This window comes from Curvibacter cyanobacteriorum, assembly GCF_028649475.1.
Lineage (GTDB): Bacteria > Pseudomonadota > Gammaproteobacteria > Burkholderiales > Burkholderiaceae_C > Curvibacter > Curvibacter cyanobacteriorum.
In genome coordinates, this window is sequence record NZ_JAQSIP010000004.1 from 283472 (window position 1) to 339536 (window position 56065).

The 56065-nt window shown below is 67.5% G+C and carries 55 protein-coding genes (2 of these 55 cut by a window edge); 26 read left to right on the forward strand and 29 right to left on the reverse strand.

All coding sequences use genetic code 11. The features are described from left to right. A protein-coding gene (locus PSQ40_RS10845) for a prepilin-type N-terminal cleavage/methylation domain-containing protein (RefSeq protein WP_273951441.1) crosses the window boundary here: on the reverse strand, window positions 1–366 show its 5' portion. 84 nt of this gene lie to the left of the window's left edge; only the first 366 of its 450 coding nucleotides appear in the window; its start codon is at window positions 364–366; its stop codon lies off the left edge, out of view. A gap of 40 nt (window positions 367–406) precedes the next feature. Next, window positions 407–847, reverse strand: a complete 441-nt coding sequence (gspG, locus tag PSQ40_RS10850; RefSeq protein WP_273951442.1) for a type II secretion system major pseudopilin GspG — start codon at window positions 845–847, stop codon at window positions 407–409. Between the two features lie 57 nt (window positions 848–904). Here gspG and PSQ40_RS10855 point away from each other — a divergent pair, with 57 nt between their 5' ends. Next, window positions 905–1363 (forward strand): type II secretion system protein N, encoded by a 459-nt coding sequence (locus PSQ40_RS10855; RefSeq protein ID WP_273951443.1) that lies wholly within the window; start codon window positions 905–907, stop codon window positions 1361–1363. A 62-nt stretch (window positions 1364–1425) separates the two neighbouring features. Here PSQ40_RS10855 and PSQ40_RS10860 read toward each other — a convergent pair whose 3' ends face one another. The 3 genes from PSQ40_RS10860 to ilvA are packed head-to-tail and all read right to left on the reverse strand — an operon-like array spanning window position 1426 to window position 4429. Beyond that, entirely contained in the window at window positions 1426–2019 is a 594-nt protein-coding gene (locus tag PSQ40_RS10860) for a histidine phosphatase family protein (protein WP_273951444.1), read from the reverse strand. Next, window positions 2016–2828, reverse strand: coding sequence for an adenosylcobinamide-GDP ribazoletransferase (locus tag PSQ40_RS10865; RefSeq protein ID WP_273951446.1), 813 nt, complete (start codon window positions 2826–2828; stop codon window positions 2016–2018). Before PSQ40_RS10865 ends, PSQ40_RS10860 begins: the two co-directional genes overlap by 4 nt. A 41-nt stretch (window positions 2829–2869) precedes the next feature. Then, the gene (gene ilvA / locus PSQ40_RS10870) at window positions 2870–4429 is read right to left on the reverse strand and encodes a threonine ammonia-lyase, biosynthetic (protein WP_273951449.1); all 1560 of its coding nucleotides are present in this window, start codon (window positions 4427–4429) and stop codon (window positions 2870–2872) included. Window positions 4430–4736: 307 nt separating this feature from the next. On the opposite strand from ilvA, the gene PSQ40_RS10875 reads away from it, so the two are divergent. Beyond that, the gene (locus tag PSQ40_RS10875) at window positions 4737–5186 is read left to right on the forward strand and encodes an OsmC family protein (RefSeq protein ID WP_273951450.1); all 450 of its coding nucleotides are present in this window, start codon (window positions 4737–4739) and stop codon (window positions 5184–5186) included. A 74-nt stretch (window positions 5187–5260) separates the two neighbouring features. On the opposite strand, the gene coq7 is transcribed toward PSQ40_RS10875, so the two are convergent. Then, the gene (gene coq7, locus PSQ40_RS10880) at window positions 5261–5878 is read right to left on the reverse strand and encodes a 2-polyprenyl-3-methyl-6-methoxy-1,4-benzoquinone monooxygenase (RefSeq protein ID WP_273951452.1); all 618 of its coding nucleotides are present in this window, start codon (window positions 5876–5878) and stop codon (window positions 5261–5263) included. A gap of 320 nt (window positions 5879–6198) precedes the next feature. Between coq7 and PSQ40_RS10885 the strand changes: the two genes are divergently transcribed. Further along, window positions 6199–7356, forward strand: a complete 1158-nt coding sequence (locus tag PSQ40_RS10885; protein ID WP_273951454.1) for a porin — start codon at window positions 6199–6201, stop codon at window positions 7354–7356. A gap of 637 nt (window positions 7357–7993) precedes the next feature. Here PSQ40_RS10885 and PSQ40_RS10890 read toward each other — a convergent pair. The 9 genes from PSQ40_RS10890 to zwf all read right to left on the reverse strand — a co-directional run bounded on the left by PSQ40_RS10890 (window position 7994) and on the right by zwf (window position 18390). Then, window positions 7994–9013, reverse strand: coding sequence for an ABC transporter ATP-binding protein (locus PSQ40_RS10890; RefSeq protein ID WP_273951456.1), 1020 nt, complete (start codon window positions 9011–9013; stop codon window positions 7994–7996). Beyond that, window positions 9010–9993 (reverse strand): ABC transporter ATP-binding protein, encoded by a 984-nt coding sequence (locus PSQ40_RS10895; protein ID WP_273951457.1) that lies wholly within the window; start codon window positions 9991–9993, stop codon window positions 9010–9012. Before PSQ40_RS10895 ends, PSQ40_RS10890 begins: the two co-directional genes overlap by 4 nt. A 19-nt stretch (window positions 9994–10012) precedes the next feature. Beyond that, window positions 10013–10924, reverse strand: a complete 912-nt coding sequence (locus PSQ40_RS10900) for an ABC transporter permease (protein WP_273951459.1) — start codon at window positions 10922–10924, stop codon at window positions 10013–10015. A gap of 64 nt (window positions 10925–10988) precedes the next feature. After that, window positions 10989–12569, reverse strand: coding sequence for an ABC transporter substrate-binding protein (locus PSQ40_RS10905; protein ID WP_273951460.1), 1581 nt, complete (start codon window positions 12567–12569; stop codon window positions 10989–10991). 35 nt (window positions 12570–12604) lie between these two features. Then, entirely contained in the window at window positions 12605–13846 is a 1242-nt protein-coding gene (locus PSQ40_RS10910) for a M20 aminoacylase family protein (protein ID WP_273951461.1), read from the reverse strand. Window position 13847: 1 nt separating this feature from the next. Continuing rightward, complete coding sequence (locus tag PSQ40_RS10915) at window positions 13848–14828, reverse strand: ABC transporter permease (protein WP_273951463.1); 981 nt, start codon at window positions 14826–14828, stop codon at window positions 13848–13850. Window positions 14829–15077: 249 nt separating this feature from the next. Beyond that, window positions 15078–15944 (reverse strand): DUF3047 domain-containing protein, encoded by an 867-nt coding sequence (locus tag PSQ40_RS10920; protein ID WP_273951465.1) that lies wholly within the window; start codon window positions 15942–15944, stop codon window positions 15078–15080. Between the two features lie 50 nt (window positions 15945–15994). Further along, window positions 15995–16840, reverse strand: a complete 846-nt coding sequence (locus PSQ40_RS10925) for a MurR/RpiR family transcriptional regulator (RefSeq protein WP_273951467.1) — start codon at window positions 16838–16840, stop codon at window positions 15995–15997. Window positions 16841–16884: 44 nt separating this feature from the next. Then, the gene (zwf, locus tag PSQ40_RS10930) at window positions 16885–18390 is read right to left on the reverse strand and encodes a glucose-6-phosphate dehydrogenase (RefSeq protein WP_273951468.1); all 1506 of its coding nucleotides are present in this window, start codon (window positions 18388–18390) and stop codon (window positions 16885–16887) included. Between the two features lie 147 nt (window positions 18391–18537). Between zwf and tal the strand changes: the two genes are divergently transcribed. Both tal and pgi read left to right on the forward strand, forming a co-directional pair. Beyond that, window positions 18538–19485, forward strand: coding sequence for a transaldolase (gene tal, locus PSQ40_RS10935; RefSeq protein WP_273951469.1), 948 nt, complete (start codon window positions 18538–18540; stop codon window positions 19483–19485). An 82-nt stretch (window positions 19486–19567) separates the two neighbouring features. Next, window positions 19568–21163 carry a glucose-6-phosphate isomerase gene (gene pgi, locus PSQ40_RS10940; protein WP_273951471.1) on the forward strand — a complete coding sequence of 532 codons (1596 nt, stop codon included), beginning with the start codon at window positions 19568–19570 and terminating at the stop codon, window positions 21161–21163. Window positions 21164–21295: 132 nt separating this feature from the next. Here the strand turns inward: pgi and groL are convergent, their stop codons facing one another. Further along, complete coding sequence (gene groL / locus PSQ40_RS10945) at window positions 21296–22936, reverse strand: chaperonin GroEL (RefSeq protein WP_273951472.1); 1641 nt, start codon at window positions 22934–22936, stop codon at window positions 21296–21298. Between the two features lie 52 nt (window positions 22937–22988). Beyond that, a complete protein-coding gene (groES, locus tag PSQ40_RS10950) occupies window positions 22989–23279 on the reverse strand; it encodes a co-chaperone GroES (RefSeq protein ID WP_273951474.1) in 291 nt (96 codons plus the stop codon). A gap of 877 nt (window positions 23280–24156) precedes the next feature. Between groES and PSQ40_RS10955 the strand changes: the two genes are divergently transcribed. The 21 genes from PSQ40_RS10955 (at window position 24157) to PSQ40_RS11055 (ending at window position 43948) form a co-directional block, all read left to right on the forward strand. Beyond that, the gene (locus PSQ40_RS10955) at window positions 24157–25248 is read left to right on the forward strand and encodes a hydrogenase small subunit (protein ID WP_273951476.1); all 1092 of its coding nucleotides are present in this window, start codon (window positions 24157–24159) and stop codon (window positions 25246–25248) included. 25 nt (window positions 25249–25273) lie between these two features. Beyond that, on the forward strand, window positions 25274–27133 hold the full coding sequence (locus tag PSQ40_RS10960; protein WP_273951478.1) for a nickel-dependent hydrogenase large subunit: 1860 nt from the start codon (window positions 25274–25276) through the stop codon (window positions 27131–27133). Window positions 27134–27292: 159 nt separating this feature from the next. Continuing rightward, window positions 27293–27895, forward strand: a complete 603-nt coding sequence (locus tag PSQ40_RS10965; protein ID WP_273951480.1) for a HupE/UreJ family protein — start codon at window positions 27293–27295, stop codon at window positions 27893–27895. A 37-nt stretch (window positions 27896–27932) separates the two neighbouring features. Next, window positions 27933–28661, forward strand: coding sequence for a Ni/Fe-hydrogenase, b-type cytochrome subunit (cybH, locus tag PSQ40_RS10970; protein ID WP_273951482.1), 729 nt, complete (start codon window positions 27933–27935; stop codon window positions 28659–28661). Window positions 28662–28898: 237 nt separating this feature from the next. Beyond that, a complete protein-coding gene (locus tag PSQ40_RS10975; protein ID WP_273951484.1) occupies window positions 28899–29576 on the forward strand; it encodes a HyaD/HybD family hydrogenase maturation endopeptidase in 678 nt (225 codons plus the stop codon). A gap of 89 nt (window positions 29577–29665) precedes the next feature. Then, a complete protein-coding gene (locus PSQ40_RS10980) occupies window positions 29666–29968 on the forward strand; it encodes a HypC/HybG/HupF family hydrogenase formation chaperone (RefSeq protein ID WP_273951486.1) in 303 nt (100 codons plus the stop codon). Window positions 29969–29984: 16 nt separating this feature from the next. Further along, window positions 29985–30494: a thioredoxin domain-containing protein gene (locus PSQ40_RS10985; RefSeq protein WP_273951487.1), complete on the forward strand. Its 510-nt coding sequence runs from the start codon at window positions 29985–29987 to the stop codon at window positions 30492–30494. A 38-nt stretch (window positions 30495–30532) separates the two neighbouring features. Continuing rightward, a complete protein-coding gene (locus tag PSQ40_RS10990; protein WP_273951488.1) occupies window positions 30533–31414 on the forward strand; it encodes a hydrogenase expression/formation protein in 882 nt (293 codons plus the stop codon). Window positions 31415–31416: 2 nt separating this feature from the next. Continuing rightward, window positions 31417–31638, forward strand: a complete 222-nt coding sequence (locus tag PSQ40_RS10995; RefSeq protein ID WP_273951490.1) for a rubredoxin — start codon at window positions 31417–31419, stop codon at window positions 31636–31638. Next, the gene (gene hybE, locus PSQ40_RS11000; RefSeq protein WP_273951491.1) at window positions 31635–32204 is read left to right on the forward strand and encodes a [NiFe]-hydrogenase assembly chaperone HybE; all 570 of its coding nucleotides are present in this window, start codon (window positions 31635–31637) and stop codon (window positions 32202–32204) included. Before PSQ40_RS10995 ends, hybE begins: the two co-directional genes overlap by 4 nt. After that, a complete protein-coding gene (locus PSQ40_RS11005) occupies window positions 32201–33376 on the forward strand; it encodes a hypothetical protein (RefSeq protein WP_273951494.1) in 1176 nt (391 codons plus the stop codon). The genes hybE and PSQ40_RS11005 overlap by 4 nt, the downstream gene beginning before the upstream one ends. Then, the gene (locus PSQ40_RS11010; protein ID WP_273951496.1) at window positions 33369–33716 is read left to right on the forward strand and encodes a hydrogenase maturation nickel metallochaperone HypA/HybF; all 348 of its coding nucleotides are present in this window, start codon (window positions 33369–33371) and stop codon (window positions 33714–33716) included. The genes PSQ40_RS11005 and PSQ40_RS11010 overlap by 8 nt, the downstream gene beginning before the upstream one ends. A gap of 50 nt (window positions 33717–33766) precedes the next feature. After that, complete coding sequence (gene hypB / locus PSQ40_RS11015; protein ID WP_273951497.1) at window positions 33767–34855, forward strand: hydrogenase nickel incorporation protein HypB; 1089 nt, start codon at window positions 33767–33769, stop codon at window positions 34853–34855. Window positions 34856–34868: 13 nt separating this feature from the next. Then, a complete protein-coding gene (locus PSQ40_RS11020; protein ID WP_273951499.1) occupies window positions 34869–36038 on the forward strand; it encodes a Kae1-like domain-containing protein in 1170 nt (389 codons plus the stop codon). Then, complete coding sequence (locus PSQ40_RS11025) at window positions 36029–36265, forward strand: HypC/HybG/HupF family hydrogenase formation chaperone (RefSeq protein WP_273951500.1); 237 nt, start codon at window positions 36029–36031, stop codon at window positions 36263–36265. The genes PSQ40_RS11020 and PSQ40_RS11025 overlap by 10 nt, the downstream gene beginning before the upstream one ends. Beyond that, window positions 36262–37413 (forward strand): hydrogenase formation protein HypD, encoded by a 1152-nt coding sequence (hypD, locus tag PSQ40_RS11030; RefSeq protein WP_273951501.1) that lies wholly within the window; start codon window positions 36262–36264, stop codon window positions 37411–37413. The genes PSQ40_RS11025 and hypD overlap by 4 nt, the downstream gene beginning before the upstream one ends. Further along, the gene (gene hypE, locus PSQ40_RS11035; protein WP_273951502.1) at window positions 37410–38510 is read left to right on the forward strand and encodes a hydrogenase expression/formation protein HypE; all 1101 of its coding nucleotides are present in this window, start codon (window positions 37410–37412) and stop codon (window positions 38508–38510) included. Before hypD ends, hypE begins: the two co-directional genes overlap by 4 nt. Window positions 38511–38721: 211 nt before the next feature. After that, the gene (locus PSQ40_RS11040; RefSeq protein WP_273951741.1) at window positions 38722–40140 is read left to right on the forward strand and encodes a sigma-54-dependent transcriptional regulator; all 1419 of its coding nucleotides are present in this window, start codon (window positions 38722–38724) and stop codon (window positions 40138–40140) included. Between the two features lies 1 nt (window position 40141). After that, complete coding sequence (locus PSQ40_RS11045) at window positions 40142–41143, forward strand: NADH-quinone oxidoreductase subunit B family protein (RefSeq protein ID WP_273951503.1); 1002 nt, start codon at window positions 40142–40144, stop codon at window positions 41141–41143. Continuing rightward, entirely contained in the window at window positions 41140–42597 is a 1458-nt protein-coding gene (locus PSQ40_RS11050; RefSeq protein ID WP_273951504.1) for a nickel-dependent hydrogenase large subunit, read from the forward strand. The genes PSQ40_RS11045 and PSQ40_RS11050 overlap by 4 nt, the downstream gene beginning before the upstream one ends. A gap of 4 nt (window positions 42598–42601) precedes the next feature. After that, window positions 42602–43948, forward strand: a complete 1347-nt coding sequence (locus PSQ40_RS11055; RefSeq protein ID WP_273951506.1) for a sensor histidine kinase — start codon at window positions 42602–42604, stop codon at window positions 43946–43948. Here the strand turns inward: PSQ40_RS11055 and fba are convergent. The 12 genes from fba to PSQ40_RS11115 form a co-directional block, all read right to left on the reverse strand. Next, the gene (gene fba, locus PSQ40_RS11060) at window positions 43927–44976 is read right to left on the reverse strand and encodes a class II fructose-bisphosphate aldolase (protein WP_273951507.1); all 1050 of its coding nucleotides are present in this window, start codon (window positions 44974–44976) and stop codon (window positions 43927–43929) included. The genes PSQ40_RS11055 and fba overlap by 22 nt on opposite strands. Before the next feature lie 37 nt (window positions 44977–45013). Further along, entirely contained in the window at window positions 45014–46207 is a 1194-nt protein-coding gene (locus PSQ40_RS11065) for a phosphoglycerate kinase (protein WP_273951508.1), read from the reverse strand. Continuing rightward, window positions 46204–47223 carry a type I glyceraldehyde-3-phosphate dehydrogenase gene (gene gap / locus PSQ40_RS11070; protein ID WP_273951510.1) on the reverse strand — a complete coding sequence of 340 codons (1020 nt, stop codon included), beginning with the start codon at window positions 47221–47223 and terminating at the stop codon, window positions 46204–46206. Before gap ends, PSQ40_RS11065 begins: the two co-directional genes overlap by 4 nt. A gap of 130 nt (window positions 47224–47353) precedes the next feature. Next, on the reverse strand, window positions 47354–48010 hold the full coding sequence (gph, locus tag PSQ40_RS11075; RefSeq protein ID WP_273951511.1) for a phosphoglycolate phosphatase: 657 nt from the start codon (window positions 48008–48010) through the stop codon (window positions 47354–47356). A gap of 77 nt (window positions 48011–48087) precedes the next feature. Next, on the reverse strand, window positions 48088–50163 hold the full coding sequence (gene tkt / locus PSQ40_RS11080; protein WP_273951513.1) for a transketolase: 2076 nt from the start codon (window positions 50161–50163) through the stop codon (window positions 48088–48090). After that, complete coding sequence (locus PSQ40_RS11085; protein WP_273951514.1) at window positions 50160–51038, reverse strand: phosphoribulokinase; 879 nt, start codon at window positions 51036–51038, stop codon at window positions 50160–50162. Before PSQ40_RS11085 ends, tkt begins: the two co-directional genes overlap by 4 nt. A 47-nt stretch (window positions 51039–51085) precedes the next feature. Continuing rightward, on the reverse strand, window positions 51086–52174 hold the full coding sequence (locus PSQ40_RS11090) for a class 1 fructose-bisphosphatase (RefSeq protein WP_273951515.1): 1089 nt from the start codon (window positions 52172–52174) through the stop codon (window positions 51086–51088). Then, window positions 52165–52932, reverse strand: a complete 768-nt coding sequence (rpe, locus tag PSQ40_RS11095) for a ribulose-phosphate 3-epimerase (protein WP_273951516.1) — start codon at window positions 52930–52932, stop codon at window positions 52165–52167. Before rpe ends, PSQ40_RS11090 begins: the two co-directional genes overlap by 10 nt. Window positions 52933–52962: 30 nt before the next feature. After that, window positions 52963–53733, reverse strand: a complete 771-nt coding sequence (locus PSQ40_RS11100; RefSeq protein ID WP_273951517.1) for an HAD-IA family hydrolase — start codon at window positions 53731–53733, stop codon at window positions 52963–52965. Continuing rightward, window positions 53726–54703 carry a CbbX protein gene (cbbX, locus tag PSQ40_RS11105; protein ID WP_273951518.1) on the reverse strand — a complete coding sequence of 326 codons (978 nt, stop codon included), beginning with the start codon at window positions 54701–54703 and terminating at the stop codon, window positions 53726–53728. The genes PSQ40_RS11100 and cbbX overlap by 8 nt, the downstream gene beginning before the upstream one ends. A 95-nt stretch (window positions 54704–54798) precedes the next feature. After that, entirely contained in the window at window positions 54799–55236 is a 438-nt protein-coding gene (locus PSQ40_RS11110; protein WP_273951519.1) for a ribulose bisphosphate carboxylase small subunit, read from the reverse strand. Window positions 55237–55389: 153 nt separating this feature from the next. Continuing rightward, a protein-coding gene (locus tag PSQ40_RS11115; protein ID WP_273951520.1) for a form I ribulose bisphosphate carboxylase large subunit crosses the window boundary here: on the reverse strand, window positions 55390–56065 show its end. The gene runs 794 nt beyond the window's last position; only the last 676 of its 1470 coding nucleotides appear in the window; its start codon lies beyond the right edge, outside the window; its stop codon occupies window positions 55390–55392.

The following is a 56065-nucleotide window of genomic DNA, read 5'->3' on the forward strand; positions in this document are numbered from 1 at the left end:
CAGCGTCACCTGTTGCGGCCCAATCACCGGCTCGGGGCCCAGGGTCAGGCGCACGTCCAGGCGTGTGGTGGTGGTGCCGGGGCTCAGCCACTGACTGGGCAGGCTGTTGGCGGGCAGGCCGCTGAATTGAAAGCCATGTTCGGTCAAGGACCACTGCACAGCGACACCACTGGCGCGCGAGCGGGCGCGGGCCGTCTCCAGCAACGCGGCCAGGCGCTGGGCTTCGCGCTCCAGTTGCACCTGCTGCGTGTCGCGCAGGGCCAAGCTGACGCCCGCAGTGGCCAGCGCCATGATGCCGATCACGATGAGCAGCTCGACCAGGGTGAAGCCGGCGGACCGGGCGGCGCGCCAGGGCAGGGCGGTCATGTGGCGCTCGGGCTGGGCTGGGGGCGTGGGGCCCGTGGGCTCACTGCCAGCTGCCGATGTCGGCGTCTTTGCCTTCGCCACCCGACTGGCCGTCGGCGCCGAAGGACATCACATCGATCTCGCCCTTCACGCCGGGGTTGAGGTATTGGTAGGGGCGGCCCCAGGGGTCGTTGGGCAGCTTCTCGAGGTAGGGCTTCCAGTTGGGCGGCACCGGGCTGGTGGTGGGGCGGGCGACCAGGGCGCGCAGGCCTTGTTCGGCGCTGGGGTAACGCTGGTTGTCAAGGCGGTACAGCTTCAGGGCCTGCATCAGGTTGTTGACGTCGGTGCGGGCCGCGGTGCTGCGCGCGTCATCGGCGCGGTCCAGCACATTGGGCACGATCAGGGCCGCCAGCACACCGATGATGACCAGCACCACCATCAGTTCGATCAGGGTGAAGCCGGCTTGGACGCGGCGGCGCAGGGAGGCAATGGGGCGGGTCATGGGCTGGGGCTCGGAGACATCAAAGGGTAGATTCGCTTGAATCATAATCCGCGGATGATGACATCTCCGACCCTGTCCCCGGCCCGTTCTTGGGCAATTCGTGGCGTCTCCTTCACCGTCTGGGCGCTCGCCGCAGGCTCGGCGGTGTTCTGGGGCCTGCGTTTGAGCCAGCCGGCGCTGCCGCCAGCGGTCGAGGTGGTGGGGGCGAGCGCGGTGACGGCCGACCCCGCGGTGTTGGCCCGTTTCCTGGGCGCGCCCAATGGCCAGGCGCCCGCCGTGCCCGGGGGCGCCGCGCTGGCCGGGCGCTTCAGCCTCGTGGGGGTGGTGGCCGACGGGCACCGCTGGGGCGCGGCCTTGATCGCGGTCGATGGCAAGCCTGCCCGGCCCTACCGTGTGGGGGCGGTCATCGAAGACGGGGTCACCCTGCTGGCCGTGGAGCAGCGCCGGGCCGTGCTGGGTCCCTCGCGCGAGGCGCCGCCCAGCCTGGTTTTGGACCTGCCCGCGTTGAAGCCCTGAACAGCCCTCGCCCCTTGCGGGGCTTGCCTGGCGGCTTGCGTCAGGCGGGCATCAGGCGGGCATCAGGCGGGCGTCGGGCCGCTGGCGCCCCACTCAAAAGACAGCCATTCGCCGCAGGCCGGGCCGCCCGTGGGCCATTGGCTGGCCCGATCGACCTGGTGCACGCCTTGGCGCAGCAACTGCAGGCAGCGGATCACCCCCGCGTGGGTGATCCAGACGGCGCTCTGCCCGGTGCCCGTGCGGGCCTGGGTGTGCCGCCAAGCGCGCCCGACGCGCTGCAGCACCTGGTTGACGGTTTCGCCGCCGCCCGGGGCATGGTGGGCGAAGTCGGCGGTCCAGGCGCTGACGGCGGCCTCACCGAGGGCGTCCCAGGTCTGCCCCTCCCATTCGCCAAAGTCCATTTCAGCCAGGTCAGGGTCGCCGTCCGGGGGCGAGGCGCTTTGCAAATCAGGCCGGACTTCACACAAGGCCTGGGCCAACTTTGCGCATCTTTGCCGCGGTGAATGGTGAACGTGGGCCCCTGGCGGCAGTTCTTGGGCCAATTGATCGCGCACCTGCTGCAGGTGCTGGGGGTCGGCGGCCACATCGAGGCGGCCATAACAAACCCCCGCCGCGACCAGGGGACGGGGGTGCCGCACCAGCCAAAGGCGGCTCATCGGACGCTCTGCGCCCAGGCCAACGCCATGCCCAGGTAGGTGGCGATCTCGCAGACCTGCTGTGTGGCGCCCAGGCAGTCGCCGGTGAAGCCTTGCAGCCGGCGCGCGAACAGGCGGCCCATCCAGGCCAGGCCCAGGGCCCCGGCCACCACCCCGGCGCCCACCACGCCCAGGCCTTGCCACATGGCCACGAGCAGCGCTGGCGGCAGGCACCACAGCAGCGCGGCCGACAGCGCCGGGCCGGTGATCTGGTCGGCCAGTGGCTTGCTCTTGGAGCGCGCGGTGTCCCCCACATGGGGCAGGGTCCGCACCAGCCACAGCGGCCACAGGCGCGACAGCACATGGCCCAGCAGCAAGGCGCTCAGCGCCAGCGACAGGCTGGCCTGACCCAGCCAGGCCAGCAGGGCCACTTTGCCCAGCAGGCCCAATTGCAGCGCCATGGCACCGAAGGCGCCGACGCGCGAGTCTTTCATGATGTCGAGCGCGCGCTCGCGGTCGTAGCTGCCGCCCAGGCCATCGGCCACATCGGCCAGCCCGTCCTCATGGAAACCGCCGGTCATCAGCACGGTGGCCACGGTGCAGGCCACCGCCGCCACCAGGGCGCTCCAGGGCGAGGGGCCCAGCGCCAGCGCCGTGGCGCCGTAGACGGCCATGGCCCAGCCGCCGGCCAGCCAGCCGATGGCGGGGAAATGCGCCGCGCTGGCGCGCAGCATGGCGGGGCTGTAGCCCACCCAGTCGGCCAGCCGCCCGGTGACCGGGATGCGGGTGAAGAACTGGACGGCCAGCAAGACGTGGCGCACGAACATCATGGGGTGGGGCAGGGCGCAGCGGGGGCCGCGGCCCTGGGGATTCAGCGTTGCAGGAACATGCGGTAGACCGGGTTGTGCGTCTCTTCGATGCAGGGGTAGCCGAGCTGCGCCAGGAACTGGTCAAACGCCCGGTGCTCGGCCGCGGGCACCTGCAGGCCCACCAGGATGCGGCCATAGTCGGCCCCCTGGTTGCGGTAGTGGAACAGGCTGATGTTCCAGTTCGGCTGCAGCAGGCTCAGGAACTTGAGCAGCGCCCCCGGGCGCTCCGGGAAGATGAAGCGCAGCAGGCGTTCGTCCTGCGCCAGCGACGAGTGGCCGCCCACCATGTGGCGGATGTGCTCCTTGGCCAGCTCGTCGTGCGTCAGGTCCAGCGTCTCGAAGCCACGGCGCTTGAAGTTCTTGGCGATTTTTTCCGATTCGCCGCGGCCCGTGGTGGTCAGGCCGACGAACACATGGGCGCGCGCCGAATCGCTGATGCGGTAGTTGAACTCGGTCACATTGCGCGGGCCGCCGGGCAGTTCGCCCACGGTCTCGCAAAAGCGGCGGAAGCTGCCGCGCTCTTCGGGGATGGTGACGGCGAACAGCGCCTCGCGCTCCTCACCCACTTCGGCCCGCTCGGCCACAAAGCGCAGGCGGTCGAAGTTCATGTTGGCGCCGCACAGGATGGCGGCGTAGGTCTCACCCTTGGTCTTGTGCGTGGCCACGTACTGCTTGATGGCGGCCACGGCGAGGGCACCCGCCGGCTCAACGATGCTGCGGGTGTCGACAAACACGTCCTTGATGGCCGCGCAGACGGCATCGGTGTCGACGGTGATGAACTCGTCCACCAGGTTCTTGGCCACGCGGAAGGTTTCCGCGCCCACCAGCTTGACCGCCGTGCCATCGGAGAACAGGCCCACGTCGGGCAGGGTGACACGCTTCTTGGCGGCCACCGACTGCATCATGGCATCGGAGTCGTTCATCTGCACGCCGATCACCTTGATCTCGGGGCGCACCGCCTTGATGTAGTTGGCCACGCCCGAGATCAGGCCGCCACCGCCAATGGCAACGAACACCGCGTCGAGGCGGTTCGAGCCCAGGCCCTGCAACTGGCGCAGGATTTCCATCGCGATCGTGCCCTGACCGGCAATCACATCGGGGTCGTCAAAGGGGTGGACGAAGGTCAGGCCTTGTTCCTTTTCGAGCTGCACCGAGTGTTCGTAGGCGTCCGAGTAGCTGTCGCCGTGCAGCACCACCTCGCCGCCCAGGGCCTTGACCGCGTCCACCTTGAGTTGCGGCGTGGTGGTCGGCATCACAATCACGGCCCGGCTGCCCAGCTTGTGGGCGCTCATGGCCACGCCCTGGGCGTGGTTGCCGGCCGAGGCGCAGATCACCCCGCGCTTGAGTTGCTCGGGCGTCAGGTGCGCCATCTTGTTGTAGGCGCCGCGCAGCTTGAAGCTGAAGACGGGTTGCTGGTCTTCGCGTTTGAGCAGCACCTTGTTGTGCAGGCGGCGGCTCAGGTTGCGAGCGGGTTCCAGCGCAGACTCGACGGCCACGTCGTAGACGCGGGCGGTCAGGATTTTCTTGAGGTAGTCAGCCGGTTTGAGTGCTTTGGCGGTCATGGGGCGCAAGGGAAATAAGATCGCGCCGGGCCCCGAGTTTGGCCGCTGTGCAGTGGCGAGCGGCCCGGTCAGACCCGCCATCATAGGCCACAAGAAAAAAGCCCCGAGTCGTGAGACTCGGGGCTAAATCCACCAAAGGAGGAGGTGGAGGAGACAATGGGTGCGTTCAGAACAGAGTTCGAAACGCGATGTAGGAAGTGTAGTCATAATTTGCTGCAATGCAACAAGGAATTCGTCATAAATCGCGATGAATTCCAAAGTAGCAGTTGTTTTTATGCTGCATAAGCATTTTTAATGAGGTACGTCAATGGAATGCACGGTGAGTTGGACGGGGGCCAGCGGCACACGCTCTGGCATGGGGTTTGTTGCTGAGACCGGCAGCGGTCATGTGTTGATGATGGACGGTGCGCCCGACGCCGCCAAGCCGGAGAACGGTGGCCAAAACCTGGCGCCCCGGCCCATGGAGGCCGTGCTCGCTGGCACCGGTGGCTGCACCGCCTACGACGTGGTGCTGATCCTGAAGCGCGGCCGCCACGACGTGCGGGGCTGTACGGTCAAGCTGAGCAGCGAGCGCGCCGACACCGACCCCAAGGTCTTCACCAAGATCCACATGCAGTTCACCGTCACCGGCAAGGGCATCCCGCCGGCCGCCGTGGAACGGGCCATCGCCATGAGCCACGACAAGTACTGCTCTGCCAGCATCATGCTGGGCAAGACCGCCGAAATCACCACCGGCTTTGACCTGATCGAGGCCTGAGTCCGGTCGGACGCGGTGCCCCCGGGCGGCTGTGCCGGGCACGCCGTCCCATGGGGTACCCCAGCGCTGCAGGCTCAGATGTAGTGGGCAGTCCGGGTCATGACCTTGGCCGCGGCCCGCATCAGGGCCTTGGCGGGGGCTGGCAGTTCGGCCGCACCGGCCTGCTGGGCCTCGTCGGCATGGCGTTCCTCGTCCCGCTTCATCTGGGCCACGATGGCGCGGGAGGCCTCGTCGGAGGCGGGCAGTCGGTCAAGGTGACTTTGCAGGTGGGCGGCCACCTGCTTTTCGGTTTCCACCACAAAGCCCAGGCTCACGGCATCGCTGATGCGCCCGGCCACCAGGCCCAGTGCAAATGCCCCGGCATACCAAAGCGGGTTGAGCAGGCTGACGCGGTCGCCCAGTTCATCGAGGCGTTCGCGGGTCCAGGCGAGGTGGTCGGTTTCTTCGCGGGCGGCTTGCTCGAAATGGGCCTTCAGCGCCGGGTTGCGCGTGCTGGCGGCCTGGGCCGTGTAGAGCGCCTGGGCGCACACCTCGCCCACATGGTTGACGCGCATCAGGGCCGCCGACAGGGCCTTGTCGGCAGGCACCTGGGGGCTGCTGTGCTCGGGGCGCACAGGGTGCGGCGAAGCACTGTGGTGCTTGGCAAACAGGGTGCGAAGCGCGGCGTCGGCGGTGGCCAGGAAGCGTTCCATGAGCGTGGTGAACCGCGGCGAGAGGCCGCTGATCCAGTAAGTTATCGACAGTTAGAGCCTTAAGTTTAGGGGTTTGTCCGAAGTCCCGCCTTGATCTTGAGCAGTAAGCCCGCTTTGTAGGTTTGTTGCACAGGTGCAACGAAAAAACCGTCTTAAGACCCTTTGCGGGTTATTTCCTTTGCGCGGAGGCCGGACGTCTGTTGCAATAGCGAGAACTTCCATCAAGGAGGTTGGCCCGGGGAACCGGCGGATTGCAGTCGTGGCAGCACCAAGCAATTCTTCGAACCGGCGCCCTATGTTTAACCTTGGAGAAACTCGCAATGAAAAAATCCCTGATTGCACTGGCAGTGCTGGCTGCTTCCGGCGCCGCTATGGCTCAATCGTCCGTGACCCTGTTCGGCGTGCTGGACCTGGGCTACGAAAACGTCAAGACCGAAGCCGGTCGCATCTCTGGCATTTCGCCTTCCGCCAACAGCTCCAGCCGTCTGGGCTTCCGTGGCGTTGAAGACCTGGGTGGTGGCATGGCCGCTTCCTTCTGGCTCGAAGCCGCTATCAACCCCTCGTCGGGCATTGGCTCGTCGGGCACCCAATCGAACAACCAAGCTGGCGTTGGCTCCGTCGCCGCTGGCGGTCTGACCTTCAACCGTCGCTCGACCCTGAGCCTGTCCAGCAGCTTCGGTGAACTGCGCATCGGCCGCGACTACGTGCCGTCGTTCTGGAACACCGCCGTGTTCGACGCCTTCGGTGCTAACAGCGTTGGCGCCGTGCTGGCCAACTACACCGGCAACGCTTCGGCTGCCACCTTCGTGCGCGCTTCCAACAGCATCGGCTACTTCCTGCCGGGCAAGCTGGGCGGCTTCTACGGCCAAGGTATGTACGCTTTCGGCAACCGCGCCAGCAACGAAAAGGTTGGCACTGTTGACACCTCCGACAACGGCCGTTACGTCGGTCTGCGCGCTGGTTACGCTCAAGGCCCGGTCGACGTGGCTGTGGCTTACGGCAAGACCAACTACGCTGCCCGCACCGTTGACTTCTCGCAACTGGCTGGCTCTGGCACCGCTGCTGCTGGCGACTTCACCGACGTGAACTTCGGTGGTTCGTACGACTTCGGCGTGGCCAAGGCCATGGGTACCATCACCAACCAAAAGATCAACAACCTGGTCACCAACGGCAACAACAAGTCCATCAAGGGCTGGTCGCTGGGTGCTAACGCTCCCATCGGCGCTGGCAACGTGCTGGTTCAGTACAGCCAAGTCAAGCTGGACTCCGCCAAGGCTGACAAGTGGTCCTTCGGCTACACCTACAACCTGAGCAAGCGCACCGCTGCTTACGGTATCGTTGCTCGCGTGGGCAACTCCGGTGGCGCCGCCATGACTGCTGGCTCGTTCAGCTCGGGCTCGCTGTCGGCTGTGACCGGCTCGGCCAACGTGAACAAGTCGTCGACCGGCTTCAGCGTCGGCCTGCGCACCTCCTTCTAATCAAGACTCGCCTTTGGCGAGTGTTTGATCAGTAGAGACAAAGCCGCCAAGCTTTCGAGCTTGGCGGCTTTTTTCATGCCCGCTTCCACTTGCTTCTACCCGCTTCGGGCTTGGCAACGGGTGTGCTGCTCAGCCTCCACACGGTCGATGAAGGTGCTGGTGCCCGGATTGGGGATTGGCTGGTCGCATGGAGGGGGCTTCGGTGCCATTGTGCTCCGCTGTGTCCTGTTGTGATCGTTTGCGACCACTTGGGCCGCTGGGCCACTTCGGCCATTTCAGCCCACCGTCATTGCCCTGCGCCTCGGGGCCTGTGACGGCCCGCAGACATCAGCCGCTGGCCCCGAGCGGCCTGACTGTCCGGTGAAGAGGCACGGTGGCTGGTCGGTAGGGGGGGGGCGCTGGGGCCTAAATCAAACCCTGTAGAACAGGGCTTGGTGGTCGTTTCTGCGCAGGGCTGCGAGGCAGGTCTTGCCTCGGCGGGCAGATCACTTTGTCACTCCGCGTGTCACTCTGCGTTTCATACCGCGTGTCACACGCCTGGGGCGGCCCGGCTCACGCGGCCTGGCCCCTTGGTGCTGCGCGGTATCCCTGGGCCAAGGCGGCCTTGGAGGCTGCGCAGTTGACCCGGTTGGGGGTGTCAGATCCGCTGTTCTTGCACCGCGTGGCAGGCCACCCACTGGCCTTCGCCCACGGCATTGAGGGCTGGACGCTCCGTCTTGCAGCGTTCGTTGGCATGGGGGCAGCGCGGGTGGAAGGTGCAGCCGCCGGGTGGGTTCAGGGGGTTGGGCACTTCGCCTTGCACGGGGGTGCGGGCCCGGCCGGTTTGGCGCATCTCGGGGATGGCGTCCAGCAGCATGCGGGTGTAGGGGTGCTTGGGGGCTGCAAACAGGGTGTTCTTGTCCGCGCGCTCCACCAGGCGACCCAGGTACATCACACCCACTTCATCGCTGACGTGGCGCACCACCGCGAGGTTGTGCGAGATGAACAGGTAGGTCAGACCGCGCTCGCGCTGCAGGTCTTTCATGATGTTGAGCACCTGGGCCTGCACGCTGACGTCCAGGGCCGAGGTGGGTTCATCGCAGACCAGGAACTCGGGTTCGGTGGCCAGGGCACGCGCGATCGAGATGCGCTGGCGCTGTCCTCCCGAGAACTGGTGGGGGTACTTGGGCATGTCCAGCGGGCTCAGACCCACCGACTTCAGCAAGGCGCCCACGCGTTCGCGCAGTTCAGCCTTGTCGGTGATCAGCCCATGCTCGCGCAACGGTTCGCCAATGATGTCCTCCACGATCCAGCGCGGGTTCAGGCTCGCGTAGGGGTCCTGGAAAATCATCTGGATGCGGCGGCGCAGCGCGCGGCCTTGGGGCTTTTTGAACTCGGCGTGGGCGTCCTGGCCGTCAAAGGTCAGGTGACCGCGCGTGGGCTCGTACAGGCCCACCAGCAGACGGGCCACGGTGCTTTTGCCACAGCCCGACTCCCCCACCAGGGCCAGCGTGCGGCCCTTGCGGATGTCAAAGCTGACGCCGTCCACGGCGTTCAGGGTTTGGCGGGGCTTGCCCTCGAGCACGCGGTTGAGCCAGGGGGCGGAGACGTCAAAGGTCTTGGCCAGGTCGTGGGCCTGGACGAGGGGGGCGTCTTGGGGCGTCATGGGGGTGCTCATGCGGTGGCTTCGGTGCGGGGCTGGCCGTCGTGCAGCCAGCAGGCGGACAGGGTCTGTCCGGTGGTCATCAGTTCGGGCCGGTCGCGGCGGCAGCGGTCATGGGCTTGGGGGCAGCGTGGGTTGAAGGCACAACCGGTCGGGATGGCATTCAGGCGGGGCATGGCGCCATCGATCTGATTGAGCCGTTCGCGGTCCAGCGCCATGTCGGGGATGGAGGCCATCAACCCGGCGGTGTAGGGGTGATTGGGGTGGTTGATGACCTCGTGCACCGGGCCCATTTCGACGATGCGGCCAGCGTACATCACGGCCACGCGGTCGCAGGTTTCGGCGATCACGCCCATGTCGTGGGTGATCAGCATCACGGCGGCGCCGCGTTCGTGGCAGATGGTCTTCAACAGGGTGATGATCTGGGCCTGGATCGACACGTCGAGCGCCGTGGTGGGCTCATCGGCGACGATCAGTTGCGGCTGGGCGGCCAGCGCCAGGGCAATCACCACGCGTTGGCGCATGCCGCCGCTGAACTGGTGCGGGTAGTGGTCAACCCGCTGTTCGGCGGCCGGGATGCCGGTGTCCTTGAGCAGGTCGATGGCCCGGGCGCGGGCATCGGCCTGGCTCAGCGGCAGGTGGGCCTGGATGGTTTCGATCAGTTGCTGGCCCACGGTGTAGAGCGGGTTCAGCGAGGTCAGCGGGTCCTGGAAGATGGCGCCAATGCGGCGCCCGCGGATGCTGCGCATCTGCTCGAAATTGAGCTGGTCGATGCGTTGACCCTGCAACACGATCTCGCCCGAGGCGATGCGCCCCGGGGGTTCCAGCAGGCCGATGATCGAGGCGCCGGTCAGGGACTTGCCTGCACCGGATTCGCCGACCACCCCCAGGATTTCACCTGGTGCGATCTGAAACGAAATGCCATCCAGGGCACGCAGCGTGCCGCGGCGGCCGGGAAACTCGACCACCAGATTGTTGACTTCTAAAAGACTCATTCCATGTCACCTTGCTGTCTTAACGCAGGCGCGGGTTCAGGGCATCGCGCAGCCAGTCGCCCAGCAGGTTCACGCTCAGGGCGATCAACACCAGCATCAGGCCGGGGAAGACGGTGATCCACCACTCGCCGGAGAACAGGTAGTCGTTGCCGACGCGGATCAGGGTGCCCAGGGAGGGCGATGTGGGCGGTGCCCCAACCCCCAGGAAGGACAGCGTCGCTTCGGTGATGATGGCGGTGGCGACCTGGATGGTGGCCAACACCAGCACCGGGCCCAGCACATTGGGCATCACATGGCGCACCATGATGCGCCACGGCGACACGCCGGTCACCCGGGCGGCCTGCACGTATTCCTTGTTGCGTTCGACCAGGGTCGAGCCGCGCACGGTGCGCGCGTACTGCACCCAGCCGGTGAGCGAAATGGAGATGATCAGCACGCCAAAGGCGAGTGATTCATGGGCGTTCGGGAACAAGGCCCGGCCTACGCCGGCGATCAGCAGCGCGATCAGGATCGGGGGAAATGACAGCATGACGTCGCACAGGCGCATCAGCACCGCGTCGATCCAGCCCCCCCGGAAGCCCGAGATCAGGCCCAGGGTGACCCCCACCAGCATGGACAGCAACACCGACGCCAAGCCGACCACCAGCGAGATGCGGGCGCCATACATCACGGCCGACAGGATGTCGCGGCCCTGGTCATCGGTGCCCAGCAGGTACTTGCGGGAGCCCAGCTCGGTCCAGGCTGGCGGCAGCCGGGCATCGCTGAGTTCCAGGGCGCTGAGGTCGAAGGGGTTGTGCGGCGCTACCCAGCCCGCAAACGCGGCGCAGAAGATGCAGACAAAGGCGATCAAGGCCGCCAGCATGGCCACCGGGGAGGTCCGGAAGCTGTAGCCGACGTCGCTGTCAAGCCAGCGGGCCAGTGGATTTTTCATGGTCACAAAAGAGAAGGGCCGGACCTGGTTTCAGGCCCGGCGGGAGGCATGGGCACGCGGCCAATTACTTGGTGATGCTCATCCACTTGAAGGGCATGGAGTTGTCGGCCAGCTGCACCAGCTGCACCTTCTTGCTCACGCCCCAGGCCAGCGATTGCTGGTGCAGCGGGATGTGGCCGATGTCGGCGGCGTGCAGTTCAAAGGCTTCGCGGATCATGCCGTTGCGTTTGGTCTTGTCGGTCTCCGCCTGGACCTTCTTGGTCAGCTCGTCGACCTTCGGGTTGCAGTAGGAACCCAGGTTGAACTGGCCGGCCCCCTTGTCGTCCACGCAGGCCATCAAGGCATTCAGGGCGTTGTGTGCGTCGTAGGTCGACGGCGTCCAGCCCAGCATGTAGAAGCCCGTGTCGCGGCGCAGGATCTTCGGGAAGTAGGTGCCCTTGGTCTCGGCCTGCAGGTTGATCTTGACGTTGATGCGGGCCAAGTTGGCGGCCACCGCCTGACAGATGCGGGCGTCGTTCACATAACGGTCGTTGGGGCAGTTCATGGCCACTTCAAAACCGTTCGGGTAGCCCGCGTCGGCCAGCAGCTTCTTGGCGGCTTCGACGTCGTAGGGCAGGCGTTTCATGTCGGCCTGGAAGCCATTGATGCCGGGGCCCACCAGCAGGGCCGACGGGTTGGACGCGCCGCGCATGACGGTCTTCTTGATGCCTTCGATGTCGATGGCCTGGTAGAAGGCCTGACGCACGCGCTTGTCCTTGAAGGGGTTCTTGCCCTTGACGCTGGAGTACAGCAGCTCGTCACGCTTCTGGTCCATGCCCAGGAAGATGGTGCGCAGTTCCGGGCCGGTGATGGCGCGGGTGTTCGGGTTGCTGTTGACGCGCTCGATGTCTTGCACCGGCACGGGCTCCATCACGTCGATCTCACCCGACAGCAGGGCAGCCACGCGGGTCGCATCGTTGCCGATCGGGGTGTAGATCACGTCCGTGGCATTGCTCTCGATCTTGCCCCAGTAGTTGCCATTGCGCGTGAAGGCGGTGCGCACGTTCGGCTGGCGTTCACGCAGGCGCCACGGGCCTGTGCCGTTGGCGCGGAACGAGGCGGCGTTCTCGATGCCCTTGCGGCGGTCCACCGGGCCGGTGGCCTGGTTGGTCTCACACCACTTCTTGCTCATCATGTAGACCAGCGATACCACGTCGGGCAGGATGGGGAAGGGGGTCTTGGTTTCGATCTCGACAGTGTGGTCGTTGATCTTGCGCACTTCCTTGAAGTCGTTGGTGTAGCTCTTCATGTCCGAGCCGTCGACTTGCGTGCGGGCAAAAGAAAACACCACGTCGTCGGCCGTGAACGGGGTGCCATCGTGGAACTGCACGCCTTTGCGCAGCTCAAAACGCCACACCGTGGGCGAGGTCTGCTTCCAGGAGGTGGCCAGCATCGGGGCCAGGCTCAGGTCCTTGTTGCGGCCCACCAGCGGCTCGTAGACGTTGCCCGTCACGCTGAGTTGCAGCGACTCGTTGAGCGAGTGGGGGTCCATGGACAAGGCATCACCCTGGTTGGCCACGCGGATGGTGACGGTCTGCGCGGCAACGCCGCTGGCACCCAGCGCCAGTGCGGCGGCCAGGGACAGGACTTGGAGGTTGAATTTCATGGAAGGCTCCTCGGATAAAGACAAAGACTGAAACCTCAGTCGGCTTGGCGGGGTTCGAGTGGCAGACCCTGCTCGATCAGCCCGGCGTGCAGCGCCGAGCCCAAGGGCAGGATGTCGTCATTGAAGTCGTAGCGGTTGTTGTGCAGGTAAGCGCTGCTGTGTTGCGTGCCTTGGCCGATGCGCATGTAGGCGCCCGGTTTGACTTGCAGCATGAAGGAGAAGTCTTCGGCGCCCATGCTCGGTTCGAGGTCGCGCACCACGCGGTCCTTGCCCACCAGGTGCTGGGCCACGTCGCCGGCAAAGCGGGCTTCGGCCGAGGTGTTGATGGTGGCCGGGTAGATGCGCTCGTAGTTCACTTTGGCCGTGGCACCGAAGCCCAGCGCGATCGCACTGCACAGCTCGTTGAGGCGGCGTTCCACCAGGTCTTGCACTTCGGGGTTGAAGGTGCGCACCGTGCCCACCAGCGTGGCAGAACCCGGGATCACGCTCATGGCGCCGAGGTCGCCCGCCTGCATGGCGCAGATGCTGATGGCCGCGCTGTCGATGCCGCGCACATTGCGCGAGACGATGCTTTGCAAGGCCGTGATGATGTGGGCCGACACCAACACCGGGTCGATCGTCTGGTAGGCGTGGGCCCCGTGGCCACCCCGGCCGGTGATTTCGATGGTGACGCGGTCGGCTGCCGCCATCATGGGGCCGGGGTTGATGCCGATCATGCCCGGCGCCATGCCAGGCCAGTTGTGCATGCCGTACACCGACTCGACCGGGAAGCGATCGAACAGGCCGTCGTTGATCATGGCCTTGGCGCCCGCGTGGCCTTCTTCGCCGGGCTGGAAGATCAGCACGGCGCTGCCGTTGAAGCGCCGCGTTTCGGCCAGGTAGCGGGCTGCACCTATCAGCATGGCGGTGTGGCCGTCGTGGCCGCAGCCGTGCATCAGGCCGTTTTTGGTCGAGCGCCAGGCGAAATCATTGTGCTCGGCCATGGGCAGGGCGTCCATGTCGGCGCGCAGGCCGATGAGGCGGCCGCTGTCGCGACGTTGGCCGTGGATCACCGCCACCAAACCGGTCTTGCCCAGGCCTTCGTGGACCTCGTCAACGCCACACAGCTTGAGCGCTTCGCGCACCCGGCCCCCGGTGTAGACCTCTTCAAAGCCCAGTTCGGGGTGGGCATGGAGGTCGCGCCGGAAGGCGGTCAGTTCCGGGTGAAAGCGCGCAATGTGCTCGAAGGCGCGGCCCGTGGCGCGCAGGCGCACCGGGGTGTTCTGGTCACCGTACATCTCAGTGCCCCCCCGACTTGCCCGTGCGCAGGCGCGGGTCCACCACAAAGTACAGCAGGTCCACCACCAGGTTGATGACCACGAAGATCAGCGCAATCAGGCACAGGTAAGCGGCCATCACCGGGATGTCGGCAAAGGTCACGGCCTGGATGAACAGCAGGCCCATGCCCGGCCACTGGAACACGGTCTCGGTGATGATCGAGAACGCGATCAGCGAACCCAGTTGCAGGCCGGTGATGGTGATCACCGGCACCAGGGTGTTCTTGAGGGCGTGGCCAAAGTGGATGGCCCGGTTGGACAGGCCGCGGGCGCGCGCAAACTTGATGTAGTCGGTGCGCAGCACCTCGAGCATTTCGGCGCGCACCAGGCGCATGATCAGGGTCAGCTGGAAGATGGCCAGGGTGATGGCGGGCAGCACGATGTGGTGCCAGCCGTCGGCCCGCAGCAGGCCGGTGCTCCACCAGCCGATCTGCACCACCTCGCCGCGACCAAAGCTGGGGAACCAGCCCAGGCCCACCGAGAAACCCAGGATCAGCAAGATGCCGATCAGGAAGGTGGGCAGGGACACCCCAAGCAGGGACACGGTCATCAGCAACTGGCTGCCAAAGCTGCCGCGGCGCAGGGCCGCGTACACGCCCATCGGCACGCCGATCAGCAGGGCCAGCAGGGCGGCCACCAGGGCCAGTTCGAGGGTGGCGGGGAAGCGCTCGCCAATCAGGCGCGACACCTTGGCCCCTTGGCGCAGGCTGAGGCCGAACTCGCCTTGCGCGGCATTGAGCAGGAAGTGCCAGAACTGCACCACAAACGATTGATCCAGCCCCAGCGCTGTGCGCAATTCACGAATCTGCTCGGGGGTCGCGTCCTGGCCCAGCAAGAAGACCACGGGATCGCCCACGAACTGGAACAGCATGAAGGCAATCAGGGCCACGGTGATCATCACCAGCACCGCCTGGGCCAGCCGACGCAAAATAAAAGCGAACATCAGTGTGTGTGAATGCTATGCATACAAGAAGTAACTCAGTCGATGCTAGCAGAGCAATTCCTGTGCCGGTACAGGGAATCTCATAGCCTGCAAGGGAATTTGACACGCCTCTGATCTGGTGTAGAAAAAGATGGAGTGTTCCCTGAATGAAGGGGGGCAAGCGGGGCGCCCTGGGGGACAAATACCACCGCTCCGCAGTCACCGAGGTGACTGTGAACGGTGAAGGAGAGCCCCTTTGGCGGTTGAGATTCAGCGTGCGGTGCCGCTGCCCACGCTGCGCAGGGTCACGGGGCCGTACCAGGCCTGGCTTTGCGACTGGGTGTTGTCGGTGTCGGTCATGATGGCGATGCCAATCAGCGCCCCGGGCGGCTCGCCGTAACAGCGTTCGTAGTCGGCCCGGATGTCACGTTCGTAACTCAGCCACTGGCCCAGTCGGCTGGGGCCGGACTCCAGCACGATCTTGCGGATGCGGTCGGTGCGGGGACTGGGCAGCACGGTGTCGCGCGGCAGGCTGTTGCTCCAGACATACATGATGGTCGCGTAGGGCATTTCCTCGCCGGTCAGTGCGCGGGCCAATTCGGACATCATCGCGTTGCGCGTCGACAGTTTGCTGCGGTCGCCATCAAAGGCCAGCAGCACGCGCACCGGTGAGTCGTCCATGTCGCGGCGCGTCATATCGGCGTCCGAGATCAAGGCCGGTACCTTCCAGGAAAACTGCAACTGGCCCAAGCGTTCAGGCGGAACACGCAGCACTTGGCGGAACAGGCTGGCGGAGGCGTCGGCCTGGGCCAGCAGGGTGTCACGGCCATCGAGTCGCTGGTAGCTGAACACGGTCAGCGACTTGCCCGGAAAGCGGTGCGCCTGCCAGGTGGCGGCGGGCTCGCCGATGGGCTGCGAAGCGCGGGTCCAGGGGCTGGTCTCGGTGGCGACTTGAGGGGCGCTGGCCTCCGGGGTCTGGGTCGGGGACGTGCCGCAGGCGCTCAGGCCCAGCACGCAGGCCAGGCCCCAGGCGGCGCGCCAGTGCAGGGCCGGGCGAGCAAAAGCCTGGCACCGCGGCGCGGGGGCGGTCGCAGAGAAAGGTGGGGAGGCGGGCTGCACCACGTCGAAGCTCCACAAGACTGAGGGTGTTGTCAGATGGCGCAGTGTAGTGGCCCGTGCGTCAAACTTCACGCATAACGCTTGTTGCGCAAGTTGTTTTTCATCTCCTTGAGCAGGGGCTGCAAGGGGCTGCCAATGCGCAACGCGACGCAGGTGGCCACCACGTCGATGATCATCAGGTGCAGCAGGCGCGACACCATGGGGCTGTAGCGGTCATAGCCCTCGGGGTGGTCGGCGGCCAGGTGGATGTGGCCTGCCGAGGCCAGCGGCGAGCCGCTGGCGGTCAGCACGATGGTGGTGGCGCCGTTCTTGCGCGCGATGTCGGCGGCATCCATCAGGTCGCGCGTGCGGCCCGAGTTGGAGATGATCACCACGCAGTCGCCCGGCCCCAGCAGCGACGCGCTCATCACCTGCATGTGGCCGTCGCTGTAGGCGATCGAGGTGATGCCCAGTCGAAAGAACTTGTGCTGTGCATCCTGGGCCACGATGCCCGAGTTGCCCACACCAAAGAACTCGATGCGGCGGCCGGTTTTGTAGGTCGCCGCGATGGCCTCGGCGGCGCGCTCCAGGGCCGTGGTGCTGGCGTCGTTGCGGTACTTCAGAAAAGCCGCCACCGTGTTGTCGATCACCTTCACCAGCACGTCGCTGGTCTTGTCGTCGGCGTCCACGCTGCGGTGGATGAACGGTACGCCCTCGCTGACACTGCCCGCGAGCTTGAGCTTGAAGTCCGACAAACCGTCGTAACCCATGCTGCGGCAAAAGCGCACCACAGTCGGCTTGCTGACGTGGGCGCGGTAAGACAGCTCGCTGACCGGCAGGTTGGCAAAGGCCCGGGGGTCACTGAGCACCAGTTGGGCCACGCGTTGTTCGGCCGGGGCCAGCGAAGACATGGAGGCTTTGATGCGGTCGAGCATGGCAGGCTTTCGAGGGGCGTTGGGCAAAGGGAGGGCAGGCGGGGTCAGGCTTCTTCGGACCAGCAGTGCCCGTCGCGCGCAATCATCGCACTGGCCGCGCTGGGGCCCCAGGTGCCCGCGGCGTAAGGGCGCGGCGGCATCTGGCCGGCTTGCCAGTGTTCGAGGATGGGTTGCACCCATTGCCAGGCTTCTTCCTGTTCGTCGCTGCGCACGAACAGGTTCAGGCGACCGTCGATGACGTCCAGCAGCAGGCGCTCATAGGCACCCACGCGTTCGCTGCCGAAGCGTTTGTCGAAGTCGAGGTCGAGCTGCACAGGCGCCAGGGTCTGGGTGATGTTGGACCCGCTGGGCGCCGCCACACGCTGGGCCTGGCCTTCGGCCAGCAGGTGCAGTTCCAGCCCGTCGCGCGGTTGCAGGTTGATCACCAGCTTGTTGGCGGCCCCGATCGGCGCCTTGAAGATGGGGTGGGGGGCAGGGCGGAAGTTGACCACGATGTGGGCCTCACGCGCGGCCAGGCGTTTGCCGGTGCGGATGTAGAAGGGCACGCCGGCCCAGCGCCAGTTCTCGATCTCGGTGCGCAGGGCCACGTAGGTTTCGGTGCCGCTGCCCGCGGGCACGCCGGCTTCTTGCAGGTAGCCGGGCACGGATTTCCCGCTGCGGTTGCCCGCGCTGTACTGGCCGCGCACCACGTGCTGGGCCAGGGTTTCGGGGGTCCAGGCCTTGAGCGAGCGCAGCACCTTGAGTTTTTCGTCGCGGATGGCATCGGCGTGCGAGTTGATGGGCGGTTCCATCGCGATCGCGCACAGCAGTTGCAGGGCATGGTTTTGCACCATGTCGCGCAGCGCGCCGGTGCTGTCGTAAAACTGCCCGCGCTTTTCAACCCCCAGGTCCTCGGCGATGGTGATCTGGATGTTGGCGATGGTTTCGCGGCGCCACAGCGGCTCGAACAAGGCGTTGCCAAAGCGCAGGGCAAACAGGTTCTGCACCGCCGGCTTGCCCAGGTAGTGGTCGATGCGGAAGATCTGGCGCTCGGCAAACGCGCGCCCCACCGCGGCATTGATGGCCCGGTTGGAGGGCAGGTCGTGGCCCAGCGGCTTTTCGAGCACGATGCGGGTGCGGGGGGTGTTCAGGCCGGCCGCGGCGAGTTGCTCGACCACGGTGGTGAACAGGGCCGGTGCGGTGGCCACATACATCACGACCGTGGCGGCTTCGCGCTGCGCCAGGCTCTGGGCCAGGGCCTGGTAGTCCTCGGGCTTGGACAGGTCCATGCGCACGTAGTGCAACATCGCTGCAAAACGCGAAAACTCAGTCGGGCTGGGCTGTTTTGAGCCATCAACGTCGCGAAAACGCGACTCGATCAAACTTCGGTACTGCTCATCGCTCAGGGCGTCACGCGCCACGCCTATGATGCGTCCACCTTCTGGCAAAGTGCCGTGTCGGAAGGCCTGAAACAACGCAGGCATCAGCTTGCGCCAGGCCAGATCGCCGGTGCCGCCGAACAAGATGAGATCGAAGCCCGCAGGCTTCACAATGTCTGTGGTGCTTTGCATGGCTGGGTAATGTAACTTGGTTTCCAGTAAATTCAAAAAATCAGTCGTTTCAAGGCTTTGTTGAAACGATTTCATTGTGAATTATCTGTAATCGAGTTACCATTTTGGCTGCGTGGGCATGAACCAACCCCTTACTTTCGAGACCGCATGAACCAACTCGACGCACTCCGGCAGTACACCACCGTGGTGGCTGATACCGGCGATTTCAAGCAACTGGGCGCATTCCGTCCGCAAGACGCCACCACCAACCCGTCGCTGATCCTCAAGGCGGTGCAAAAGCCCGAGTACCAGCCGCTGCTGGCGCAGACGGTGGCGCAGTACCGTGACCGTCCGCTGGACGAGGTCATGGACCGCCTGCTGGTGGCCTTTGGCCGCGAGATCCTGTCCTTGATTCCAGGCCGGGTCTCCACCGAGGTCGATGCCCGCCTGAGCTTTGACACCGCCGCCACCGTGGCCCGGGCCCAGCGCCTGATCGCGCTGTACCAAGCCGAAGGCCTGCCCACCGACCGCGTGCTGATCAAGATCGCTGCCACCTGGGAGGGCATTCAGGCCGCTGCCGAGCTGGAGCGCCAGGGCATCCACACCAACCTGACCTTGTTGTTCTCTTTCGCCCAGGCCGTGGCCTGCGGTCAGGCCCAGGTGAAGCTGATCTCGCCCTTCGTGGGGCGCATCTACGACTGGTACAAAAAGTCGGCCGGTGCCGCTTGGGACGAGGCGGCGCGCAGCGGCGTCAACGACCCCGGGGTGCAGTCGGTGACCCAGATCTACCAGTACTACAAGCGCTTTGGCATCGCCACCGAGGTGATGGGGGCCAGCTTCCGCAACGTGGGGCAGATCACGGCCCTGGCCGGTTGTGACCTGCTGACCATCGCGCCCGAGCTGCTGGCTCAACTGGCGGCCAACGAGGCGCCGTTGGCGCAGGTGCTCAACGCCGAGGCCGCCGCGCGCCTGGACCTGGCGCCCGTTCAACACGACGAGGCGGGCTTCCGCTACGCGCTCAACGAGGACGCTATGGCCACCGAGAAGCTGGCCGAAGGCATCCGTGCCTTTGCCGCCGACGCCGTCAAGCTTGAAAAGCTGATGCAGGCGCTTTGAGCGCATCCCGGGGCCCGCGTGCCCCTGGCGCCGCGACTTGGGGTCGCGGCCCCGACCCCGATCCGATCTTTGCAAGGACCGTATGACTCAGCGCCTTCGCTGCGATGAAACCCCCGCCTGGACCGCTTTGCAAGCGCACTACGAACAAGTCGGCCGCCACTTTGATGTGCGTGCTGATTTCGAGCACAACCCAGACCGTTTCGCGCAGTTCAGCCAGCAAGCCCCCCATGTGTTTGCTGACCTGTCCAAGAACCGCATCGACGCGCAGGCCGAAGCCCTGCTGTTGCAACTGGCCGAACAATGTGGCCTGGTCGAGCACCGCGACGCGATGTTTGCGGGCGGCTGCATCAACAGCACCGAGCACCGGGCCGTGATGCACTACCTGCTGCGCAACCAGGCGGTGGCCGCCACCTCCCAGGAGGCCGCTGCGCCGGTGTTGCGCGGCGCTGTGGCGGACGCCGCCATGCCCGAAGTCAATGCCACGCTGCGCGCCATGCTGGCGTTCGCCGAGGCGGTGCGGGCCGACGAGCAGATCACCGACATCGTCAACATCGGCATCGGGGGCTCGGACCTCGGCCCGCAAATGGCGGTGGTGGCCTTGCAGGCCTATGCGATCCCGGGCAAGCGCTTCCACTTTGTCTCCAATGTGGACGGCGACGAGTTGGGGGAGGTGCTGACGCAGATCCGCCCGCACAGCACCTTGTTCCTGGTGGCCTCCAAGACCTTCACCACGCGCGAGACCATGACCAACGCGCACAGTGCGCGCCAGTGGTTTCTGGACCAGGCCGGGCCGGGGGCGGACCTGGGGCGTCACTTTGCAGCCCTCACCACCAACCTCGAGGCGGCCCAGGCCTTTGGCATCCGCACCACCTTTGGGTTCCGTGACTGGGTCGGGGGGCGCTACTCGATGTGGTCGGCGATCGGCCTGCCGCTCGCGATTGCGATTGGCGAGGCGGGTTTTCGAGCGCTGTTGGGCGGCGCCCACGCCATGGACCAACACTTTCTGACCGCACCGCTGGCGAAGAACCTGCCGGTGCGGCTGGGCCTGCTCGATGTCTGGTACCGCAACTTCCACGGCTTCAGCAGCCGCAGCGTGGCGCCCTACCACCACGGCCTGCGTCGCCTGCCGGCCTACCTGCAGCAACTGGAGATGGAGAGCAATGGCAAGCGCGTCGACGTGCATGGCCGTGCGCTGAGCTACAGCACCTCCCCGGTGGTCTGGGGTGAGCCCGGCACCAATGGGCAGCATGCGTTCTTCCAGATGATCCACCAGGGCACGGACATCGTGCCGGTCGAGTTCATTGCCGTGCGTGAGCCGGCGCATGACATGCCGGGGCACCATGCGCAGTTGGTGGCCAATGCCTTGGCCCAGGCCCAGGCCCTGCTGCAGGGTCGCAGCGATGCGGGTGGCCACCGTCACTTCCCGGGCAACCGCCCGAGCAGCTTCTTTGTGATGGAGCGCATGGAGCCCGTCACGCTGGGCGCCTTGATCGCCCTGTACGAGCACCGCGTGTTCGTCAGCGGCTCGATCTGGGGCATCAACAGCTTTGACCAGTGGGGGGTGGAGTTGGGCAAGCAATTGGCCCAGGACATCCAGCCCCGTCTGGCCACCGGCGATGTGCACGGGCTGGACCCGTCCACCGCGGGGTTGCTGCGTCAGTTCCGTCCGCGCTTCTGAGGCCTTGAACCGCGGCGGCTTGGGCCGCCGCCCTGACCCACACCCCACAGCGCTCCCTTTCGGAGCGCCCATGAAAAAAGGGCCACATCGCTGCGGCCCTTTTGCTTTTGAGCTGGAAGGCTCAGGCAGGCATTACATGCCCATGTCGCCCATGCCGCCCATGCCGCCCGGCATGGCCGGAGCAGCGGACTCGTCCTTCGGTGCTTCGGCGACCATGGCTTCGGTCGTCAGCAGCAGCGAAGCCACGGAGGCCGCGTTTTGCAGCGCGGTGCGGGTCACCTTGGTCGGGTCCAGGATGCCCATTTCGATCATGTCGCCGTAGGTGTCGTTGGCGGCGTTGAAGCCGTAGTTGCCTTGACCATTCAGCACGGCGTTGACCACCACGCTCGGTTCGCCACCGGCGTTGTAGACGATTTCGCGCAGCGGGGCTTCGATGGCCTTCAGGATCAGCTTGATACCAGCGTCTTGATCGGCGTTGTCGCCCTTGATCTCGCCAGCAGCTTGCTTGGCGCGCAGCAGAGCCACGCCACCACCGGCCACGATGCCTTCTTCCACAGCAGCGCGGGTGGCGTGCAGGGCGTCTTCAACGCGGGCCTTCTTTTCCTTCATTTCGACTTCGGTGGCAGCACCCACCTTGATCACGGCCACGCCGCCGGCCAGCTTGGCCACGCGTTCTTGCAGCTTCTCGCGGTCGTAGTCGCTGGTGGCTTCTTCGATCTGCACGCGGATTTGCTTCACGCGGGCTTCGATGTCAGCAGCAGCGCCGGCGCCGTCGATGATGGTGGTGTTTTCCTTGCCCACTTCGATGCGCTTGGCTTGGCCCAGGTCGGCCAGGGTCACCTTCTCGAGCGACAGGCCCACTTCTTCAGCGATGACCTTGCCACCGGTCAGGATGGCGATGTCTTCCAGCATGGCCTTGCGGCGGTCGCCGAAGCCAGGGGCCTTGACGGCCACGACCTTCAGGATGCCACGGATGGTGTTGACCACCAGGGTGGCCAGGGCTTCGCCATCGACTTCTTCAGCGATGATCAGCAGCGGACGGCCCGACTTGGCCACTTGCTCCAGGGTCGGCAGCAGGTCGCGGATGTTGCTGATCTTCTTGTCGAACAGCAGCACGAACGGGTTGTCCAGCAAAGCGGCTTGCTTTTCCGGGTTGTTGATGAAGTAGGGCGACAGGTAGCCGCGGTCGAACTGCATGCCTTCAACGACGTCGAGTTCGTTGTTCAGCGACTTGCCGTCTTCCACGGTGATCACGCCTTCCTTACCGACCTTGTCCATCGCGTCAGCGATGATTTGGCCGATGGAAGCATCGCTGTTGGCCGAGATCGAGCCGACTTGAGCGATTTCCTTGGAGGTGGTGGTGGCCTTGGTGGCCTTCTTCAGCTCGGCGACCAGGGCTGCAACAGCCTTGTCGATGCCGCGCTTCAGGTCCATCGGGTTCAGGCCGGCGGCCACGTACTTGGAGCCTTCGCGGACGATGGCTTGGGCCAGCACGGTGGCGGTGGTGGTGCCGTCACCAGCGTTGTCGCTGGTCTTGGAGGCCACTTCCTTCACGAGCTGAGCGCCCATGTTTTGCAGCTTGTCCTTGAGTTCGATTTCCTTGGCCACGGACACACCGTCCTTGGTCACGGTGGGGGCGCCGAACGAGCGTTCGAGCACCACGTTGCGGCCCTTGGGGCCCAGGGTCACTTTGACTGCGTTGGCCAGGATGTTGACACCCTCGACCATGCGAGCGCGGGCTTCACCGCCGAAGACGACGTCTTTTGCTGCCATGATTAGATTTCTCCGAATTCAGTAAATGGATGGTGCAGGGAATGGAGGCGAATTACTTTTCGACGACAGCGAAAAGGTCTTCTTCCTTCATGACCAGCAGCTCGTCGCCGTTGACCTTGACGGTCTGGCCCGAGTACTTGCCGAACAGAACGCGGTCGCCGACCTTGACGGCCATGGCGCTCAGTTCACCCTTGTCGTTCTTCTTGCCAGGGCCAACGGCCAGCACTTCGCCTTGATCCGGCTTTTCGGCTGCGTTGTCGGGGATCACGATGCCCGAGGCGGTCTTGGTTTCGTTTTCCAGACGCTTGACGATCACGCGATCGTGCAGAGGACGAAGGTTCATTGCATCTCCTGATTAGCAACAAGTTTCACAATCAAAAAGCAGCCCCGGACATCGGGGTGCTTCGAAACAGCCAAGGAACCGGTGCTGTTAGCACTCAATCCCTTCGAGTGCTAATCATAAGGCCAATTGAACGGGTTTCAAGGGGGTGGGGTCGTGCGTGAGGGGGAATCGGTGCTGCGGATGCCTCCAACGCAAACTGACCCGCCCACAGCAGACCCCGCCAGGGGCTCGACTCACGGCGTCATGGCGTCAGGCGGTCTGGGGCCTCTGGAGGCCTGGCATTCACGGGGGACGGCGAACACGACGTCGCCCAGCCACACCAGTCTGTCGCGAAGCTGATGTCCCGGCCCCTGGGTGCGCTTGGTGGCAGGGCCAGGCCGGGCCCAGAAGGCGCCAAGAAGGCGTTATCTCAGGCCTGCGGTCGGCGTGGTCTGTTGCTGTCCCCTGCGACGGCTTGGTTGCCGTTGGGCGCGTGCGCAGGTCCCTGCTTGCCCTGTCGCCGCGTGCGGCTGAGGCCGCCTGCGGCGGAACGCCCAGCCAGGGGCGGCTTCGCTGCGTGGTGTCTGCCACGCCCGGTCTGCGTGCCCCTGGTTCCGCCACCCACGCGACATGGAATCTGTCCTCTCGCTTTGGTCAAGAGGGTGGCAGTGACGCTTCCAGCCCGCGGGTCCGCCGTCGGATCGGGTCGCTGAAAGTCGTCTTGCACCCCTTGCAAAACAAGGGCTTGTGAGGCCCGTCTAGGGTATTCCCGCTGAGGTGAAGTCTTGGCTCACCAATTGCTTTGAAGCCCTGCCCACATAAAAAAGCGCGTCGTTGCAAACCTCACCCGAGGGCTGGACCACGCAACGCCCACGGTAAGCACTTGGAGACAATTTCTATGGAAACCTTCTACGAGGTCATGCGCCGCAAAGGCATTTCGCGCCGCAGTTTTCTCAAATACTGCTCGCTCACAGCCACCTCGCTCGGCCTGGCACCGTCCTTCGTTCCGCAGATTGCGCACGCGATGGAGAACAAGCCACGCACCCCGGTGCTTTGGCTTCATGGCCTGGAATGCACCTGCTGCACCGAGAGCTTTATCCGCAGCGCGCACCCCTTGGCCAAGGATGTGGTGCTCTCGATGATTTCGCTCGACTATGACGACACGCTGATGGCCGCTGCCGGCCACCAGGCTGAGGCCATCCTCGAAGAGATCATGACCAAGTACAAAGGCCAGTACATCCTGGCCGTGGAAGGCAATCCGCCGCTGAACGAGGACGGCATGTTCTGCATCCAGTCCGGCAAACCCTTCGTGGAGAAACTCAAGCACGTGGCTAAGGACGCCAAGGCCATCATCGCCTGGGGCTCATGCGCCAGCTGGGGCTGCGTGCAGGCCGCCAAGCCCAACCCGACGCAGGCCACGCCGATCCACAAAGTCATCACCGACAAGCCCATCATCAAGGTGCCGGGCTGCCCCCCCATTCCCGAGGTGATGACCGGTGTGATCACCTACATGCTCACGTTCGACCGCATCCCCGAGCTGGACCGCCAGGGCCGCCCGAAGATGTTCTACAGCCAGCGCATTCACGACAAGTGCTACCGCCGCCCGCACTTCGATGCCGGCCAGTTTGTCGAGGCCTGGGACGACGAATCCGCGCGCAAAGGCTACTGCCTCTACAAGGTGGGCTGCAAGGGCCCGACCACCTACAACGCCTGCTCCACCGTGATGTGGAACGAGGGCACCAGCTTCCCCATCAAGGCCGGCCACGGCTGCATTGGCTGCTCGGAGGACGGCTTCTGGGACAAGGGCTCGTTCTACGACCGCCTGACCAACGTCCATGCCTTCGGCATCGAGGCCAACGCCGACCAGATTGGTGGCGCGGCTGCGACCGTGGTGGGGGCGGCGGTGGCCGCGCATGCCGCGATTTCGGTGGCCAAGCGTGCCCGCGACACCCGCAAGCCGGCCACGTCGGACACCCCGCCCCGCCACTGACACCACCAGAACAAGGAACAACAAAATGGGTGCTTACGAAACTCAAGGCTTTCGCATGGACAACACCGGTCGGCGCATCGTCGTCGACCCGGTGACCCGCATCGAAGGCCACATGCGCTGCGAGGTCAACCTCGACAGCAACAACGTGATCCGCAACGCGGTCTCCACCGGCACCATGTGGCGCGGGCTGGAGGTGATCCTCAAGGGGCGCGATCCGCGCGATGCCTGGGCGTTTGTGGAGCGCATCTGCGGTGTGTGCACCGGCTGCCACGCGCTCACCTCGGTGCGCGCGGTGGAAGACGCACTCAACATCAAGATTCCGCTCAACGCCCACCTCATCCGGGAGATGATGGCCAAGACGCTGCAGGTGCACGACCACGCGGTGCACTTCTATCACCTGCATGCGCTGGACTGGGTGGACGTGATCAACGCCCTGAAAGCCGACCCGAAGCGGACCAGCGAGCTGCAGCAGCTGGTGTCGCCGTCGCACCCGCTGTCCTCGCCGGGCTATTTCCGTGACGTGCAGAACCGCTTGAAGAAATTCGTCGACAGCGGCCAGCTCGGCCCGTTCGCCAACGGCTACTGGGGCAGCAAGGCCTATGTGCTGCCGCCCGAAGCCAACCTGATGGCCGTCACCCACTACCTCGAAGCGCTGGACCTGCAAAAGGAATGGGTCAAGGTGCACACCATCTTCGGCGGCAAGAACCCGCACCCCAACTACCTGGTGGGCGGTGTGCCGTGCGCGATCAACATCGACGGCAATGGCGCGGCCGGCGCCCCGATCAACATGGAGCGGCTGAACTTCGTGCAGGCCCGCATCCAGGAGATGATCGAATTCAACAACAACGTCTACATCCCCGACGTGCTGGCCATCGGCACCCTCTACAAGAACGCCGGCTGGCTCTACGGTGGCGGCCTCTCGGCCACCAATGTGGCCGACTACGGCACCTACGAGAAAGTCCCCTACGACCCCAGCACCCAGCAGCTGCCAGGTGGCGTGATCCTGAATGGCGACTGGAGCAAGATCCACGCGATCGACCCGCGCGACCCCGAGCAAGTGCAGGAGTTCGTGACGCACAGCTGGTACAAGTACGGCGATGACACCAAGGGCCTGCACCCTTGGGATGGCGTGACCGAGGCCGACTACCGCCCCGAAGGGCCGAACTTCAAGGGCACGCGCACGAAGATCGAGAACCTCGACGAATCGGCCAAATATTCCTGGATCAAGTCGCCGCGCTGGCGTGGTCACGCGGTGGAAGTGGGGCCGCTCTCGCGCTACATCCTGGGCTACGCGCACGCGCTGCAAGGCAACAAGTGGTGTCAGCGCGTCAAACAGCAGATCGACGAGTCTGCCGTGGCCATCAACAAAGCCCTCCCCAAAGCGCTTGGTCTGCCCGAGACCCAGTACGGCGCCAAACAGCTGTTGCCCACCACCATCGGTCGCACGCTGGCCCGAGCACTCGAAAGCCAGTATGCGGCCGAGATGATGATGGACGACTTCAAGCAGCTGGTCGGCAACATCAAGAACGGCGACAGCAGCACCGCCAACGTCGAGAAGTGGGACCCGAAGACCTGGCCCAAGGAAGCCAAGGGCGTGGGCACCGTGGCCGCGCCGCGCGGCATGCTGGGTCATTGGATCAAGATCAAGGACGGCAAGATCGAGAACTACCAGTGCGTGGTGCCCACCACCTGGAACGGCTCGCCACGCGATGCCAAGGGCCAGATCGGTGCCTTCGAAGCCTCTCTGATGAACACGCCCATGGTCAACCCCGAGCAGCCACTCGAAATCCTGCGCACGCTGCACAGCTTCGACCCCTGCCTGGCCTGCTCCACCCATGTGATGAGCGAAGACGGCCAGGAGATGAGCCGGGTGAAGGTGAGGTGACCCCTGCGGCGCTGAGCCCCGCCCCCTGTGGCAGGCCCATCGGGTGGCCCCTGGTGGCCCGGCAAAGCCGCCGCCGCGGGGCCTGGACGCGAAGGGCGGGCCCGCGAGGCGCGGGGGCCAACCTGGCAATGACATGAGCAGATAACGAGGAGAGCAACGATGATGAAACGCACGATGCGCGGCCTGATCGCCGCCACTTGCCTGGCCGCTGCGGCAGGCGCTGCGCAGGCCCACACGGGCCACGGCACCAGCAGCCTGTTCGACGGCCTGGTGCACCCCTTCGGCGCCGACCACCTGTTGGCCATGGTCGCCGTGGGGGTGTGGTCGGTCTCGGCATGGCCTGCGAACAAGGCTTGGCAGGGGCCCGCCACGTTCCTGCTGGCGCTCATCGCGAGCTCGGCGCTGGGCCGGCTCGGCGTGGGGGTGCCCTACCTGGAGCACGGTGTCTCGCTTTCGGTGGTGGTGTTTGGCGCCATGCTGTGGTTCGCGGGCCGCGCCACCGTGTCCCCGGCCGTGGGCCTGGGGGTGATCGCCGCTGCCGCCTCGCTGCACGGTCTGGTCCACGGCGCCGAGACACCGGAAAGCGGCTTTGCCGGGTATGCCGCCGGCTTCCTGCTCACGGCGACGGTGCTGCACCTGGGCGGTGTCGGGATCGGTCTGGCCATTCGACGCCGGCTGGCCGAGCACAAGCGCTGGGCGCTGGGCGGCCTGGGGGCGCTGTTCAGCGCCGCCGGGTTCTACCTGTTCGGTCAGCTCGCCTGAACGCCGCCTTCAGCCACCCTTCAAGGAGGTCATCGCCATGTCCGCCCCATCCCCTTCCGCGCACGCCACGGTCGATCAAGACGCCCTCGAACTGCAGCGAGGCCAGACCATCAAGTCGGTCTATGTGTACGAGGTGCCGGTGCGCCTCTGGCACTGGATCAACGCGCTCGCCATCACGATCCTGTGCATCACCGGCTACTTCATCGGCTCGCCGCTGCCGACCATGCCTGGCGAAGCCAGTGCGAACTACCTCATGGGTTACATCCGCTTCGCGCACTTTGCGGCGGGCTACATCATGGCCGTCGGCCTGGTCGGGCGGACTTACTGGGCGCTGGTTGGCAACCACCACGCCAAAGAGCTGTTCTGGGTGCCGGTGTTCCAGAAGGCCTATTGGGCCGGGGCCTTCAGCATGTTGCGCTGGTACCTGTTCATGATCCCCAAGCCCAATCAGTACGTGGGCCACAACCCGCTGGCGCGCTTTGCCATGTTCTTCGTGTACCTGCTGCTGTCGGTGTTCATGATCGTCACCGGCTTTGCGCTGTACGGCGAAGGCGCCCAGATGGGCTCATGGCAAGACCGGATGTTCGGCTGGGTGATTCCCCTCCTGGGCCAGAGCCAGGACGTGCACACCTGGCACCACCTGGGTATGTGGGGCATCGTGGTGTTCGTGATGCTGCACATCTACGCCGCGATCCGTGAAGACATCATGGGCCGCCAGAGCATTGTCAGCACGATGATTTCGGGGCACCGCACGTTCAAGGAGTGACCCCTTCCCGCGCCGCCGTCGGTGCCACCCCCTGGGGTGGTGTTGGCGACGGGGCGGGGCCGGTTTCTCGGCATCCCTGCATCCAGGCATTTCGTCCGATCGATCCCCTCCGCCCATGTCGCACCGTTGCCCCTGTTCATCGTTGCTCGTCGTCCCGGCGACCTGGCCAGTGGGTGGCCCAGCGCCCTCACGCCGCCTCGCCCCCTTTCTCTTTTTGATTTTCTGGAGCGCACAGCCATGAGCCCCCACTCGCCTGAAGCCGCCGCCCACCCCGCTGGGGACCCTCCGCCCGCCACCATCTGCGTGCTTGGCATCGGCAACCTGCTGTGGGCCGACGAGGGTTTCGGCGTTCGCTGCGTGGAGGCGCTGCAGCAGCGCTACACCTTCGCGCCCCATGTGTCGCTGGTGGACGGTGGCACGCAAGGGCTGTACCTCATCCACCACGTCCAGGAGGCCGACGCACTGCTGATCTTCGACGCCATCGACTACGGCCTGGCACCGGGCACGCTGAAGCTGGTGCGTGACGACGAGGTGCCGCGTTTCATGGGCGCCAAGAAGATGAGCCTGCACCAGACCGGTTTCCAGGAGGTGCTCTCGCTGGCCCAGTTCACCGGCAAGTACCCGTCGCGGGTCTTGCTCATCGGCTGCCAGCCGCAGGAGCTGGACGACTACGGCGGCAGCTTGCGCCCGCTGGTGAAGGCCGCGATGGACGAGGCGCTGGTGCTCGGCGTGGCCGAGCTCGCCAGCTGGGGCGGGCAGCCCACCTGGCGCACGGAGCCGTTGAGTGGCCGGGAGACCGTGACCATGGACGAGCTCGCGCTGGCCGCCTACGAAACGCAACGCCCCTCAGCCGCGGCCGCGTGCCGTGAAGGCGATGAACGCTTTTTCCCCCCATCAGCCCACGGACAGCACTGACATGCAACACCCCCCCTGCGCAACGCTGCGTGCAACCCGGCCCCCCGAGGGCCTGCCTCAGAGCCTTCGGGCGGCCGAGGGGCCCTGACATGTGCATCGGCATTCCCATGCAGGTCACGGCCCTCGAGCCCGGCCATGCGCTGTGCGAGGGGCGGGGCGAGCGCCGCCGCGTCAACACCGCGCTGGTGGACGGTGTCGCCACCGGCGACTGGCTGCTGGTGTTCCTGGGCGATGCGCGTGAGCGCATCGATGCCGCCCGTGCCAGCGAAGTCAACGCCACGCTGGACCTCGTCCTCGGCGCCATGCGCGGCGAGGGCGGCGCCGGCGATGCGGGTTTCGAACTGCCTTCGCGCATGAGCGCCGACCAACTCCGCCAGCTCGCTGGCCAGTGATTTTCCCGGAGACCCCATGACCCCCGAGACCGCTTCTGACACCCCCTTCCGGCCCCTGACCGTCACCCCGCCCAGCACCGATCCGGCCGCGCCGCTGGTGATGCGCCTGGTGCGAGATTTCGGCGCGGCCCTGGTGGACGACACCCGCGTGGCCGACTGGACCGCCTTGCCCGGCGACCGCGTGCTGCTGCTGGCGGGCGATGCCGTGCGCTTTCCCGAAGGCCAGGACGTGGCCGCCGTGCTGCCCGAGCTCCTCAAGGTGTTCCCCGATCGCTTCGAGGTGGCTGCGGTGCCGCGGGACAGCGAAGACGCAGTGGCGCGCCGCTACGGATCACAGCGCTGGCCCTCGCTGTTGTTTTTCCGCAGCGGCCACTATGTGACCGCCATCGCCGGCATGCAGGACTGGGATGTGTACCTGGCCAGCGTGGCCGCAGCGCTGGCCATGCCGCCTTCGCGTCCCCCCACCATCGGCATCCCGGTGGTCAGCAGCCAACCCGCCACCGGCGACGACAGCGCCTGCCACTGAGCGCCGGCCCCCACTCCGCACACTCCAAAGGCCAGTCCATGAAAGAATTCCCCATCCCCCTCGTGGCCCTGGGCGCCGGTACGCACACCGAAGACGAGTCGCTGGACTACCTGCCCATGCCCAAGGACATGGACACCTACCGCCCGCCCTTGCTGCCCGAGCCCGAAGAACTCGTGGGCCTGCAGCAGGCACGCCATGCCCTGCAGCAGGTGCTGGATCTGCTCAAGCGTGGTGCCGAGGGCGGGGCGCCTGGCATGGTCTCGCTGGGGGCGCTCTCGCCGCGCGACTTCCACATCGTCAACCAGGTGCTGGGCGAGGGCGAGGCCAGCGCCATCGTGCAGCTGGCAGCCGGCCAACTGGAGGTGCGCGTGCAGGAATCGGTGTTCGCCGGGGTGTGGCGTCTGATGACCTGGCGCCGCGGCGAAGCGGGCCAGCACGACACGCTGGTGGACGACGCCATCGAGGTCGGTCCGGTGCCATCGCTGTTCGCGGCCATCGCCGCAGAGGACGTGTGGCCCGCCTACCCGTCGTGGCAGGGCGCCCTGCCGCCCCAGGTGCAGAACGCGCCCATGCTGGTCGACGAGATCCGCGACCGGGCGTCGCACTGGCAGCCGGGCCACCTGCCGCATGTGGTCAACCTCACGCTGCTGCCGATGTCGCCGGACGACATTGGCTTTCTGGACCACCAGCTCGGCACCGGTCGTGTGCTGATGCTCTCGCGCGGCTATGGCAACTGCCGCATTTCCAACACGCGCCTGCCCAACTGCTGGCGCGTGGTGTACTACAACTCCATGGACAAAGTGATCCTCAACACGGTCGAGGTGGTCGACATGCCCGAAGTGGCGATGGCCGCACCCGAAGACCTGCGCGACTCGCTTGAGCGCTTGCAGGAGGTCATGGCCTACCTCGAAAGCGCGTGACCATGGAACACTTCGAAGGTTTCGAGGGCTCGTACCTGGGCAACCGCGACGCATTGCGGCCGGCATCGCGCCTGGAGTGCAAGATCTGCTGGTGGGTGTACGACCCCGCGACGGGTGATCCGCAGTGGCAGGTCCCGCCCGGCACCCCTTTTGCGGACCTGCCCGCCCACTGGCGCTGCCCGAACTGCGACTGCGAGCCCGATCAATTTCTACTCCTCCCATGACCCCACTTCACCCGCTGCGCCCTTTCGCGGCTGAGCCCTTGCAGGACCACCTGGCCGTCGGCCAGGCCAAGCCGATGCCCCGGCCGGTGCTGGAGGGGCGCGTCCAGGCGCTGGAAGTCTTTTACCGCTGGGTGCAGACCGAGCGCATGCAGGGCATTCCCTTGCTGAACGAGGCGCTGCAGGTGGAAGCCGTGGGTTTTGAGTGGGGGGCCTGTGCGGACGACGACGAGCCGGCGGCCGAAGGCGTGCTGATCACGCCATGGTTCATGAGTCTGGTGCGCCTGCCCGGGCCGTCGCTGCCCCACGGCGAGCGGGTGGGCTGCAGCTTTGTGCGCGAGTTTGGCAGCGAGTGCTTTGATTTCATCGGCGCCTACGACCCCGCCATCGGTTACCACGAGACCTGCGCGCTGTTCTCGCCCATGGGCGACTTCACCACCCAGGCCTTGGCGCGTGAAACGGCCCTGGCCGCCTTGGCGCTGACGCGGCCCGCCCCGGTGGCTGCGCCGGAGCCCATGCCTGCGCGGCGTGCCTTTTTCCTCGGGCGCAACCCCGGAGCGACCCCATGAGCCCCGCCGTGCAGGGCGTGTCGCCAATCGCAGGGGCGCTGCGCCTGACGCCGGGCGCGCCGCCCCCCATGGGGCTGACCAGCACCCGCCAGGACTGGGCGGCACGCGTGGGCCAAGGCGTGCCGCTGGCGAGCCTGCCGGGACTCATGGCCAGCTTGTTCAACCTCTGCAGCCACGCCCACCGCGCGTGCAGCCAGCTGGCCCTGGCCGCCGCCGTGCCCGACTTGCAGGCCGCACCGACCGAGGTGGGCGAACGCTTGCGGCGCGAGACGGCCCTGGAACATGTGCGCCGCATCGGCCTGGACTGGCCCCGCCTGCTGGTCGACAGCGCGCCGCAGTTGAGCGCCCGCGGCGTCAGCGCGCTGGCCGCGCTGCACCCGGCGCCGACACCTGCGCAGACCCCCACGCAGGCGGTGCCCGATCCGTGGCCGGCGCTGCGCGGCTGGCTGCAGCACGAATTGCTGGACATGCCGCCGGCCGATTGGCTCGCGGCCTGGCAGTCGGATGGGCCCGACTGGTTGTCCACCTGGAGTCGCCGCCACGCGGCTCAGGGGGTGGCCGCGCTGGTGGCCGTGGCGCAGCGCAGTGGCGATGGTTTCGCGCCGCTGTCACCGTTGAATGCCCTGCGTCCGCACGCCGAGCCGGCCTGGCTGGGCCAGCTGGGCGACAGGCTCGCAGGCGAGCCCACCTTGACCTTGCGCCCGCAGTGGCAGGGCGCCTGCGCCCACACCGGAAGCTGGACGCGCCTGGCCGCGCCGCCAGGTGACTTGCCGCTGTCGCCCTGGGCGCTGCTGGGGAGCCGCATCGCCGAACTGCTGCGTCTCGCGCTCGACGGCGGCGAGGCCTGGCTGCACTGGGGGGCGATCTCGACGGGCCCGCACCGGGGGCTGGCCTGGGTCGAGATGGCGCGCGGGCTGCTGGTGCACCAGATCGAGGTGGACCCACTCTCGCAGCGCGTGCTTGCCTGCCGCGTGGTGGCCCCCACGGATTGGAACTTCCATCCCGAAGGCGAGGTGGCGCAGCGTCTGGCGCAGATCGACCCGGACCTGCCCCAGGCCGAGATGGCCCGCCGCGTGAACCTGCTGGTGGCCGCTTTCGACCCCTGTGTGCCCTTCACCGTCGAGCGCCTCGCGGCCGCACGACCCCAACGGCAGGTGGTGGGCCATGCATGAGGCGAGCCTGGCCGGTGGCGTCCTGCAGCTGGTGGAAGACACGGCCGTGCGCGAGGGGTTCACGCGTTTGCTGGCTTTGCGGCTCGAGGCCGGTCAATTGGCCGGCGTGGACGCCCGCGCGCTGCGCTTCGCGCTGGAAGCGCTGGCGCCGGGTACCTTGCTGCAAGGCGCGCAGATCGAGATTGAAGAACCCGCGGGGCAGGCCTGGTGCCTGGGCTGCTCGCAGACCGTGGCCATCCAGCAGCGCGGCGACGCGTGCCCGGCCTGTGGCGGCTTTCACCTCCAACCGACCACCGGCACGGAATTGCGCGTGCTTGACATGCAGGTGGCCGATGATTGAGCGGCCCCAAGACAAACAGAACGAAAACGACAGCCAAAAGGAGACAGACCATGTGTGTCGTATGCGGATGCAGTGACAGCGGTGCCCCCCACCCTCACCCCCATCCTTCCCACGCGCAGGCGCCGGCCACGGAAGCCCCCCTTCAAGTGAACCCGGCCAACGGCGACCTGCACTTCGGCGCGGGTTCGGCGCGGGTCTCGGTGCCGGGCATGAGCCAGGCGCGGGCCATCAAGCTGGAGACCGACATCCTGGGCGCCAACAACCGCGTGGCCCAACAGAACCGCGCGCACTTCGCGTCGCATGGCGTGACCGCGCTCAACCTGGTCTCCAGCCCGGGCTCGGGCAAGACCACGCTGCTGTGCGCCACCATCGAAGCGCTCAGGACCCACGCGCCCGGCCTGCCGGTGTCGGTGATCGAAGGCGACCAGCAGACCAGCTTCGACGCCGACCGCATCCGCGCCACCGGCGCACCCGCGATCCAGGTCAACACCGGCAAGGGCTGCCACCTCGACGCGCCCATGGTGGCCGAGGCCTTCGCGCGGCTGCACACCCATGCGGACCACGCCCACCCCCACCACCCGGAACACCACCACGGCCATGCGCATGGCCACCACGACCACGACCACGACCACGAGCATGGGCATGGGCATGGGCATGGGCATGGGCATGGGCATGGGCATGGGCACCAGGGCCATCACCGCGACCACAGCCTGCTGTTCATCGAAAACGTCGGCAACCTCGTGTGCCCCGCCGTGTGGGACCTGGGCGAGGCCGCGAAGGTGGCCATCCTCTCGGTCACCGAGGGTGAGGACAAGCCGCTGAAGTACCCCGACATGTTCGCCGCGGCCCGGCTCATGATCCTGAACAAGGTCGATCTGCTGCCGCACGTCTGCTTCGACGTGGCGCGCTGCATCGAACTCGCGCGGCGCGTGAACCCGGGCATCGAAGTCATCCAGCTCTCCGCCACCACGGGTCAGGGCATGGATGCCTGGCTGCATTGGCTCGACCACGCGATGGGCCACGACCACCCCCACGAGGGGACGGCCACGGACGAGGCGGCCTTGCTTGCGCGGGTGCACCAGCTCGAAGCTGAGTTGGCGCACGCGCGGGCGGCGTTGTCGGCGGGCCCTGCGGCTTGAACCGGTACCACGCATGACTTCTTCAGTCCTCGCCGTGGGCGCCTGGCTCAAGAACGCAGCCTGCCTCGTGCTGGAGGGGCGCGCGCACTGGTCGCCGGTGCATGGCGACCTCAGCGATCCGGCGGCTTGTGAGGCGCTGGAGGCCTCGGTGCGGGCCTTGCTGCACCGCGCTGCGGCCAAGGGCAGGCCCGTGCAGGCCATCGCGCACGACCTTCACCCGGACTTCTTCAGCACCCGGCTGGCCATCGCCCTCGCCCACGAGCTTGGCGTGCCCGCGGTCGGTGTGCAGCACCACCACGCGCACCTGGGGGCCGTGGTCGCAGAACATGGCCTCGAAGGGCCGGTGGTGGGCCTGGCGCTCGATGGCATCGGCCTGGGGTCGGATGGCGGGCTTTGGGGGGGCGAGCTGCTCTGGCTCGACGGGCCCCGCTGGCAGCGCCTCGGGCACCTGCTGCCGCTGGCGCTGCCCGGGGGCGACCGCGCCGCGCGCGAACCCTGGCGCATGGCCGCGAGTGCGCTGCACGCGGCCGATCGTGCCGACCAGATCGTGCCCCGCTTCGGTGGGCCGGTGGGCGAGCCCGTGGCGGCCGGTGTGCGGCAGATGCTGGACCGCCGAGTGAACTGCCCGCTCACCAGCAGCACCGGGCGCTGGTTCGATGCGGCTGCCGCCGCGCTTGGCCTGTGCCTGCGCCAGCAGGACGAAGCCCAGGCCGCCATCGCGCTGGAGCAGGCCGCCGCCCGCGCTCTGGCCCGGCACCCCGCTCTGCCACCGCTGCCCGGCGCGGTGGTGGACGACGCGGGCCGGCTGGACCTGCGGCCGCTCCTGATGCCCCTGTTCGACACCGCCCGCGCCGCCAGCGCCGATGCCGATGCCCATGCGGCCGATGCGGCGGCTGCGGGCTTCCACCTCGGTCTGGCCGATGCGCTGGGCTCCTGGCTGAGCGACGCAGCCCGCCGTCACCGCACCCACACCGTGGTGCTGGGCGGCGGCTGTTTTTTCAACCGCATCCTGCGAGAGCGCCTGGTGCGGCAGCTTTCGCTGGCCGGCCTGTCGGTGCACCTGCCGGGCCCCCACGGCTGCGGCGACGCGGGTTTGGCCTTGGGTCAGGCCTGGGTCACCGCTCAGCAATGCCAAACACCACCCGCCCATCACCCTGTTGAGGAGGCCTTTCTATGTGCCTAGCCCTGCCCGCGCTGTTGGTCGAAATGCGCGCCCATGACCAGGCCTTGGTCGAACTGGGCGGTATCCGCAAGCCCGTGTCCATTGCGCTTGTGCCCGAGGCCAAGGTGGGCGACTACGTGATCGTGCACGTCGGTCATGCCATCGGTCTGCTCGATCCGGAAGAAGCCCGCAAGACCCTCGCGATGTTTGCCGAGATGCAGGCCTTGACCGAAGGAGGAGCAGCATGAAATACATCGACGAATTCCGCGATGGTGCGCTGGCCAAACACATCGCCGAGCGCATTGCGCACGAGGTCAAGCCCGATCACCACTACCGGTTCATGGAGTTCTGCGGCGGCCACACCCATGCCATCAGCCGCTATGGCGTGCTGGAGCTGCTGCCGCCCAACGTGCGCATGATCCATGGCCCTGGCTGCCCGGTTTGCGTGCTGCCGATCGGCCGGATCGACCTGGCGATCGAGCTCGCACTGCAACACGACGTGATCCTCTGCACCTACGGCGACACCCTGCGCGTGCCCGCCTCCGGCGGTCTTTCCTTGACCAAGGCCAAGGCGCGCGGCGGCGACATCCGCATGGTCTATTCGGCCAGCGACGCCCTGCAGATCGCGCGCGACAACCCGGACAAGCAGGTGGTGTTCTTCGCCATCGGCTTCGAGACCACCACGCCGCCCACGGCGCTGGTGATCCGAGATGCCGCGCGCGACGGCGTGCCGAACTTCAGCGTGATGTGCAGCCATGTGCTGACGCCACCGGCGATCCGCGCCATCCTTGACGGGGCCGAGGCCCATGAGACGGCGGAGATCGAGGGCTTTGTCGGCCCGGCGCATGTGTCGATCGTCATCGGCTCCGACCCGTACGCCAAGTTCGCGCAGGACTACCGCAAGCCCGTGGTCATCGCCGGCTTCGAGCCCCTGGACGTGCTGCAGGCCATCCTGATGCTGGTGCGTCAGGTCAACGAAGGCCGTGCCGAGGTGGAGAACGAATTCACCCGCGCCGTCACGCCACAGGGCAACTTGAATGCGCAGGCGGTGATGGACGATGTGTTCGAACTGCGCGAGGCGTTCGAGTGGCGCGGCTTGGGCACGATGCCGCTGTCGGCGCTGCAGGTGCGCCATCCCTATCGGGCTTTCGATGCCGAACACCGATTCGGCCTGAACTACCGCAGCGTGCCCGACAACAAGGCCTGCGAGTGCGGAGCCATCCTGCGCGGGGTGAAGGCGGCGCGTGACTGCAAGATCTTTGGCACGGTCTGCACGCCCGAGAACCCGGTCGGCTCCTGCATGGTCTCCAGCGAAGGCGCCTGTGCCGCGCACTACACCTATGGCCGCTTCCGCGACACGGTGCCGGCGGCCGCGACCGGAGCGCGTCAAGCATGAGCGCCGAGCACGCCACTCCGCCCGAGAAGGCCTCCCCTGTGAAGAAAACCTACACCCGTCCGTTGGACATCAGGCACGGCCGCATCGACATGGGCCACGGTGCCGGTGGCAAGGCCGCGGCCCAACTGATCGAGGAGCTGTTCCTGCCGGCGCTGGACAACGCCTACCTGCGCCAGGGCGACGATGGCGCGGCGCTGCCGCTCCCCCCTCAGGCGGCCAGCCCAGGTCAGTTGGTGATGGCCACCGATGGTCACGTGATCTCGCCCATCTTCTTTCCGGGCGGCGACCTCGGTTGCCTCGCGGTGCACGGAACCGTCAATGACGTGGCCATGATGGGCGCCCAGCCGCTGTACCTGAGCGCCAGCTTCATCATCGAAGAAGGTTACCCGCTGGCGGACCTGCAGCGCATCGTCGACAGCATGGGGGCGGCGGCCCGCGAGGCGGGCGTCCCCGTGGTCACGGGGGACACCAAGGTGGTGGAGCGAGGCAAGGGCGATGGCGTGTTCATCAGCACCACGGGGGTGGGTTGGCGGCCGCCGGGGGTGTCGGTCAGCGGTCGCCATGCCCGCCCGGGCGACGTGATCCTGCTGTCCGGCACCATCGGCGACCATGGGGTGGCCGTACTCTCCCAGCGGGAGTCCCTGGCCTTTGAGACCACCATCCAAAGCGACACCGCTGCGCTGCACACGGTGGTGGCCGATCTGATGGCCGCGGTGCCGGGCTCGGTGCGGGTGCTGCGCGACCCGACCCGCGGCGGTCTGGCCACCACGCTCAACGAGATCGCGCGCCAGTCCGGCGTGGGCATGCGGCTGCAGGAGGCGGCGATCCCGGTCAAGCCTCAGGTCGATGCCGCCTGCGAACTGCTGGGCCTGGACCCCTTGTACGTGGCCAACGAGGGCAAGCTGATTGCCATCGTAGCGCCCGAAGCGGCCGACGCCGCCTTGGCCGCGCTGCGCGCCCACCGCTTGGGGGCGGACGCCGCGCGCATCGGCGAGGTCACCGCGGATCCGCACCATTTTGTGCAAATGGACACCCGTTTCGGTGGCCGGCGCGTGGTGGACTGGCTCAGTGGTGAGCAACTGCCGCGCATTTGCTGAACCGGCTGCGGCCCCCGCGCTCGAACCCTGCCAGGCGGTCGACTTGGGGCGGTGCGTGGCGGTGTGTGGCGTGGAAGTGTTGCGTGGTGGCTGAATGCACACCGAGCGGCGGCATGCTCCCTACAATCGGCCTGCTGCCTTTCCCAACCCTTTTCCCACGAGCCCAGCCCCTCCCGTGACGCCGCCTCTGAAACAGGACCTATTGCCCACCGTGCTGGTGGTGGACGACGAGGTGCGCTCGCAGGACGCCATCCGCCGCACGCTGGACGAGGACTTCACGGTCTTCACCGCCAGCAACGCCGACGAGGCGCGGCGCCTGCTGGAGCGGCAGCCGGTGAGCGTGGTCCTGTGCGACCAGCGCATGCCCGGCACCACCGGCGTGGCCTTTCTGAAAGAGGTGCGCGAGCGATGGCCCGAGGCGGTGCGCATGGTGATCTCGGGCTACACCGACAGCGAAGACATCATTGCCGGCATCAACGAAGCCGGCATCTACCAGTACATCCTCAAGCCCTGGGCGCCCGACCACTTGCTGGACTCCGTGCGCAACGCGGTCGAAGCGCAGGCCCTGCAGCGCCAGACCAGCCGGCTCGATCTGGAGCTGCGCACCAGCACCGGCGTGCTGCGCCAGCGCACGGCCACGCAGATCGACCGGGCGCGCGCCAGCTTCGGCTTCGAGCGCCTCGTGCGCGCGCCTGGCAGCCCGCTAGACGGCGTGTGCGCCATGGCGCAGCGTGTGGCGCGCTACGACCTCTCGGTGCTGGTGCTGGGTGAGTCGGGCACCGGCAAGGAGCTGCTGGCGCGCGCGATCCACTACGCATCGCCGCGCCTGACCGGCCCCTTTGTGGTGGAGAACTGCGCGGCCATTCCCGACACGCTGCTCGAGTCCGAGCTGTTCGGCCACAAGCGCGGCGCCTTCACCGGCGCCTACGAAGACCACCAGGGTCTGTTCCAGCGCGCGCACGGCGGCACGGTGTTCCTCGACGAGATCGGCGAAACCTCGCCAGCCTTCCAGGTGCGGCTGCTGCGCGTGCTGCAGGAAGGCGAGGTGCGGCCCGTGGGCGGCACCCGCCCGGTGCCGGTGGACGTGCGTGTGATCGCCGCCACCCACCGCGACCTGGAGCAGCGCGTGCGCGAAGGCCTGTTCCGCGAGGACCTGTACTACCGCCTCGCGGGCGTGAGCATCACCGTGCCGCCGCTGCGCGAACGCGCGGCCGACATCGCGCCCATTGCGCGCCAGCTGCTGCAGGACGTGGCCAACGAGCTCGGCCACCCCGGCGCCACGCTGCCCGACGCCACGCTCGCCTGCCTGCTGGCCTATCCCTGGCCCGGCAACATCCGCGAACTGCGCAACGAGATCGCGCGCGCCCTCGCGCTGCAGGACGGCAGCGCGCTCGATGCCGCCGCGTTGTCGGCGCGCGTGCTGCAGGGCCACGGCAAGGGCGGTGAGGACTTGCGGGCCGCCCTGCCCACCAGCGGCACGCTGGCCGAGCGGCTCGATGTCATCGAGGCCATGGTGCTGCGCGAGACCTTGCAGCGGCACCGTTGGAACAAGACCCGGGTGGCGCAGGAGTTGGGCTTGTCCCGCGTGGGCTTGCGCGGCAAGATGCAGCGGCTGGGATTGGAGAAGTGACATGACGCTCAACGTGCTCTGGTTGCAATCCGGCGGCTGCGGCGGTTGCAGCATGTCGCTGCTGTGCGCGGACACCACCGACTTCCAGGGCCACCTGCGCGATGCGGGCGTGAACCTGCTCTGGCACCCCTCGCTGTCGATGGAAAGCGGCGACGAGCTGCTGGACTTGCTGGACGCGGTGCTTGACGGCCGCACGCGGCTCGATGCGCTGTGCGTCGAAGGCTCGCTGCTGCGCGGGCCCAACGGCACCGGGCGCTTCCACATGCTGGCCGGCACCCAGCTGCCAATGATCGACTGGGTGCGCCGCCTGAGCGCGCGTGCAAAGCACGTGCTGGCGGTGGGCAGCTGCGCGGCCTGGGGCGGCATCACGGCGGGTGGCGACAACCCCACCGACGCCTGCGGCCTGCAGTACGAGGACGACGAGGTCGGTGGCCTGCTGGGCGCGACCTTCCGCTCGGCCAGCGGCCTGCCGGTGATCAACATCGCGGGCTGCCCCACCCACCCCAGCTGGGTGATCGACACCCTGATGGCGCTGGCCGCCGACCACTTCGCCGCCAGCGACCTCGACCCGCTGAACCGCCCGCGCTTCTACGCCGACCAACTGGTGCACCACGGCTGCACGCGCAACGAGTACTACGAGTTCAAAGCCAGCGCCGAGAAACCCTCGGACCTGGGCTGCATGATGGAGCACATGGGCTGCAAGGGCACGCAGGTGCACGCCGACTGCAACACGCGGCTGTGGAACGGCGAAGGCTCGTGCACGCGCGGGGGCTATGCCTGCATCGCCTGCACCGAGCCTGGCTTCCAGGAGCCGGGCCACCCCTTCCACCAGACGCCCAAGGTCGCTGGCATCCCCATCGGCCTGCCCACCGACATGCCCAAGGCCTGGTTCGTCGCGCTGGCCTCGCTCTCCAAGAGCGCCACGCCCAAGCGCGTCAAATACAACGCGGTGGCGGACCACCTGGTGGTGACGCCGGCGGTGCGAAAGACCAGGCTGAAATGACGCGCCTGCTCGTTGGACCGTTCAACCGCGTCGAGGGCGATCTCGAAGTCCAGCTCGAGGTGCAGGGCGACCGCGTGGCCTCCGCCCGGGTCAACGCCACCATGTACCGCGGCTTCGAGCAGATCCTGCAGGGCAAGGCGCCGCAGGACGCGCTGGTCTATGTGCCGCGCATCTGCGGCATCTGCTCGGTGTCGCAGTCGGTGGCCGCGGCGCGCGCGCTGGCGGCACTGGGGGGCATCGCCATGCCGGCCAACGGCCAGCACGCGAGCAATGTGATTCTGGCCACCGAGAACCTGGCCGACCACCTCACCCACTTCTACCTGTTCTTCATGCCGGACTTCGCGCGCCCGGTGTACGCGGCCCACGCCTGGCACGCCGAGTCGGTGCGCCGCTTTGCGCCAAACCACGGCGAGCAGGTGCGCGCGGCCACCGCGGCGCGGCAGCGCTGGCTCACGCTGCTGGGCACGCTGGGGGGCAAGTGGCCGCACACGCAGTCCATCGAGCCGGGGGGCTCTGCGCGCCCGATCGACGCGGCCGAGCGCCTACGCCTGCTCGCGCGGGTGCGCGAGTTCCGCGCCTTTCTGGAGCGCCAACTGTTCGCCGCGCCCCTGGAGGCCATCGGCGCCATCGACACCGAAGACGCGCTGTGGCACTGGCACGCGCAGGACCCGCTGGGCGGCGACCTGCGCTTCTTCCTCACGCTGGTGCGCGACCTGCGGCTGTCGACCCTCGGCCCCGGCCCGGGCCGCTACCTGAGCTATAGCGCCTACCCCCAGCCCGAGGGCGGCTTTGCGCTGCCCGGTGGCGTGTGGCGCGCCGACGCCGCGCGGCTGGACGCGCTCGACGCCGCGGCCATCACCGAGGACGCCACGCACAGCTGGCTGGCCGACGGCCCCGGCCCGCTGCACCCGCTGCAGGGCCAGACCCAGCCCGACCCCGACAAGGCGCGGGGCTACACCTGGAACAAGGCGCCGCGCCTGGCGGGCGAGGTGGTGGAGACCGGCGCGATCGCGCGCCAGCTCGCGGCCGCTCACCCGCTGCTGCGCGACGCCGTGGCGCGGCACGGTGGCAACGTCTACACCCGCGTGCTGGCGCGCCTGCTCGAACTCGCGCGCGTGGTGCCGCTGATGGAAGACTGGCTGGGCGCGCTGCGGCCCACCGAGCCGTTCTGTGTGCCCACCGACCTGCCCGACGAGGGCAGCGGCATGGGCCTGTCGGAAGCGGCGCGGGGCAGCCTGGGCCACTGGATCGTGGTGCGGCGCGGGCGCATCGCCAACTACCAGATCGTCGCCCCCACCAGCTGGAACTTCTCCCCGCGCGACGCGGCCGGCACCCCCGGCGCGCTGGAACAGGCCCTGGTGGACGCGCCCGTGCGCGAGGGCGAGAAAACGCCGGTGGCCGTGCAGCACATCGTGCGCTCTTTTGACCCCTGCATGGTTTGCACCGTGCATTGACCCCATGAGCAAGACGCGCCCCAAGAGCCCGCTGCCCAAGCTGCCGATGGAGGGGGTGGACGAGTCGACCTGGATGGACGTGATCCAGAAGATGGACGAGGTGTACACGCGCCTGATCGACGACGAGGTGGCGCTGGAGAACAAGAACACCGAGCTGCAGCAGTCGCAGCAGTTCATCTTCAGCGTGCTGTCTTCGATGTCGGATGTGCTGGTGGTGTGCGACGCGAACGGGGTGATCGAGCAGGCCAACGCGGCGCTGTGCGAGCTGACGGGCCGGACCGAAGAACAGCTCCGCGGCACGCCGCTGTATGCCTTGCTGGCCGACGAGCCCAGCCGGGCGCTGGCGCGCGCCGCCATGGAGAAGACCGATGCGCCGCGCGCGGGCGAGGCGATCGAGCTCAACCTGCTGGACCACCAGGGCCAGGCCATGTCGGTGGACGCGAACTGCACGCCGCGCATTGGCGACAAGGGCCGGCGCTTGGGCACAGTGTGGGTGGGCCGGCCCACCGCCGAACTCAAGCGCGCCTACCACGAGATGCGCGCCGCGCACGAGGCCTTGAAGCGCACGCAGCAGTTGCTGCTGCACTCGGAGAAGATGGCCTCGCTGGGCCTGCTGGTGGCGGGCGTGGCGCACGAACTCAACAACCCGATCAGCTTCGTGCTGGGCAATGTGCACGCGCTGAGCAAGTACAGCGAGCGGCTGCGCACCTACCTGGCCGCGGTGCATGCGCACGAGCCCGAGCCGGTGCTGACCGAGATGCGGCGCAAGCTGCGCATCGAGCACCTGCTGGCCGACCTGCCGTCGCTGATCGAGGGCACGCTCGAGGGCGCTCAGCGCACGGCCGACATCGTGAACGGGCTCAAGCGCTTCTCGGCCATGGACTCGGAGGAGCGCAAGCCGGTGAACCTGGTGGAGGTGATCGATCGCGCGATCCACTGGGTGCAGAAGGGCCGCTCAGCCCTGGTGGCGGTGCAGTGGCAGGCCGGCGAAGCCTGCACCGTGATGGGCAGCGCGGACCAGCTGCAGCAGGTGATGATGAACCTGTTGCAGAACGGTTTTGACGCCGTGGGCCGGTGCCAGGCGCCGCGCATCGTGGTGACGCTGGAGCGCGCCGCCGGCACCGTGCGCGTGACACTGCGCGACAACGGCCCGGGCATCCCGCCCGAGCACCTGCTGCGCATCTTCGACCCCTTCTTCACCACCAAGCCGGTGGGGCAGGGCACCGGCCTGGGGTTGTCGATCAGCTACGGCATTGTCGAGCAGCATGGCGGGCGGCTGAGCGCGCGCAACGCCGCCGAGGGCGGCGCCGAGTTTGTGCTGGAGCTCCCTCAGGCCCAGGCCGTGGCGTAGGCCTCGGCCATCGCGTCCAGCGGCACCGGCTTCATCTTGCTGGCTTGCCCAGCGCTGCCAAAAGCCTCGAAGCGCTCGCGGCACACGCCGCGGGCGGCCTGCTTCGCGGCCAGCAGCGCCTTGCGCGGGTCGAACTCGCTGCGCTCCTTCGCGAAGGTCTGGCGCATGGCGCCGGTCATGGCCAGGCGGATGTCGGTGTCGATGTTGACCTTGCGCACGCCGTTCTGGATGCCGCGCCGGATCTCCTCCACCGGCACGCCGTAGGTTTCCTTGATGTCGCCACCGTGCGCGCGGATGATGGCCAGCCACTCCTGCGGCACGCTGGAGCTGCCGTGCATCACCAGGTGGGTGTTGGGCACGCGGGCGTGGATTGCGGCGATGCGGTCGATGGCCAGGATGTCGCCGGTGGGCTGGCGCGTGAACTTGTAGGCGCCGTGGCTGGTGCCAATGGCAATGGCCAGCGCGTCCACGCCGGTGCGGCGCACGAAGTCCTCGGCCTGCTCGGGGTCGGTGAGCATCATGTCGTGCGTGAGCTTGCCCGCCGCGCCCACGCCGTCTTCCTCGCCGGCCTCACCGGTCTCCAGCGACCCCAGGCAACCGAGTTCACCTTCCACCGAGACGCCCACCGCGTGCGCGAGCTCGCAGACGCGGCGCGTCACCGCGAGGTTGTAGTCGTAGCTGGCGGGGGTCTTGCCGTCCTCGCGCAGCGAGCCGTCCATCATCACGCTGGTGAAGCCCGAGCGGATGGACTGCATGCATACGGCGGGTGTGGCACCGTGGTCCTGGTGCAGCACCACGGGCAGGTCGGGGTGGGCTTCCACCGCCGCCAGCACCATGTGGCGCAGGTAGGCCTCGCCTGCGTACTTGCGTGCCCCGGCCGAGGCCTGCAGGATGACCGGGCTGTCGGTCGCCTGCGCGGCCTCCATGATGGCCAGGATCTGTTCGAGGTTGTTGACGTTGAAGGCGGGCACGCCGTAGCCATGTTCGGCCGCGTGATCGAGCACCTGTCGGAGGGAAACGAGCGCCATGGAAAGCTCCTGGGTGAAGTGAAAAGGGTTGAAAGGTTCAGGCGGCGCGGCGCGTCAGCACCTCGAAGGCCGGCAAGGTCTTGCCTTCGAGCACCTCGAGGAAGGCGCCGCCGCCGGTGGAGATGTAGCCCACGTCCTTCTCGATGCCGTACTTGGCGATGGCCGCCAGCGTGTCGCCGCCGCCGGCGATGCTGAAGGCGCTGCTGTTGGCGATGGCCTGCGCGATGGCTTGGGTGCCCCCCTCGAAGGCGGCGAACTCGAACACCCCCACCGGGCCGTTCCACACGATGGTGCCGGCCTGCCTCAGCTGCGCGGCCAGCTTTTGGGCTGTCTCGGGGCCGATGTCGAGGATCAGGTCGTCGTCCGCCACGTCCGTGGCCAGCTTCACCGTGGCGGGTGCGTCCGGTGCAAAGGCCTTGGCGGTGACGACGTCGGTGGGAATCGGCACCTCCGCGCCGCGCGCCTTCATGGCGTCGATCACCGCCCGGGCTTCGTTCACCAGGTCGGCCTCGGCCAGGCTTTTGCCGACCTTCAGGCCCGCCGCGAGCATGAAGGTGTTGGCGATGCCGCCACCGACGATGAGTTGGTCCACGTTGTGGGCCAGGTTCTTGAGCAGGGGCAGCTTGGTGCTGACCTTGCTGCCCGCCACGATGGCCACCAGCGGCCGGGCTGGTGCGTGCAGGGCTTGGGCGAGGGCGTCCATCTCGGCGGCCAGCAGCGGGCCGGCGCAGGCCAGCGGCGCGGTCTCGGCCATGCCGTAGGTGGTGCCTTCGGCGCGGTGCGCGGTGCCGAAGGCGTCGTGCACAAAGATGTCGCACAGGGCGCCCAGCTTCCGCGCCAGTTCGGGGCTGTTGTTCTTCTCCCCCACGTTGAGGCGGCAGTTCTCCAGCAGCACGACCTCGCCGGGAGCGACCGAGAAGTCGCCGTCGACCCACTGGCTCACCAGGCGCACCGGGCGGCCCAGCAGCTCGCCCAGGCGGGCGGCCACGGGGGCCAGCGAGTCCTCGGGCTTGAAGGCGCCTTCGGTGGGGCGGCCCAGGTGGCTGGTGACCATCACCGCCGCACCGGCGTCCAGCGCCATCCGGAGGGCGGGCAGGCTGGCACGGATGCGCGTGTCCTCGGTGATGCGGCCCGCGTCGTCAAACGGCACGTTCAGGTCGGCGCGGATGAAGACGCGTTTGCCACGCGCGAAGCCACTCGCGCACACGTCGCTGAAGCGCAGCGCGCTCATGCCAGTCCCCCCACGACGCGAGCCATCTCGAGGCATTTGTTGGAATAGCCCCATTCGTTGTCGTACCAGCCCACCACCTTGACGAAGGTCTTGTCCAGCGCGAGGCCCGCGTCCGCGTCGAAGATCGAGGTGCGGGTGTCGCCCCGGAAGTCCGTGGCCACCACCTTGTCCGTCGTGTAGCCCAGCACGCCCTTCAAGGCGCCCTCGCTCTGCGCCTTCATTTCAGCGCAGATCTCCTCGTAGCTCGCTTCCTGGCTCAGCTCCACCGTCAGGTCCACCACCGACACGTCGCTGGTGGGCACCCGAAAGCTCATGCCGGTGAGCTTCTTGTTGAGCTCGGGAATCACCACCCCCACGGCCTTGGCCGCGCCGGTGCTGCTGGGGATGATGTTCTCCAGAATGCCCCGGCCGCCACGCCAGTCCTTGTTGGAAGGGCCGTCCACTGTTTTCTGCGTGGCCGTGGCCGCGTGCACCGTCGTCATCAGGCCGCGCTGGATGCCCCATTTGTCATGGAGCACCTTGGCCAGCGGCGCCAGGCAGTTGGTGGTGCATGAGGCGTTGGAGATGATGGCCTCGCCCTGGTAGGTCTGGTGGTTCACGCCGAAGACGAACATCGGGGTGTCGTCCTTGCTGGGGGCCGAGAGGATGACTTTCTTCGCTCCGGCCGCCAGGTGCTTCTGCGCCGTGACCCGGTCCAGGAACAGGCCCGTGGACTCGATCACCACCTCGGCGCCGACGTCGTGCCACTGGAGGAGGGCGGGGTCGCGCTCCTGCGTCAGGCGGATCCGCCGGCCGTTGACGATCAGGGTGTTGCCTTCGAGCTGGACCTCGCCCAGGAAGCGGCCGTGCACGCTGTCGTGCCGCAGCAGGTAGGCCAGGTAGTCGGGTTCGAGCAGGTCGTTGATCGCCACCACGTCGATGTCCTGGAAGTTCAGGAGGGCGCTGCGCAGCACGTTGCGGCCAATGCGGCCGAAGCCGTTGATGCCGATCTTGAGGGGTGAGGAAGGAGCGTTCATGGGTGCTTAGGTTCAAACAGGGAGAAGCCGTCCAGGGACACCGAGGCACCGGCTTGGCCGGACCTCGGGATGGGTTGCCCGCAGGTCGCGGGCGAGGGGAAGGGCGCCGCTGCGCGGCCAAGGCGGTGGGTCATCGCAGTGCCGAGAGGTCGTTGATCACGCGATCGGGCGCGCAGGCGGTGATGGGCTCGCCCAGGTTGTAGCCACAGGGCAAGGCCCAGACACGCACACCGGCGTTGCGCGCGGTGGCCACGTCGATGGACGAATCGCCCACAAACAGTGCCCGCTCGGGCGGCACCTGGAACCGGGCCAGGCAGCTGCGGATGCCCGCGGGATCGGGCTTCTTGGTCGGCAGGGTGTCGCCGCTGACGACGCAGTCAAACAGCGGGGTGAGCCCGTGCGCGTCGAGCACGGTGGCGGTGTAGCGGCTTTCCTTGTTGGTGACGACCGCGAGCTTGACGCCGCGCTCGCGCAGGGCCGTGAGGGTTTCGCGCACCTGGGGGTAGAGCTGGCTGAGCGTGCCGCTGCGGCGCTGGTAGTGGCGGTCGAACTCGGCGGCGATCAGCGCCAGCGTGCTGCTGGCGCGCACCACCTCCACCCGGGTCTGGCCGGCCGAGGCCAGGGCCTGGAGCAGCAGCTCGCGCGTGCCGTGGCCGATCCAGCGCTCCACCTGCGCCTGCGGCACGGCGGGCAGGTGGAAGCGCGCCAGCGTGTCGTTGACGGCGTCGCTGATCTCGCCTGCCGTGGCGACCAGCGTGCCGTCGAGATCGAACATGACCAGGTCCATGGCGTCTCTTGAGCGGCCCTCGCCTGGCGGGGGTCGGTGGGCGCTGGCGGGGCGAAGGCCAGCGCTTGGCGTCGCGCTCATGCTGTGGCCTCCGCGGCCACGCCGCAGCCTTGCCGCGGGCGCTGCAGCAGGGCACGCACCTCGTCGGCCACGCGCGCGGCGGTGATGCCGAAATGGGCGTACAGGTCTTTGGCGGGGGCCGATTCGCCAAAGCTGCTCATGCCGACCACGCGGCCGCTGCGGCCCACGTACTTGCGCCAGAAGTCGGGGTGGGCGGCCTCCACCGCCACGGCGGGCAGGGCGGGCGGCAGCACCTGGTCTTGCCAGGCGGCATCCTGGCGGTCGAACACACCGGTGCAGGGCATGGAGACCACGCGCACCGCGATGCCTTCGGCCGCCAGCGCGGTCTGTGCCTGCAGGGCCAGCATGGTTTCGGAGCCGGTGGCGACGATGACGGCCCGTGCGTCGACGCTGTCCGAGAGCACGTAGCCGCCGCGCTGCACGGCGGCCGCGCGCGTCTCGTCGCCCAGCGGCGGCAGGTTCTGGCGCGAGAGCGCCAGCGCGGTGGGGCCGTCTCTGCGCTGCAGCGCATGGGCCCAGGCCACGGCGGTTTCGAGCGCATCGCCGGGCCGCCACACGTCCAGCCCCGGGATCAGGCGCAGGCTGGGCACGTGCTCCACGGGCTGGTGGGTGGGGCCGTCTTCACCCAGGCCGATGCTGTCGTGCGTGAAGACGTGGATCACCTGCAGCTTCATCAGTGCGGCCATGCGCACCGCGTTGCGGCTGTAGTCGCTGAAGGCGAGGAAGGTGCCGCCATAGGGAATGAAGCCGCCGTGCAGCGCCAGGCCGTTCATGATGGCGGCCATGCCGAACTCGCGCACGCCGTAGCTCAGGTGGTTGCCCGCGGTGAAACGCCCCGCCTTGTCGGGGCCCGCGGTGACGCAGCCCTTGAAATTGGTGAGGTTGGAGCTGGTCAGGTCGGCGCTGCCGCCAAAGATCTCGGGCAGCCGGGGCGCCATGGCGTCGAGTGCGAGCTGGCTGGCCTTGCGCGTGGCCACCGCGTCGGTGCGCTGGCCCAGGGCTGCCACCATGGCGGGCAGGTCGGCGGCGAAACCATCGGGCAGTTCGCCCAGCATGCGGCGGTGGAACTCGGCGGCTTCGGCCGGGTAGGCCTCGCGGTAGGCCGCGAAGCGCGCCTGCCAGTCGGCTTCGAGCGCCTGGCCGCGCTCGGTCGCGTTCCAGGCCGCGGCGAGGTCGGCCGGGACCTCGAAGGGCGCGGCATGCCAGCCCAGTGCCTCGCGTGTGGCCTGCACCTCGGCCGCGCCAAGCGCGGCGCCGTGCACCTCGTGGCTGCCCTGCTTGTGGGGAGCGCCTTTGCCGATGAGGGTCTTGCAGCAGATCAACGTGGGCTTGCCCTCGGCCTGCGCGCTGGCGCTGCGCGCGCGCCGCAGCGCCGCGTCGATCGTGCTCGGGTCGTGGCCGTCGACCGTGACCACCTGCCAGCCGTAGGCGGCAAAGCGGCGTGGCGTGTCGTCGGTGAACCAGCCCTGCACATGGCCGTCGATGGAGATGCCGTTGTCGTCGTACAGCGCGACCAGTTTGGACAGGCGCAGTGTGCCCGCCAGCGAGCAGGCTTCGTGGCTGATGCCTTCCATCAGGCAACCGTCGCCCAGGAACACATGGGTGTGGTGGTCCACGATGGTGTGGCCCGGTCGGTTGTATTCGGTGGCGAGCAGCTTCTCGGCCAGGGCCATGCCCACGGCGTTGGCCAGGCCTTGGCCGAGCGGGCCGGTGGTGGTCTCCACGCCGGGTGTCACGCCCACTTCGGGGTGGCCGGCGGTCTTGCTGTGCAGGCGGCGGAACTGGCGCAGGTCGTCGATCGACAGCGCATAGCCGGTGAGGTGCAGCAGCGCGTAGAGCAGCATGGAGCCGTGGCCGTTGGAGAGCACGAAGCGGTCGCGGTCGAACCAGTGCGGGTTGGCGGGGTTGTGCCGCAGGTGGCGGTTCCACAGGACCTCGGCGATGTCGGCCATGCCCATGGGGGCGCCGGGGTGGCCGGACTGTGCGGCCTCCACCGCGTCCACCGCGAGCAGGCGGATCGCGTTGGCCATGCGGCGTGCGAGGTCAGGGTCGGGGCGTTGGTTCGTGCTCATGCCATCACCCTTTGCTTGCGCTCCATCATCCGCCAGATGAAGGGCGTGAAGATGAGTTGCATCGCCAGTTCCATCTTGCCGCCGGGCACCACGATGGTGTTGGCGCGCGACATGAAGGAGTCGTGGACCATGCTCAGCAGGTACTGGAAGTCGATGCCCTTGGGCTTGGCGAAGCGGATCACCACGAAGCTCTCGTCGGGCGCGGGGATCTCGCGCGCAATGAAGGGGTTGGAGGTGTCGACGCAGGGCACACGCTGGAAGTTCACATGCGTGTGGGCGAACTGCGGGCAGATGTAGTTCACGTAGTCGGGCATGCGGCGCAGGATGGTGTCGGTCACGGCCTCGGTGCTGTAGCCGCGCTTGGACTTGTCGCGCCAGAGCTTCTGGATCCATTCCAGGTTGATCACCGGCACCACGCCGATCAGCAGGTCCGGGTGCTGGGCGATGTTGACCTCGGGCGTGACCACCGCGCCGTGCAGGCCCTCATAGAACAACAGGTCGGTGTCCTGGGGCAGTTCCTGCCAGGGCGTGAAGGTGCCGGGCGCTTGCTTCCAGGGGGCGGCTTCTTCGGCGTCGTGCAGGTACTTGCGCGACTGGCCTGTGCCGCTGCGGCCGTAGCTCGCGAACAGGGCTTCCAGTTCGGGGAAGAGGTTGTTCTCGGGGCCGAAGTGGCTGAAATGGCCGTTGCCTGCGCGCTCGGCCTCGGCCTGGCGCAGCTTCATTTCCTGGCGGTCGTGGCGGTGGAAGCTGTCGCCCTCGATGATGGCGGCGGTGATGCCCTCGCGGCGGAAGATGTTCTCGAAGGTGCGGGTGACCGAGGTGGTTCCCGCGCCCGACGAGCCGGTGATGGCGATGATGGGGTGGCGCTCAGACATGGTGGTGTCCCGTGGAGTTGAAGAATCGGGGAGGGGGCGGCCGGCGCTCAGACGCGGAACAGGCTGCGCTCGTGGAACAGGGGGTTGTCCAGGTCCTTGTGCGCCGGCGGCTCGGCGTGGTAGCGCTCGATGCGCTCGACCTCGTGCTTGGAGCCGAACACCAGGCCGATGCGCTGGTGCAGGCCTTCGGGCTGCACGCCCAGCACGGGCAGGCGCCCGGTGCTGGCGCGGCCGCCGGCCTGCTCCATGATGAAACCGATGGGGTTGGCCTCGTACAGCAGGCGCAGGCGGCCGGGTTTGGCGGCGTCCTTGCTGTCCCTGGGGTACAGGAACACGCCACCGCGCATGAGGATGCGGTGCGCCTCGGCCACCATGCTGGCGATCCAGCGCATGTTGAAGTCCTTGGCGCGCGGGCCGGTGCGCCCGGCCAGGCATTCGTCCACGTAGCGCTTGACGGGGGCCTCCCAGAATCGGCTGTTGGACGCGTTGATGGCGAACTCCACGGTGTCGGCCGGCACGGTGAGGTCGGGGTGGGTGAGCATGAACTCGCCGAGGTTGGGGTCGAGGGTGAAGCCGGCCACGCCGTTGCCCACGCTGAGCACGAACATGGTCGTCGGGCCGTACAGCGCGTAACCGGCCGCCACCTGCTGCGTGCCGGGTTGCAGGAAGTCGGCCTCGGTGGCGTCGCGGTCGTCGGTGGTCGGTGAGCGCAGCACCGAGAAGATGCTGCCCACGGACACGTTCACGTCGATGTTGCTGGAGCCGTCGAGGGGGTCGAACACCAGCAGGTACTTGCCGCGCGGGTAGGGGCTGGGGATCTGGTAGGGCGCCTCCATCTCTTCGGAGGCCATGCCCGCCAGGTGGCCGCCCCACTCGGTGATGCGCAGGAAGTAGTCGTTGCTGAGCACGTCAAGCTTCTTCTGTGTCTCGCCCTGCACGTTGACCGAGCCGCCCGCGGCGGCGGCGTGGTTGCCCAGCACGTCGCCCAGCGCGCCGAAGGCCACTGCGCGCGCGATGGCCTTGCAGGCCATCGCCACGTCGAGGATGAGGGCGTTGAAGTCGCCGCTGGCTTCGGGGAAGCGACGGCGTTCCTCGATCAGGTATTGGGTCAGGGTCTTGCGGCCGGTCAGTGGCATGGCGTGGTTCTCCGCGGGGCGTTGCTGGATGGGAAATCGGTGGGGCTGGCGGCGGCCTGCTGCAGGGCACGGATGACGCCGTGGTAACCCCCGGCCGCGTCGGCGGCGCTGAAGATCGCGCTGCCCGCCACGCAGATGTCGGCACCGGCTTGAACGATCGCGCCGATGTTGTCCAGCTTCACGCCGCCGTCCACCTCCAGCCAGATTGGCTGGCCGCCGGTGGCGGTGTGGGCTTCGATGCGGCGGCGCGCTTCGCGCAGCTTGTGCAGGGTGTGCGCCATGAAGGTTTGGCCGCCGAAGCCAGGGTTCACGCTCATGAGCAGCACCAGGTCCAGCTTGTCCATGAGGTGATCCATCCAGGCCAGCGGGGTGGCGGGGTTGAGCGCGATGCCGGCCTTGCAGCCATGCGCGCGGATCAGCTGCAGCGTGCGGTCCACATGGCGCGAGGCCTCCGGGTGAAAGGTGATGCAGTCGGCGCCGGCCTTGGCAAACAGGGGCACGAGCGCGTCCACCGGCTCCACCATGAGGTGCATGTCGATGGGAATCTGCACGTGCGGGCGGAGGGCCTCGCAGACTTGCGGGCCGATGGTGAGGTTGGGGACGTAGTGGTTGTCCATCACGTCGAAGTGCACGAAGTCGGCCCCCGCCGCTTCGATGGCGCGCACCTCTTCGCCCAGGCGCGCGAAGTCGGCCGAGAGGATGGAGGGCGCCAGCCGCACGGCGGGCGACGGGTGGGGCTTGGGAGGTCGGATCATCATGGGGCGACTCGCTGGTAGGAAGAAAGAAACTCAGGCGGACTCGCAGAGCGTGGCGTCTGCGTGCCAGCGCCGCAGCGCGTCCACCGTGACCCAGCGCTGGGCCATGCCGGCCGTGCCGCAGGGCAACAGCGCGCCCGCGTCGCCCAGGTGTGGCAGCACGCACAAGGCGTCGTCGAAGCGGTGGTTGGCGGTGTACGCGGTGGGCGTGACCACGGTTGGCAGCCCGGCGGCGCTGGCCGCGCGCAGGCCGTTGGCCGAGTCTTCGAAAGCCAGGCAGGCGCTGGCCGGCAGCCCCAGCGCGGTCAGCGCCTGCTGGTACACCAGCGGGTCGGGCTTCTTGCGCGGCGCGGTGGACGCGTCGCCGATGGCGGCGAAGTAGCGCCGCCAGTCCGGACCGAGCGGGGTGCGCAGCAGCGCGTCGATGTTGGTCGGCGTGGTGGTGGTGGCAATGGCCAGGCGCAGCTTGCTGTTCAGCGCTTCGCGCAGCAGGCGCAGCACACCCGGGCGCAGCGCGAGCTGGCCGCCGCTCACGCGGTCTTCATAGAGGCGGGTCTTGATGGCGTGCACGCGTTCGATGACGGTTTGCGCTGCCCGGCCTTCAGCCACGTCGGGCTCGACCATGCGCCAATGGTGGGCGATGCGTTCCTTGCCCCCCGAGACTTGCAGCAGGCGGAGGTAGGTGGCCTCGTCCCAGTACCAGCCCAGGCGCACTTGGTCGAAGGCATCGTTGAAGGCGGCGCGGTGCGCGGCCTCGGTGTCGGCCAGGGTGCCGTCCACATCGAAGATGAGCGCTTCAAGCATGGCTGGCCCTTTCGCCGTTGAAGAGTCGGCTGCCCAGGATGTCGGGCGCCTGCAACTGGGTGAGTTCGTCGGCCGTGAGCTCGCGTTGCGGCTGCGCGAACAGGCGGCTGGCCTGGCGCAGGCGGGCGCGGTCCAGGGCGTTGCGCACGCTGCGCGCGTTGGCAAAATGCGGTTGCGCCAGGCGCAGGCCCAGGTAGTCCTCGAAGGCCTGGGCGGCCTCGGGACTGAAGCGGTACTTCTGTTCGGCCAGCATCTGGTGCGAGATCTGCATCAGCTCGTGGACCGAATAGTCGGGAAACGACAGGTGGTGCGCGATGCGCGAGCGCATGCCGGGGTTGGACTGGAAGAAGGTGTTCATGCGGTCCTCGTAGCCGGCGAGGATCACCACCAGGTCGTCGCGGTGGTTCTCCATCACCTGCAGCAGGATCTCGATGGCTTCCTGGCCATAGTCGCGCTCGTTCTCGGGGCGGTAGAGGTAGTAGGCCTCGTCGATGAACAACACGCCGCCCATGGCCCGCTTGAGCACCTCGCGGGTTTTGGGCGCGGTGTGGCCGATGTACTGTCCCACCAGGTCGTCGCGCGTGACGGCCACCAGATGGCCCTTGCGCACATGGCCCAGGCGGTGAAGGATCTGCGCCATGCGCAGTGCCACGGTGGTCTTGCCGGTGCCGGGGTTGCCCGAGAAGCACATGTGCAGGCTGGGCGGCTGCGAGGGCAGCCCCAAGTGCGTGCGCAGCTTGTCGATGACCAGCAGCGCGGCGATGTCGCGCACGCGTGCCTTCACCGGTGCCAGGCCCACCAGCTCGTCGTCCAACTCTTGCAGCACAGCCTCGACCTGCGTGTGGGCCAACACCGCGCCGATCGAACGTGGTGGCGGCGCGGGGGTGTCCGCCGAGGCGGGCGCGACCGCCACGACGGTGTCGCTCGGGGGCAGCTTGCTGCCGGGGATGGCGTAGGGTGTCGGGTTCATGGGGGGTACCTGGGTCAAGTCGCACCCGTGAACCGGCGTTGCCGGGACCTGGGTGGGGCCCCCCGGAGGGGGAGGACGTGAAGCGGCGCAGGGGGTCAGGGGTACCGTTCGCCTTCGGGCTGCCCCGCCCCATAGCCGCGGGTGGTGTAGCGCAGGCTGCGGCCGTTGACCTCCTGGCGCTCCAGCATGAAGCCGGGTTCGTGGGCGGGCCGGTTGACGATGAAGCTCATGGCGATGGTCTCGACGTTGCGTGTCGAGTCGAACGCCAACATGCGGATGTAGTGGCGCGGAAAGGCTTGGCGGCAGGCCTGCAGCTCCTGCAGCACGCCAGCGGCATCGTGCAGGTCGAACAAGGGGTTGCCGTACATCGACCAGTAGGTGTTGCGCGGGTGCGGGTCGTCGGTGTACTCCACGCTCCAGGCGTAGCCTTTGCGCAGGCCGTACTCGATCTGTGCGGTGATCTCCTGGTCCGTCAGATCGGGCAGGAAGCTGAACTGGCCTTGCGTGATGCGGCCGGTGGGGTTGGTCATCATGGTGGAGAACTCCAAAAAAAGAAGAAGGTGCAGGCATGCAGCCGCGCCGATCCAGGGGCGCCGTGGCGCCGGCTCTGGCGGTCCCGGGCATCGTCCGCTTCCCGTCGGAGGCCCGAGGGGGAGACGCCGTGCCGCGGCGCTGGAAGGTGGCTTTTATGCCGCGACCGGTGTGGCGACGTAGTCGCTGCTGTCCGTGCTCTGGTAGTTGAAGCTGATCTCGCCCCAGGTATCGAGCGCGGCCTTGAGTGGGCTGCAGTGCTGCGCGGCCCGCTTGAGGATGGCCGGGCCTTCCTGCAGCAGGTCGTACCCTTCGTTGCGCGCTTTCACCATGGCTTCAAGCGCCACGCGGTTGGCCACCGCGCCGGCCTGGATGCCCATGGGGTGCCCGATGGTGCCGCCGCCGAACTGCAGCACCACGTCGTCGCCGAAGAGCGCCAGGAGCTGGTGCATCTGGCCGGCGTGAATGCCGCCCGAGGCCACGGGCATCACCTTCTTGAGGTCGGCCCAGTCCTGGTCGAAGTACAGGCCGCGTGGCAGGTCGGCCTTGGTGTAGCTGTCGCGGCAGACGTTGTAGTAGCCCTGCACGGTGAGCGGGTCGCCTTCGAGCTTGCCCACGGCGGTGCCGGTGTGCAGGTGGTCGCAGCCGGCCAGGCGCAGCCACTTGGCAATCACGCGGAAGCTCACGCCGTGGTTCTTCTGCCGTGTGTAGGTGCCGTGGCCCGCGCGGTGCATGTGCATGAGCATGTCGTTCTTGCGGCACCAGTTGGCCATGCTCTGGATCGCGGTGTACCCGATCACCAGGTCCACCATCACGACCACCGAGCCCAGC

Coding starts and splice junctions, on each gene's coding strand:
- gspG (WP_273951442.1), bottom strand. CDS start 847: ATGACCCGCCCCATTGCCTCCCTGCGCCGCCGCGTCCAAGCCGGCTTC.
- PSQ40_RS10855 (WP_273951443.1), top strand. CDS start 905: ATGACATCTCCGACCCTGTCCCCGGCCCGTTCTTGGGCAATTCGTGGC.
- PSQ40_RS10860 (WP_273951444.1), bottom strand. CDS start 2,019: ATGAGCCGCCTTTGGCTGGTGCGGCACCCCCGTCCCCTGGTCGCGGCG.
- PSQ40_RS10865 (WP_273951446.1), bottom strand. CDS start 2,828: ATGATGTTCGTGCGCCACGTCTTGCTGGCCGTCCAGTTCTTCACCCGC.
- ilvA (WP_273951449.1), bottom strand. CDS start 4,429: ATGACCGCCAAAGCACTCAAACCGGCTGACTACCTCAAGAAAATCCTG.
- PSQ40_RS10875 (WP_273951450.1), top strand. CDS start 4,737: ATGGAATGCACGGTGAGTTGGACGGGGGCCAGCGGCACACGCTCTGGC.
- coq7 (WP_273951452.1), bottom strand. CDS start 5,878: ATGGAACGCTTCCTGGCCACCGCCGACGCCGCGCTTCGCACCCTGTTT.
- PSQ40_RS10885 (WP_273951454.1), top strand. CDS start 6,199: ATGAAAAAATCCCTGATTGCACTGGCAGTGCTGGCTGCTTCCGGCGCC.
- PSQ40_RS10890 (WP_273951456.1), bottom strand. CDS start 9,013: ATGAGCACCCCCATGACGCCCCAAGACGCCCCCCTCGTCCAGGCCCAC.
- PSQ40_RS10895 (WP_273951457.1), bottom strand. CDS start 9,993: ATGAGTCTTTTAGAAGTCAACAATCTGGTGGTCGAGTTTCCCGGCCGC.
- PSQ40_RS10900 (WP_273951459.1), bottom strand. CDS start 10,924: ATGAAAAATCCACTGGCCCGCTGGCTTGACAGCGACGTCGGCTACAGC.
- PSQ40_RS10905 (WP_273951460.1), bottom strand. CDS start 12,569: ATGAAATTCAACCTCCAAGTCCTGTCCCTGGCCGCCGCACTGGCGCTG.
- PSQ40_RS10910 (WP_273951461.1), bottom strand. CDS start 13,846: ATGTACGGTGACCAGAACACCCCGGTGCGCCTGCGCGCCACGGGCCGC.
- PSQ40_RS10915 (WP_273951463.1), bottom strand. CDS start 14,828: ATGTTCGCTTTTATTTTGCGTCGGCTGGCCCAGGCGGTGCTGGTGATG.
- PSQ40_RS10925 (WP_273951467.1), bottom strand. CDS start 16,840: ATGCTCGACCGCATCAAAGCCTCCATGTCTTCGCTGGCCCCGGCCGAA.
- zwf (WP_273951468.1), bottom strand. CDS start 18,390: ATGCAAAGCACCACAGACATTGTGAAGCCTGCGGGCTTCGATCTCATC.
- tal (WP_273951469.1), top strand. CDS start 18,538: ATGAACCAACTCGACGCACTCCGGCAGTACACCACCGTGGTGGCTGAT.
- pgi (WP_273951471.1), top strand. CDS start 19,568: ATGACTCAGCGCCTTCGCTGCGATGAAACCCCCGCCTGGACCGCTTTG.
- groL (WP_273951472.1), bottom strand. CDS start 22,936: ATGGCAGCAAAAGACGTCGTCTTCGGCGGTGAAGCCCGCGCTCGCATG.
- groES (WP_273951474.1), bottom strand. CDS start 23,279: ATGAACCTTCGTCCTCTGCACGATCGCGTGATCGTCAAGCGTCTGGAA.
- PSQ40_RS10955 (WP_273951476.1), top strand. CDS start 24,157: ATGGAAACCTTCTACGAGGTCATGCGCCGCAAAGGCATTTCGCGCCGC.
- PSQ40_RS10960 (WP_273951478.1), top strand. CDS start 25,274: ATGGGTGCTTACGAAACTCAAGGCTTTCGCATGGACAACACCGGTCGG.
- PSQ40_RS10965 (WP_273951480.1), top strand. CDS start 27,293: ATGATGAAACGCACGATGCGCGGCCTGATCGCCGCCACTTGCCTGGCC.
- cybH (WP_273951482.1), top strand. CDS start 27,933: ATGTCCGCCCCATCCCCTTCCGCGCACGCCACGGTCGATCAAGACGCC.
- PSQ40_RS10975 (WP_273951484.1), top strand. CDS start 28,899: ATGAGCCCCCACTCGCCTGAAGCCGCCGCCCACCCCGCTGGGGACCCT.
- PSQ40_RS10980 (WP_273951486.1), top strand. CDS start 29,666: ATGTGCATCGGCATTCCCATGCAGGTCACGGCCCTCGAGCCCGGCCAT.
- PSQ40_RS10985 (WP_273951487.1), top strand. CDS start 29,985: ATGACCCCCGAGACCGCTTCTGACACCCCCTTCCGGCCCCTGACCGTC.
- PSQ40_RS10990 (WP_273951488.1), top strand. CDS start 30,533: ATGAAAGAATTCCCCATCCCCCTCGTGGCCCTGGGCGCCGGTACGCAC.
- PSQ40_RS10995 (WP_273951490.1), top strand. CDS start 31,417: ATGGAACACTTCGAAGGTTTCGAGGGCTCGTACCTGGGCAACCGCGAC.
- hybE (WP_273951491.1), top strand. CDS start 31,635: ATGACCCCACTTCACCCGCTGCGCCCTTTCGCGGCTGAGCCCTTGCAG.
- PSQ40_RS11005 (WP_273951494.1), top strand. CDS start 32,201: ATGAGCCCCGCCGTGCAGGGCGTGTCGCCAATCGCAGGGGCGCTGCGC.
- PSQ40_RS11010 (WP_273951496.1), top strand. CDS start 33,369: ATGCATGAGGCGAGCCTGGCCGGTGGCGTCCTGCAGCTGGTGGAAGAC.
- hypB (WP_273951497.1), top strand. CDS start 33,767: ATGTGTGTCGTATGCGGATGCAGTGACAGCGGTGCCCCCCACCCTCAC.
- PSQ40_RS11020 (WP_273951499.1), top strand. CDS start 34,869: ATGACTTCTTCAGTCCTCGCCGTGGGCGCCTGGCTCAAGAACGCAGCC.
- PSQ40_RS11025 (WP_273951500.1), top strand. CDS start 36,029: ATGTGCCTAGCCCTGCCCGCGCTGTTGGTCGAAATGCGCGCCCATGAC.
- hypD (WP_273951501.1), top strand. CDS start 36,262: ATGAAATACATCGACGAATTCCGCGATGGTGCGCTGGCCAAACACATC.
- hypE (WP_273951502.1), top strand. CDS start 37,410: ATGAGCGCCGAGCACGCCACTCCGCCCGAGAAGGCCTCCCCTGTGAAG.
- PSQ40_RS11045 (WP_273951503.1), top strand. CDS start 40,142: ATGACGCTCAACGTGCTCTGGTTGCAATCCGGCGGCTGCGGCGGTTGC.
- PSQ40_RS11050 (WP_273951504.1), top strand. CDS start 41,140: ATGACGCGCCTGCTCGTTGGACCGTTCAACCGCGTCGAGGGCGATCTC.
- PSQ40_RS11055 (WP_273951506.1), top strand. CDS start 42,602: ATGAGCAAGACGCGCCCCAAGAGCCCGCTGCCCAAGCTGCCGATGGAG.
- fba (WP_273951507.1), bottom strand. CDS start 44,976: ATGGCGCTCGTTTCCCTCCGACAGGTGCTCGATCACGCGGCCGAACAT.
- PSQ40_RS11065 (WP_273951508.1), bottom strand. CDS start 46,207: ATGAGCGCGCTGCGCTTCAGCGACGTGTGCGCGAGTGGCTTCGCGCGT.
- gap (WP_273951510.1), bottom strand. CDS start 47,223: ATGAACGCTCCTTCCTCACCCCTCAAGATCGGCATCAACGGCTTCGGC.
- gph (WP_273951511.1), bottom strand. CDS start 48,010: ATGGACCTGGTCATGTTCGATCTCGACGGCACGCTGGTCGCCACGGCA.
- tkt (WP_273951513.1), bottom strand. CDS start 50,163: ATGAGCACGAACCAACGCCCCGACCCTGACCTCGCACGCCGCATGGCC.
- PSQ40_RS11085 (WP_273951514.1), bottom strand. CDS start 51,038: ATGTCTGAGCGCCACCCCATCATCGCCATCACCGGCTCGTCGGGCGCG.
- PSQ40_RS11090 (WP_273951515.1), bottom strand. CDS start 52,174: ATGCCACTGACCGGCCGCAAGACCCTGACCCAATACCTGATCGAGGAA.
- rpe (WP_273951516.1), bottom strand. CDS start 52,932: ATGATGATCCGACCTCCCAAGCCCCACCCGTCGCCCGCCGTGCGGCTG.
- PSQ40_RS11100 (WP_273951517.1), bottom strand. CDS start 53,733: ATGCTTGAAGCGCTCATCTTCGATGTGGACGGCACCCTGGCCGACACC.
- cbbX (WP_273951518.1), bottom strand. CDS start 54,703: ATGAACCCGACACCCTACGCCATCCCCGGCAGCAAGCTGCCCCCGAGC.
- PSQ40_RS11110 (WP_273951519.1), bottom strand. CDS start 55,236: ATGATGACCAACCCCACCGGCCGCATCACGCAAGGCCAGTTCAGCTTC.